The organism is Chryseobacterium sp. (assembly GCF_022869225.1).
In the GTDB taxonomy this organism is placed as follows: Bacteria; Bacteroidota; Bacteroidia; order Flavobacteriales; family Weeksellaceae; genus Chryseobacterium.
Genome location: NZ_JALIHL010000001.1, coordinates 173,015 through 229,508, shown reverse-complemented (window position 1 = coordinate 229,508; position 56,494 = coordinate 173,015). Strand labels below are relative to the sequence as shown.

Here is a 56,494-nt window from a genome sequence, read left to right as displayed (position 1 = left end):
TTTTAAAGATTATAAGAATCTGGAGAAAGTGACAGATCTTGGAGTTAGAAAAATTTTAAAAGATCGTCTTGACAGGTTCAAAGGAAATGCAAAGGAAGCATTTTCGAATTTGGATAAGGATCCAATCTGGCTAAATGAGGAAAAAGGAATTTCTATAAAAACAGTAACAATTACAGGAGTGAGTAATGCCGAATCTCTGCACTTTAAAAAAGATCATCTAGGCAAGGAAATTCTGGATGAAAAAGAAAAGAAGATTCCTGTTGATTTTGTGAGCACCGGAAACAATCATCATCTGGCAATTTATCTGGATAAAAATGGGAATCTGGATGACAAAATGATTACATTTTATGAAGCTGTTGTAAGAGTAAATCAAGGCTTACCTGTAGTGGATAAAAATTATAATTTGGAACATGGATATCAGTTTTTAATGACTCTGAAGCAGAATGAAATGTTTGTTTTTCCGGATGAAAGTTTTAATCCTAATGAAATTGATTTATTAGATGAAAAGAATTTAGAGGAGATTTCACGTCATTTATTCAGAGTTCAGAAGATTTCTAAAGTGGGATATGGAAATTCTTTTGTCAGGGATTTTGTGTTCAGGCATCATTTGGAAACTACAGTAGAAGAACGGAAAGAACTTCGAAATACAACTTATATACAACTAAAAAGCCTTGAAGGATTAAGGAATATTGTAAAAGTAAGATTGAATCATTTAGGAAAAATTGTTCAGATTGGTGAATATTAACTTGCTGCTATGATCACCCGTTCTATTTACATTGGTAACCCTGCTTATCTTAAGCTTAAAGATGAGCAGATGAAAATTCTTTGTCCTGAAACGAAAGCAGAGAAAGGAAGTGTTCCTGTCGAAGATCTGGGATTGCTCATGCTGGATCATTTTCAGATTACGATTTCTCATCAGCTGATCCAGAAAATGATGGGCAACAATGTAGTAGTGATCAGCTGCGATGCACAACATTTACCCCACGGAATGATGCTTCCGATTTATGGTCATACAGAACATTCTGACCGTGTAAAGGATCAGCTGGAGGCAAGTGAGCCTTTAAAAAAGCAGCTTTGGAAGCAGACGGTGGAATGCAAAATTGAGAATCAGAAAAATCTGCTCATGCGTTTGGGAAACTATTTTGAACCTATGCTGGAGTATAAGAGCAATGTAAAAAGTGGTGATATTACCAACATGGAAGGTATTGCAGCCCAGCATTACTGGAAATATTTAATCAGTCTTGATTTTCTAAGAGAAAGGTTCGGAGATGCTCCCAATCAGTTTTTTAACTTTGGATATTCGGTTCTAAGAAGTATTGTCGCAAGATCCATTGTGGAAACAGGTTTACTTCCTGTACTGGGAATTTTTCATAAAAATAAATATAATCCCTACTGTCTGGCGGATGACCTGATGGAGCCTTACCGTCCATTCATCGACATGCTGGTAATGGACTGGCTGAAGAGAAATCCACAGACAGACGAATTGACAAAAGAATATAAAGCTCATATTTTGCAGATTGCAACGAAAGATGTGAGGATAGATGATAAAAGAAGGCCTTTGTTGGTCGCAGTAAAAACAACTGCAACTTCGCTATATAAATGCTATACAGGAGAAAAACGACTGATATCCTATCCTGAACTGATATGAATTCCGAAAGGTTTAACGCTTACAGAATTATGTGGGTCTTAGTATTATACGATCTTCCGACAGAAACAAAAGCAAACATGAGGGATGCCAGTCGTTTCCGCAAAGGTTTGATTGATGATGGTTTTACGCTGTTTCAATTTTCAATGTATGTCCGCCACTGTCCAAGCCGCGAAAATGCAGAGGTACATATCAAACGGGTTAAATGTATGCTGCCAAAAGCAGGAAAGGTAGCTATTATGTGCATTACGGATAAGCAGTTTGGAGATATTGAAATATTCTTTGCCAGAAATAAAGAAGAACCGCCACCTACATTCCAACAACTCGAATTATTCTAATTTTTGAATCCTGATACAATAACAAATCCACTGAATTTCAGTGGATTAAATTTTGAGGCTGTGATTAATCACTAAGATAGTAAATTTTGAAAGCATTTCACAACAAGCATTTATCACAAAGTGACGGGAGTAATGGCTGTGATTAATCACTAAGATAGTAAATTTTGAAAGCATTTCACAACTCTGCTCTTCTTTAAGTCAACAAGTAGTAAATTTTGAAAGCATTTCACAACTCAGCTGTGATTAATCACTAAGATAGTAAATTTTGAAAGCATTTCACAACATTTGCCCACTATCAGTACTTGATCGCTGTGATTAATCACTAAGATAGTAAATTTTGAAAGCATTTCACAACGCTTCATGGTTAATTTCTCTATCATGTCAGCTGTGATTAATCACTAAGATAGTAAATTTTGAAAGCATTTCACAACCAGACAATGATAACCAGTAATTTTTGCTGCTGTGATTAATCACTAAGATAGTAAATTTTGAAAGCATTTCACAACTAAGCACCTGTTCATAGGCAAACGCTAAAGGGTCGCTGTGATTAATCACTAAGATAGTAAATTTTGAAAGCATTTCACAACTTATAAAAGCGCAATCAATTCTTTAATTTGCGCTGTGATTAATCACTAAGATAGTAAATTTTGAAAGCATTTCACAACTTAGAATCTAATCGGCGCATATATCTAAAGGAGCTGTGATTAATCACTAAGATAGTAAATTTTGAAAGCATTTCACAACCACAGTAATTGTATGTGGAAGTTGAGCTGTGATTAATCACTAAGATAGTAAATTTTGAAAGCATTTCACAACTGAAACCACAAGATTATCACAAAAGTGGATAGCTGTGATTAATCACTAAGATAGTAAATTTTGAAAGCATTTCACAACATGACAGGAAAAGATGGTAAAATTATCAACCGCTGTGATTAATCACTAAGATAGTAAATTTTGAAAGCATTTCACAACCCACATAATAAAATCAAAGTAATTGATTTAGCTGTGATTAATCACTAAGATAGTAAATTTTGAAAGCATTTCACAACATTGCTATTGCCAACGATACAACGCCTAAGCTGTGATTAATCACTAAGATAGTAAATTTTGAAAGCATTTCACAACACGATACCGTGCAGCGAATGCAGAAAGGTGGCTGTGATTAATCACTAAGATAGTAAATTTTGAAAGCATTTCACAACCTCTCTTGTGTTCATCGAAGTTGATTAACAGCTGTGATTAATCACTAAGATAGTAAATTTTGAAAGCATTTCACAACTCATGTGGATGTGTAGATTCATGTAGTTGCGCTGTGATTAATCACTAAGATAGTAAATTTTGAAAGCATTTCACAACTTCCCACTAATACTGATTATCGTTACTTTTGCTGTGATTAATCACTAAGATAGTAAATTTTGAAAGCATTTCACAACACACTTATAATGATATTTTCTTTCAAAAGCTGTGATTAATCACTAAGATAGTAAATTTTGAAAGCATTTCACAACAAGCATTTGCTGATTTGGGAACCTTGTTTGGCTGTGATTAATCACTAAGATAGTAAATTTTGAAAGCATTTCACAACATCTTTCCATTCATCCAACTTAGTGTAATAGCTGTGATTAATCACTAAGATAGTAAATTTTGAAAGCATTTCACAACTTAGCAGGAGAATCTTCGAAAAGGCTTGAAATGCTGTGATTAATCACTAAGATAGTAAATTTTGAAAGCATTTCACAACTTAGCAGGAGAATCTGAAAAGGCTTGAAATGCTGTGATTAATCACTAAGATAGTAAATTTTGAAAGCATTTCACAACCAGCCATCATACCTTGCCATTGCTGTTTGAGCTGTGATTAATCACTAAGATAGTAAATTTTGAAAGCATTTCACAACTTGTAGCTTCCTGTTGTTCCAACCTTGCTTGCTGTGATTAATCACTAAGATAGTAAATTTTGAAAGCATTTCACAACTACGTCATCAACTTTGATGATCCCCGAAGAGCTGTGATTAATCACTAAGATAGTAAATTTTGAAAGCATTTCACAACAAGATTCTGGAATGGAATTAAGATAGGAGGGCTGTGATTAATCACTAAGATAGTAAATTTTGAAAGCATTTCACAACATTTAATTGTTTGAAATAAAAAACCGGGCGGGGCTGTGATTAATCACTAAGATAGTAAATTTTGAAAGCATTTCACAACTTATACCGTTAAATATCCGTCTGCTAACTCTGCTGTGATTAATCACTAAGATAGTAAATTTTGAAAGCATTCACAACAATAGTTTAAGCACCGTTGAAAAGCGTTTGAATAAAATAAAAGAATTTTATAAAGCTAAAACACTATTTCATTTGGCATTTATTCTATGTAATAATAAAGTTTTAGTAAATACCAATTCCCGTAAGTGTGATTAAAAATTAATTTATATAATTGTAAATAGATTGCAATCACAATTATATTATTAATTTAAAAATTAAACATTTATGAAAAAACTAATTTTATTAGCAGCTTTTGGAGTTGCTGGCCTTGTAAGCGCGAAATCCGCAGATTTTAAAATTTCCTCAATTAAAACTGAGAAGACAGAAATCAAGAAAGCTTTTGATCTTTGTGGCGTGAATGTTACATTTTATGACAGTGAAGGAAATGTAACTGGTTCTCAATGGTACGTTACCGACGCTCCTACGCTTTCATCTTGTCAGGCTTTTCAGGCTATGGTAAAGTGGAATCTTGTAAAAGCTGGATTTAGCCTTTCAACAAACTAAATTTATATGACTTTTAAAAAAAATTATTTTACGATATTTTTTGTAATGTTTTTTTTGCATGGACTTGCGCAGCAGGTCCATGTAAAATATTATCATGTAAGGTCTCCTATTGCGACCTTATATGAAGACCTATACATAAAAGATAATGATGTCATATCAATTCAGGATTCAATAGTTAACTTCAATAGCAATGGTACTATGTCTGCGGTAAAGCCAAATGGGAAGTCATTAAGTAAGAATTATTTTATTTCAAAGCTTCAAGACAATGGAGAATCAAAAGATTTTTTCTTTACTGGCCTTGACAGAGACACAAAATACTTTATCCACGATAATGTAGCTAAGCCGGTTTGGAAAATTGACGAGACGAAAACAAAAAAAATTCTCGGATATAACTGTATTAAGGCAACTGCAAACTTTAGAGGCTCAGAGGTCACGGCCTATTTTACAAAAGAATTACCTTATTCCGCCGGACCTTTTAAATTTTATGGACTCCCTGGTTTAATCTTAGATATCAGAGAAGAAAATAAAAATTTTAATATCTGGAAAGCTGATAAAGTGGAATTAAGTGTTGATCCAAATATTAATTTTACTCCAAAACTAAGCAGCTATCCAAAAATAACAATGAAAGAGTTTATTGAGTTGAAAGACGGAACTCAGAAAAATGAAATGAATGATTTGCTAAATAGAATGCCAGCCGGCACAAAAGTTCAAAATGATTCTAAAGGCAGGGCAGGCCTCGAAAAGAAATTTGAATTTGAGCAAATGTATGCTCATTAAAAAAGCACCTTTTTAAGTATTAGTTTAATATTATCTCTTTTAAATCTTTGTTTTTTCTATTTCTTCTACCTGTTGTATATATACCAGTGGTTTCATCTTTTGTGTGATTTGCCATCCTTTGTGCAGGTGATTCTACCTCTTTAAGTTTATTATCACTCATTTCATCAAGAATATCAAGGAATAAATGTTTGTGAGTATAGAAATCAGCTGTTACCTTCAAAATATTTCCGTCAGAATCTTTTATTTCTTCAGAATCCTTTACGTGCCTTTTCCAATGTCTTGATATTTGTTTTGGACTGATTGGTTTTTCTCCCGGAACCAAACCTTCAGAAAATAAGAAGTCTTCATCATCTTGACATTCAGATAATATTTCACGCCAAAATTGAATTGCAGCTCTAAGAATTATTTTTTTTTCCCATGTATACTGTTTGCCTTTTTAATCAATACCTGATACTCTTGATTTGGTAAATCAACATGCTTTTTTTGAACTTTCATCAGCTCCGTTGACCTTCCTGCAGCATAAAAGAAAATTTCTCCATACCGGTAAAATGAATAATGTTTGTCCTGAAGGTATTTATGGACAATCAACATGTCTTCTTTAGTTAATACTTCACGGATTTTTATTTCTTCTACTCTCTTTGAAACATCATTCACAGGATTTTCTTTTCCTGTATATCCCTACTGCTTTAATTCTTTAAACAATGATTGTAAATGACTTCTTGAATGATTGTATACACTATCAGTAAGATTTAAATGATCAAGCATGGTTTTTATATGCCATGTTTCGACCTCTCCAATTAATAATCTCATAAATCCCATTTCAGCCTTGGATTTATCAATGTCATTAATTAGTCTTAAAACGTCCTTCTTGTAACCATGTGACCATTTAGGTTTAAGATTCTTGTGAGCTCTTTTTAGAGCATCAATAAATGGTAAATAAGGGTGTAGTTTATTGACCTTCTCGGTCATATAGTCCTCATCAATTGGATTATAATTTTTAATATCCAACATCTCCTCCATAATCTCTTTTTGCAATGCAGCAAGTTGCTTTAATTCCTGGAGGTTATCACTTGAAAATTGTTTCCGGAACTGGAATCCATCAGGATATTTTTCTAAATACCTAGGATCATAGAAACGACAAGAAACTCTCCATGATTTTGGAAAGTTACTTCTACTTGTAAATGATTTGTAATTTTTCGGAGATACAAATACACTTGTACGTGGCTGTGATTAATCACTAAGATAGTAAATTTTGAAAGCATTTCACAACTGGTGCGAAATTGCCCTGCCGGATCATCCTGCTGTGATTAATCACTAAGATAGTAGATTTGAAATCACAAAGATAATAAATTTAAAAGACTATATAATATAAGTCCTCTGCCTTTAAAGGCAGAGGACTTCATGCTTTTGTAAAAAGAATTAAGGAGAAATTATTGAAGTGCTTGCGGTCATTATTCCCTGTTTTTACGAGTATCCAGCCGGAGTATTGGGTTTGGGTTTTATTTTCATAGCCGTTAAATCCGGGACCGGCATCTAGTGCTATTGCCTCTATGCAGATGATTTATCAGCCGATACCGTTGATTTTTAGGAGGGATCGTGACTCTTATATTAAAAAAAAATCATTTCTTGATGTATGTTAAGGAGATAGAAATAAAGTTTTTCTATTTTTGGGGTCTTAAATACAAATTTTTTAAACAGGTTAATATGAAAAAAATTAGCGTAATTGCATTAGTAGGAGTAGGATTGCTGGCAGCATCATGTAATAATAAAGAAAAATCAAGTACGGGAGTGGCTACTGAACAGGCCGTCGCAGAAAGCAAAGGAGAGGTGTTGGCCGTGGACGCCGCCACTTCTGTGGTAAACTGGAAAGCTACCCACAAAGGAGGTATGGCACCTCGTTGGGGAACACTGAGTGTAAAATCAGGAGATATAAGTGTTGACGGAGGTCAGGTTTCTGCAGGAAACTTTGTGATCGATATGAATTCTATCAAAGTGGATCCGGCTTCAGTAACTGAGAAGGATAAAAAACCGGCAGATCTGGAAGCTCACCTGAAAAATCCTGATTTCTTTGATACGGCGAAAAATCCTACTTCAGATTTCAAGATTACAAGTGTTACAGATTTGAAAGAAGCACCGAAAGATGCAGTTGCCGGAGCTAATAAAACAGTAAGTGGAAACCTTACATTATCAGGAAAAACAATGAATGTTACTTTCCCTGCAAAAGTAGAGGTAGCGGATAATTCAGCTTCTATTCAGGCTAAGTTTACCGTAAACAGAGCTGATTGGGGAATCAAATTCGGTACTTCAGAAGCAGATCCTGCGGAATGGATGATCAGCAAAGACATCGAAATTGCCATTGATGTAAAAGCTAAAAAATAATCTCCGGATATAAAATGAATAAGAGCTGCCTTAGATAAGGCAGCTTTTTTTGTGGTACTTCTTTAACTTTTTTTAGTAATTGATAACCCGGGAACGGCATTATTTTTTCTCTTTAAGTATAATAACACTTAAATTATAAAATCATGTCAAAAAAAATTGCAATTCTGGCAACAAACGGCTTTGAGGAAAGCGAACTTCAATCTCCAAAAGAATATTTAGAACAGCAGGGATGGACAGCTCATATTGTAAGTCCAAAGCCTGGAACGATCAAGGCCTGGGCAGAGAAAGACTGGGGTAAAGACTATCAGGTTGACAAGACACTGGACGAAGCACAGGCTTCCGAATATGATGCTTTAGTTTTGCCCGGAGGAGTCATCAATCCTGATCAGCTAAGAACAGATGATAAAGCTTTAGCATTTGTTCAGGACTTTTTTCAACAGCGCAAGCCCGTTGCCGCCATCTGTCATGGACCGCAGATTTTAATCAATGCTGAAGTGGTAAAAGGAAAAAATATGACCTCAGTGAATTCAATCAGTAAAGATCTGAAAAATGCAGGTGCTTATTGGGAAGATCGTGAAGTAGTGGTAGATCATGGGCTGGTAACAAGCAGAACTCCAAAAGACTTACCCGCTTTTAATGCGAAAATGGTAGAAGAGATCAGAGAAGGAAAACAATAAGATTAATCCGTAAATGATACATAAAAAAGTTGACTGTAAGTAATTATAGTCAACTTTTTTTAATAGGTCAGGCAAACCCTTTATTTTTTAATGAATTTTAAATGAATGCGGCTGTCTTTTCCAAGGATGGATAAAATATAATTCCCTGGGGTAAGCTGGGCAATAGGGATCATATTATTTCTGATCTTTCCTGAACTGATCATTTGCCCTGCTTCATTGGTGATAATGAAATCAGTATTGTCCGACACATTGCTGATAGAAAGAATATCGGTGGCCGGGATCGGGAATATCTGAAGCTTAGGCTTTTCCGTTTCTTTGGTGGATAATTGGCTGTCCAGTTTGAAAGCAATGGATTGGGTGTGGTTGAATTTTCCAATCCAATGATAAATAATAACGGAATCATCCGCAGATTTCAAAGTGATTTTTCCCTCGCCAAATCCACAGCATATTCCATTGCCGGCCTTATCATTAATTGTAAAAATATAGCATTCATCAGGATTTAGATTCCAGATTTCCGTAATGAGTCCCATGGAATTATTGCTATAAGGACCTCCGGAATATAATACAGTTCCGGTGCTGTTGGTCAGCTGCCAGTCCGTTTCAAACGGATACATATCCAATTGAAGCTGCAGCTTTACCGATGAAAATCCATAGCTCTGTACATTAACCGGAGGAATATAACGGCCTATGGCAGTATTGTTGGAAGATCTTTGATCCGTAACGTTATTGACCTCTGTAATATAGGCGAATACATTACCAGCAGCGGCTCCTGCAGGGACAGGAACACTGAAGGTGTCGGATTGCCCGGGAAGTACAGAACCCGTCCAGTGGTAGGTTTGTGTACTGCCTCCGGAAACGGTATAGCTGATGTCGGCAGAGGTAAGGTTGGCAGTCCCCCGGTTGTACAATGAGAATTCAAGATAATAAGGAGTGCAGGACTGGGCAGTATTGGTATTGCAGCTTCTTTCGATTTTAAGCTCAGCATCATTGGCAAACAATGGAATAGCTTGATCCGCCACAGATGATTTTAACCCCGCTCTTCTGGGGGAGTTGTTGAGAACAACGGCCATTCGGGCAATCTGATCCTGTGTGAAAATATTTTTGCAGGCATCACTCGTGTAATCCATATAGTTTTCAAACATTTCATCTGATGATCCGCAGCTGTTAGGTTTAGGATGGGTGGGACAGCCATAGTTGGACATATAATGTACCGGAGTATCATCACAAAAATCTGTACTGCAGAAATTATCACCCCAGATATGCCTTAATCCTAAAAAGTGGCCTACTTCATGAGTGGCGGTCCTTCCTCTTACGTCATTATTTTTCAGGTGAAAGGTTCCGTCGTCATAATCAGCACTGCCGAATAACGTATAGTCTACGGTAATGCCGTCAGTGACAGCTTCTCCTACATATGAGGGAATTCCGGGAATATCTGAGGTCGACGGGAATTGGGCAAAAGCTCCGATCCCGGCAGTGTCAAAAATCCATACGTTCATATATTTTTCCGGATTCCATACGGTTTCTGGTTTTACCCTGGTGGGAACTTCACCAAAATCATAATCACAATACTTAACACGGTCAATTCCGTTCGTTGGATTCCCTTTGGGATCTACTTTTGCCAGGGCGAACTGAATAAGTGCGTCACCGCCTACACTGCTTGTATTCCATCCCGGGGTGCCGGACATCCTTCTGAAATCCTGATTGAGTACGGTGATTTGTGATAAAATCTGATTGTCTGAAATGTTGGGACCGGTTCCGATAGGCTGTCCGCTGTGAAGAACATGTACTACAACCGGAATCGTGATGATGCCGTTGTTGTATGATTTTTGCTGCCGTCCTTCTTTAAGTTTTACAGCCATCCATTTTTCAAAGTCTTCAACGGAGGCTCTCTCGGGATAGGTCCTTTTTAAATAATCTTCATATTCAGAAGATGCACAGATAATATCTTTTCCGTACCTGGGAATATCCTGCTCCGGATAATTTTTTCCAAACAGGTTTATGTGCCTTCTCTGAGCAGCAAGAGATTGGAATGAGCTCAAGGCAACAAAAGAAGAGATCAATGATAAGTAAAGTTTATTCATGGTTGATTATCGAGATTTCTGGTTATTGGTTAGTTTATTTTTTTTATTGATTTGTTGTATTTTATTTATTTCATTAATTATAATTGATTTTATTGTTCTTATTTGTCGTTATTTTTTTGTTAAATTTAAAAAATATTTGACAATTTCAAAATAAAACAAGGGCTAACCAATAACTATCCCCAAAATTGATTTTTATTTTGTTATAAGCATAGTAGAACGGCACAGCTTTGAACGTAAGGCAGCTCTCTTTTCCAGGGATGAAAACCGTTGGCAGGTCATTAAAAAAATTAATACATTTGCCCCCGATGATTTACGTACTGTCGGTAACCAACCTGTTGAGCTTTATTATTTTTGGAATTGATAAAAAACTTGCGGTTCAGCATAAAAGAAGAATATCTGAAAATACTCTTTTAGGACTCTCTCTTGTTGGCGGAATACTGGGAGCTGCTGCGGGAATGATCGTATTTAATCATAAAGTCTCTAAAAAATCATTCCTGGTCAAGTTTATCCTGGTGGTTTTAATTGATCTTGTAGTACTTTATCGGTTGATAAGACATTGATATAAAGATACGGTGGCTATAAAAAAAACAGCCGTAAAGGCTCCGCATATTGAGGAGGATCTAGATTATATTTACTTTTCCCAGGCATAAAGAATCATTCAGGTTTTGCTCATAAACCGTTCCCACATTATCATTCGTAATAAAATTGCCCATAATATTGGGATGAATTTCAGACAGGCATTTATTGTAAGAGATTGTCGTTTTTAATCCGGATGCTGCTTGTATGTCATATACTTTAAAACCCTTGACGGAATTTCCCCTTAGATCATCATAAAGTGAACCTTTTCCGGCAATATTGATTCCTATAGAGATATGATCCGTTTCAGGATGATCATACATGACTATATCATTATCAAGAATTTTATTTCCACGGGTAAATTTTGAACCCTGAACATGATTGGTTAAACAGATTCCATATCCGGGTTGCCGGAGGGCGATATAATTGCTGTTAATATTCCAGTTGTTGCAATCTTCAGCAATACCAATTCCAACATGTCTGCAAAAATCGATCATACTGTTCAAAATGCTGACCCGGGATGTATTTTCAGCATAAATTCCTTCGTAAACATTGCAGATGAAAGTGTCAATAATTCTCCATCCTTCTTTGGATGCCGTTCCTTCAAACCAGATTCCTCTGCTGCCGGGAATGTCATAATCAGGGGTAATAGCAATAGAGGTGTTATTGGAAATCTCATTATTGACAGACTGTCCTCTGACAAGGATTCCTACCTTGCAGTTCTCTGTTTTTACGGTTTGAATTTGTGAGGACCATAGATAATTGACATCTAATGCAGTCTGATATCCCCTGATCGTAAGATCTCTTAAGATGATATCATAAGCGTGACTTGCCGGTGAACCATTCACTTTGACTCCTGTATGGCCGTTAGGAGACATAGTGTACCAGATGATATTGTAAATTCCAAAACCTTCCAGCACGGCTCCTGAGGTGTTGATCATAATGCCGTCATTATTATTGGTTATCAGAAAAGGAGGGAAGCTGACGCTGCTTTTTGTGGCGGAACCTTTTATTTTGATCGCTTTATTGATCTGTAACGGCTGATGGAGCATATATCTTTTGTTGTCCAAATGCAAAACCTGCCCTGTTTCCATTTCATCAATAAGCTGCTGAATCGCATGGGAATCATCAGTATTGCCGTCACCATAAACTTCTGCAATTTTTATAGAGATCTCATGGGATACGATTCTTTTATAATACACTATTGACTCATCGCTGTTGACTTTGGTACGGTAAAGATAGCGGCCGTTGGCGGGAACCGGCAGATGGTGTTTTTTGAAATTGACAAGCTCTCCGCTATATTGATCGATCAATGTTACAATTTCTTTGTCTAAAGTAGGGTCCTGAGAATCAATGAATTCATTAATGGTCAGTAAGCTCAAATTGTTTATCATTTTTTGGTTTTTAAAAATTAATAAGTAATGAAATGTATTCCTGCCGGACGGTAGGGAAACAAAGATAAAACAGGAGGACGCCAGAACGTGTCGCAACATATTTTTTTCACCTATTCCAAAGTGGAATTATCTAAAATTCTCATTATGAAATTGTTAAATATTGCATAAACTTTTTAATTAATTCATTAAAAATCACTATTTTTGCACCCGTAAAAATCTTATATGCAAAACATTAGAAATATTGCGATTATCGCACACGTTGACCACGGAAAAACAACTTTGGTTGACAAGATCATTCACGCTACCAACATTTTCAGAGAAAATCAGGAGAGTGGAGAGTTAATTATGGATAACAACGATCTTGAAAGAGAAAGAGGGATCACCATCTTATCCAAGAATATTTCTGTTACTTATAAAGACACTAAAATTAACGTAATTGATACACCAGGTCACGCCGATTTTGGTGGAGAAGTAGAAAGAGTTCTTAAAATGGCAGATGGGGTTATCTTGTTGGTAGATGCTTTTGAAGGACCAATGCCGCAGACAAGATTTGTACTACAGAAAGCTTTGGAACTAGGACTTAGACCATTAGTGGTTATTAATAAAGTAGACAAACCAAACTGCCGTCCGGATGAAGTTCATGATCAGGTATTCGATTTGTTCTTCAACCTTGAGGCTACAGAAGAGCAGTTGGATTTCCCTACATTCTACGGATCTTCAAAACAAGGTTGGTTCAATACTTCATTAGAGCAGACTGAAGATATCTTACCATTATTGGATGGTATCTTACAATACGTTCCTGCTCCGAAAGTAACAGAAGGAAACCTTCAGATGCAGATTACTTCTCTTGATTATTCTTCATTCTTAGGAAGAATTGCCATCGGAAAAGTAACAAGAGGGGAGATTAAAGAATCTCAATGGATCGGTCTTGCCCAGGCAGACGGTAAAATTGTAAAAGGAAAAGTAAAAGAACTTTACGTTTTTGAAGGATTAGGAAAGAAAAAAGTAACTGAAGTACAGGCAGGGGATATCTGTGCTGTGGTAGGTTTCGATGCTTTCCAGATCGGCGATTCTTTCGTAGATCTTGAAAATCCTGAACCATTGGAAAGAACTGCTATTGATGAACCTACATTGAACATGACCTTCTCTATCAACAATTCACCTTTCTTCGGTAAAGATGGTAAGTATGTTACTTCCAATCACCTGAAAGAGAGACTGACAAAAGAATTGGAGAAGAACTTGGCATTAAGAGTTCAGCAGACTGATGATGCCAACACATTCCTGGTTTTCGGTAGAGGTATTCTTCACTTATCTGTTTTGATTGAAACCATGAGAAGAGAAGGATATGAAATGACGATCGGACAGCCACAGGTTATCTTAAGAGAAATCGATGGTGAAAAATGTGAGCCTTATGAATCTTTGGTTGTTGACGTTCCGGAAGAATTTGCTTCAAGAGTTATCGATTTGGCAACTCAGAGAAAAGGAGACCTTCACATTATGGAAACTAAAGGTGAAATGCAGCATATGGAATTCGAGATTCCTTCAAGAGGGTTGATCGGACTTCGTTCTCAAATGTTAACGGCAACTGCTGGTGAAGCTATTATGGCACACCGTTTCACAGAATACAAACCTTTCAAAGGGGCGATTCCTGGAAGAAATAACGGGGTATTGATCAGTAAAACGCAAGGTCCGGCTACAGAATATTCTATTGCTAAATTACAGGACAGAGGTAAGTTCTTTGTTGATCCGGGTGAAGAAATCTATGCTGGAATGATCATTGGTGAACAAAACAAACCGGGAGATCTTGTGGTAAACATCGTAGAAGCAAAACAGCTGAACAATATGAGAGCTTCAGGAAAAGATAAAGATACCGGCGTTGCTCCGAAAATCTTATTCTCACTTGAAGAATGTATGGAATATATCCAGCATGATGAATGTATCGAGGTAACTCCGAACTTTATCAGAATGAGAAAGAAACTTCTTTCTGAAGAAGAAAGAAAAAGAGTGGAAAGATCGGCGAAAGCTTAATCAAATTCTTATCTATAAAATCAAAGCCTCGATTTTCGAGGCTTTTTTTCTATAACTCAATGCTAAAATGTTTATTTTGGCATAATAATCTCTAAGAAATAAAAATAATTTAAAATAGTTTTGCAGACTATGAGAATGAATCAATTAAAACTTATTGCTTTATTGGGAATTTTTGCATCTTACAGTACTTCGTGTTCCGTTCAGAGCAATACCACAAAAGCTCCTCCCGCTAAAAATGCCCCAAAACCTAACCATACTCCCTCCCAACCAAAAGCTCCCGTAGCGGTAACCCAACCGTCAGCAACAACTCCGGCAGAAGAAACTTTCAGAACCAATCTTCCTGAGATTCAAAGAGAATTCCGTGGTGCCTGGATTGCCAGTGTTGCCAATATCAACTGGCCATCAAAAAATAACCTTACGGTAGAACAGCAGAAGGCAGAAGCCATCAGCATGCTGGATATGCTGAAAAATAACAATTTTAACGCTGCCATTTTTCAGATCAGGCCTTCGGCAGATGCTTTGTATACCAGCAATATTGAACCGTGGTCTTATTTTTTGACCGGAGAAACCGGAGCTGCTCCTTATCCCAATTATGATCCGCTTCAGTTTTGGATAGAAGAAGCTCACAAAAGAGGACTGGAACTTCATGTATGGCTAAACCCTTACCGTGCCCATCATACCAATGGAGGTTCAGTGAACAGCCTGTCAATGGCCAATAAACTTTCCGATATTGTCGTAAGATTAAAGAACGGAATGTACTGGTTTGATCCGGCCAACCCGAAAACACAGGGCCATGTTTCCAATGTGGTAAAGGATATTGTGAAAAGATATGATATTGATGCCGTTCACTTTGATGATTATTTCTATCCGTATGCCACTTACAATAAAGGAGCAGACTTCCCGGACAATGCCACATGGAATGCCTACGTAAGCAGTGGCGGAACCCTGTCCAGGGCAGATTGGAGAAGAGATAACGTTAATAAATTTGTAGAACGTATCTATAAAGAAATTCATGCCGAAAAGCCTTATGTCAGATTCGGGATCAGCCCGTTTGGAATTTGGAAACCGGGATATCCGGCAGGAATTGTAGGCTCTTCACAATATGACGAGCTGTATGCAGATGCCAGGTTATGGCTAAATAAAGGCTGGGTAGATTATTTCTCTCCACAGTTATACTGGCCGATTGATTCAAAAGGACAGAGCTTTGAAGCCCTGTTAAGCTGGTGGCAGTCTGAAAATACCATGAACCGTCATTTGTGGCCGGGTTTAAACACGGTTGAGATCAGAGTGTCCGACCGACCGGCGGAAATTAAAAATCAGATTGAAATTTCAAGGAATATCCTCAAAAAAGATGCCGGGGAAATCCACTGGAGCATCGCCGGCCTTACAAAAAACCCAAACATGCTTCCCGTCCTGAAAAACGGACCTTACAGTGAAAAAGCACTTATTCCGAAAACCCCGTGGATCAAGGCGGTCCCTTTGCAGACTCCCACCTTATTTATTACGGATAATGGAAGCTTTGCACAGACAAGCTGGAGTACAAAAAATATAGCAGATGTTTTTCAATGGGTACTTTTCACACAGTATAACGGAGTCTGGGAAACTGAAATTTTAACGTTGGACCAGCTTTCAAAAGATATCCCTAAGTTCAAAGACGGCAAAAAATTAAATGCCATAGCAATCAAAGCAATTGACAGATTAGGAAACGAAAGCGATTATATCGCCAAGAAGATTAGATAATTTGAGCGGAAAGGCAAAAAAGAGAAATTGCGAAACAGGTAATACGTTTTCTTTTAATGTTATTCACAGCGCAACGAAGGAATTTCAATAATGTTTTCTACATTGTTACATAATCAACCAGTTCTGAACAGAGCTGGTTTTTCTTATTCAGAGTGCCGGGAAGGAATCCCGGCAATGCTTCATGCTTTTACGTATATTGATTTTATTTTAGAATAACTATAAATTATTATTTTAAAATTCTGTAAAACAGTGTATTGTAATTGTCGTATAGCGTGTTCTGCTCAACATAAAAACCGTCTCGGAATCATTTTTGCATTATGGGTGCTATAATCACCAAAATATAACATTATGAATACTAACAGACTTTCCGCAACCGTGGAAAAAGCACTTAGTGACCAGATGAACAAAGAAATTCATGCATCACACGTTTTTTTATCGTATGGAATTTGGGCCGATGACAAAGGCTATCAGGGAATTGCCAATTTTCTTTACCGTCATGCCCAGGAAGAAAGGAACCATTCGATTAAATTCATGGAATATATTTTAAACAGAGGCGGGAAACCAAAAGTTGATGCAATTCCGGCCCCTCCGGCAGATCCGGAATCACTGACTGCCTGTTTTGATGGGGTGTTTAAACATGAGGTGGAGAATACCACAGCCATTTACAAAATTGTAGATCTGTCCATGGCTGAAAAAGATTGGGCCACCTGGAACTTTATGCAGTGGTTTGTACAGGAACAGATCGAAGAAGAAACATTAGCCCAAAACTTAATTGACAAATTAAAAATTGCCGGTGGAGACAGAGCCACTGATGAATCTTTATTTACTTTAGATAAAACCTTACAGGAAGCTCCGAACGACGTGCCATTGGCACAGAATGCTACCGGGGATAATCCCTAGTGCCTGACGGGTAAAGCTAAACCGTTTAAAAATCTGCCGGAATTCCGGCAGATTTTTTTATTATGAAACTCGCATTAAAATTACTATCTTTGCACGCTGAAAGTTCAAGGTTCAATCAGTAAGGGAACGGTATAAAAACTGTAAACCTTAGACATTGAACTTTAAACCCTAAACCTTAAACTTTGAATTTTACAATATGAAATGTGGAATCGTAGGCCTGCCGAATGTAGGTAAATCAACTCTTTTTAACTGTCTGAGCAATGCAAAAGCTCAATCAGCAAACTATCCTTTCTGTACCATTGAACCGAACCTTGGAACGGTTTCTGTACCGGATCAGAGATTGTTTGAACTGGAGAAAATCGTAAAACCTGAAAGAGTTTTACCGGCTGTAGTTGAAATCGTTGATATTGCAGGTCTTGTGAAAGGAGCCAGCAAAGGAGAAGGATTGGGAAACCAGTTCTTAGCCAATATCCGTGAGTGTGAGGCGATCATCCACGTTTTAAGATGTTTTGATAACGGAAATATCGTTCACGTTGAAGGTTCTGTAGATCCGTTAAGAGATAAAGAAATTATCGATATTGAATTACAGCTGAAAGACCTTGAAACAGTAGGGAAAGCAGTTGAGAAAGCTAAAAAATTCATCAAGTCCGGAAAGAAAGAAGATATCCTGACGTATGAAACCCTTCAAAACCTGCAGAAGTTCCTGGAAGATGGGAAAAATGCTAGAGAATTTGCCACTGATGACTTTACGAAATCTATTATCGGAGATGTTCAGCTGCTGACAAACAAACCGGTGCTTTACGTTTGTAATGTAGATGAAAATTCTATCAAAAACGGAAACGACTGGATTAGTAAAATTGAAGAAATGGCTAAAACTGAAGGCGCTGAAGTGGTTGTTTTAGCGGCTCAGATTGAAGCAGACATCAATGAGCTGGAGACTTTTGAAGAAAGAGAGATCTTCCTTGAAGAGCTGGGCCTTAAGGAGCCGGGCGTAAACCGTCTGATCAGAAAAGCTTACGACCTGTTAAAACTTCAGACTTATTTCACTGCAGGAGTAAAAGAAGTAAGAGCATGGACAATCGGACAGGGATGGACTGCTCCTCAGGCTGCCGGAGTAATCCATACAGATTTTGAGAAAGGATTCATCCGTGCAGAAGTTATCAAATATAATGATTATATCAGCTTCGGTTCAGAAGTAAAAGTAAAAGAAGCCGGAAAACTTTCTGTAGAAGGTAAAGAATATGTAGTTCAGGATGGAGACATCATGCACTTCAGATTCAACGTATAAGAAAATATTAAAGTTAGTTATAAATAAAAAACGCTTCCATGAATTTGGGAGCGTTTTTTGCATGGGGCTGCCAAACGTTAATCATGAAAATTTTATATTTTGCAGTGGTTCCTTTATTTATTTCGTGTTCCAAAACGATAGAAGACCGATGCTTCATGACCCTTAAGGATAAAATATCGGAAACCTATGAAGGGCAAAAGCCTTATACCGTTCAACAGATTCTTAACGAAAAACCCGGATATCTTGAAATGACAGCCCTTACAAAATATAGAGCTTTCAAGGAAGATAGTGCTGAATCTCATTACAACAATATGAGCTCTGAAGAATCGGAAAAGAAATGGAAGGCAAAGATGGATATCACTATGATACACAATAAAAAGCGCTCCTCAATGAGGAGCGCTTTTTGCATATAATACCTTATTCAAGTTCTATTGGCCCGGGCTGGCACTGTAGTTCTGCACAGGCGAAAGAAATTTTTTTGCATTCTAATGTGGGAAGCCAGCACATCTCTTTTCCGCCGGTAATGACTTTTAACTCTTTTTTGTTTAATTTTTTTCCGTTGTTTAGATTTTGATTTTTCATTGTTTTGATTTTTAGTGAGTTAGTTAAAACGAATGTAGTAAAAATAAATGAGTGTATATCACTTTTTATGGAAAAATTTAAATTGAAACCATGTTTTTACAAGGCAGAAATTGTTGTATGGCTTGCGCTGAAGGACAAAAATAAAGTTCCACAATATTTCTGGGTTGGTTAACGATGTTCTGTGGAAACAAAGATAAACTGCAAAAAATTCCTGTTGTATGGTCCGTCATTACGGATTTCCATAAGGGAATATCCTTATTACAAAATACTTTTGTACTGCATTACAATAAAAAATAAATACCATGAAAAAAATGATGTCCCTGATAGGAACGGCAATGACAGCGCTTATGTTTAGCCAAATCACGCTTGAAAAAAATTTCAGTTCGGAAAACTTGCAGGTTTATACCAATGCCGGCGAAACATTTTATTATTCAACCGGGTCTAATATCAGCCAGGTGAAAATGTACAGAGCAGATTATGTATTGTACAAACAATTTACACCATCGGTACCAAGCGGATATAGTGTGTTTATAGACCAGTATAATAATAATTTTGTCCTTTCCAAGAACGTTTTTAATACCGATAATAAACTGGAAGTGATGATCACATTTGAAAAGTATAACAACGTAACGTATGAACGCGAATATATCATACGGATTTATAATGAAGACGGGAATGTTCTGCATGAATTTGGTCCCAATTATAAGTTTAGTGATGAATATGACATCAATGTTTATCATGACAACACAACCCATACCAACAAATTAAGGTTATTCAATCAGGATACCCATTCAACTGAAATTTATAAATTGCCTACCACTTCACTTTCAACAAAAGAAATTCTGTCTAAAACTAAACTTTCAGCATTTCCGGTACCTGCAAATAAGACTTTAACTATTATAAATCCTGGAAATGGCTTTAATAAAGTTGATGTGTATGATATGGCCGGAAAAATGATAGTAAGCAGGTCTTTCAGTGCTGTGGATGATCAAATTTCTATTGATGTTCAAAACTTACCGAAAGGAACTTACTTTTATACAATAGGTAACCTGAGTTCTAAATTTATTAAAGATTGATATTTTAAAAAAATGAGATGTTTTTATCTCTGTCAGACTTCGTATCTTTGAATGGTACAAATTATCTGCTATGGAAAAGATTGCTCATACTTCACTTGAAGATTTTTATAGGGAGATGGCTGCCAAGCTTGGAAAAGAGCTGGAAAGTATTTTCCCGAAAGGACTTCATAAAGATATCGGGCATTTTAATGTTTTTGATATAGCCCAGACCCTGGAAAGAGCAAAAACTACCTCAGAAATGCCTTATAACAGAAGAAAATATTATAAGATCAGCTTCATCAGAGGTAAAAACAGAGCCGAATATGCAGATAAGGTTGTTTCCATACAGCAGAATGCTTTACTGTTTGCAACCCCCAAGGTCCCTTACCATTGGATTCCGGAATCTCCTGACCAGTCAGGAAGTTTCTGTGTCTTCACGGAAGACTTTTTTATGAAAGATAAATCTTATAACAGCCTTGAAGACCTGCCTATTTTTCAGCCGGGCGGAGTTCCCATATTTGAAATTGATGATGAACTGGCCGGTGAGATTGAAGTACTTTTTAAGAAAATAAAAAAAGAAATCGGCTCAGATTATCTCTTTAAATATGACCTGATTCGAAATTACGTCCAGGAGCTTGTTCACTATGGGCAGAAGCTGCAGCCGGCAACTAAGATTTCAACCTCGAATGATGCTTCTATACGGGTAGTTTCTTTATTTATAGAATTATTGGAGAGACAGTTTCCGATAGAATCTTCAGAACAAAGACTGAAGCTGAAAACGGCGAAGGATTATGCGGACAGACTGGCTGTTCATGTTAATTATCTGAATAAAAAACTCAAAGAAAGCACGGGAAAAACAACCACAGAGTTTATTGCTGACCGTATTATCCAGGAAGCTAAAATCCTTTTAAAACAAACCAAATGGAATGTCTCTGAAATTTCTTATGCTTTGGGCTTTGAGGAAATCGCTCATTTTTCAAACTTTTTTAAAAGGAAAACAACCTTTGCACCACTCGAATTCCGTTCATGATTTGAATTTTACAAATTTCAGATTGATTCTAGCAAGGATCTCATTCTGAAAATAGCTCAACTTTGCAGCATCAAAATAATCAAAATAAAATGGACACAAAAACAAATATTGCATTGGTCACCGGAGGAAACCGGGGATTGGGAAAAAATTCAGCGCTTAAAATTGCTCAAAAAGGCTTAGATGTGATCATCACGTACAGAAGTAATAAAGAGGAAGCTGAAGCGGTAGTGAGTGAAATCAAAGCGATGGGCAGAAATGCGGCTGCCTTTCAGCTGGATACAAAAGACCGTAAAAGTTTTGACGGATTCGTGAAAGAAGTTACCGGCCATATACAGCAAAATACCGGAAGCCCAAATATTGATTATCTTGTCAATAATGCGGGGACAGCTTTATATTCACCGATTACAGAAGTTACGGAAGATCAGATGGATGATATTGTTGATATTCATTTCAAGGGGGTGTTTTTCTTAACACAGAAACTCCTGCCGTTTATCAATGATGGGGGTGGAATTATCAATATTTCTTCGGGACTCGCAAGGTTTGCTACCCCCGGATCATCTGTGTATGGCTCAATAAAAGCCGGGGTGGAAATGCTTACCAGGTATATGGCTAAAGAGCTGGGAGCAAGAAAAATCAAAGCTAATGTTGTTGCTCCGGGAGCTATTGACACCGATTTTGGCGGCGGAAGAGTGAGAGATAATAAAGAAATCAATGCTACAGTAGCCGGTGCCACTGCGTTGGGAAGAGTAGGTCTTCCTGATGACATCGGTGGAGTAGTGGCTTTCCTGTGTACTGAAGAGGCAGGATGGATCACCGGACAAAGGATTGAGGTTTCCGGAGGAATGTTTTTATAAGATTTGAGACGATAAACAGGACTGACAAAATAAAGCTTAGACAACTTCTTTAGTACAAAAATAGAAGAACCAACGTGATATCGTTGGTTCTTTGCTGTATTGTTATAAAACACCGGGCTCAATAATTTCAATAGGATCAACCGGGATAGGAAGCTGACATTCCGGTTCTGCACAGCCCGGGCCGATATATTTACAATGTCCGGGAGAGGTTGTACACCTTACATTACCAAGGCCTCCGGTGATGAATGTTAGCTCATTCTTAGTCAGTTTTTTTCCTTTTTCTAAATTTTGTTTTTTCATAGTTTTCGTTTAACGTATTGGTTATTACGAATATATAAAAATATGAATAATAAATCACTTATTTAGGAAAAAATGATCAGCTATCCCGGGAAGACCTGCAGCCTGACATTTTGCGGCCAACAATTTTTTGGAATAGAAAATTAAAGTTTTGAAAGGTTTTCAATGGCCTTTTCCAATGTTTCCTGCTTTTTAGCAAAACAAAGCCTGATCACATTTTCGTTCAATTTATTTTTATAAAATGAAGAGAAAGGAACACTGGCTACTTTATGATTAATGGTAAGTTCGGTAGCAAAATCAAAATCATTTTTATCTGAAATCTTATTGTATTTCACAGCCTGAAAATAGGTTCCTTCACAATCCAAGAGCTCAAAAGAAGTCCCGGAAAGGCCTTTTCTCAAAAAATCTCTTTTTTCCTGGAAAAACTGACTGAGATAGGTGTAGTGCTCATCATTTTTCATGTACTCAGCCAGAGCCAGCTGAATAGGAGTGTTTACGCAGAAAACATTGAACTGGTGAACCTTTCTGAACTCATCTGTCAGGTTTTTCGGGGCCGCGCAATACCCCACTTTCCAGCCTGTGACATGGAAGAGCTTGCCGAAAGAAGCTACCAGAAGGCTTCTTTCTTTCAGCTCAGGATATTTGCAGATGCTTAAGTGCTGTTTTCCGTCAAAAACAATATTTTCATACACTTCATCACTTAAAATAAGAATGGATGTGCCTTTTACAATCTGGATCAGCTCCCGGATATCATGCTCTTTCAGGATCTTCCCTGAAGGGTTGTTCGGGTTGTTGAGAATAATCATTTTGGTTTTATCGCTGACCAAATTTTTTACGGCATTCCAATCAATTTCATAGTCGGGAGACTTCATTTCGAAACGTCTGACAATGCCACCGAAGAGTTCTACAGTAGGTTCATAACAATCATAAGCGGGTTCGAAAATAATGACTTCATCTTCTTTTTTAACAAATGCCGCGATGGCCGTGAAAATAGCCTGAGTTCCTCCTGCAGTCACAGTTATTTCTGAATCAGGATGATAGGCAGACTGATGGCTGTTTTCAATTTTACGGGCAATCTCCTCCTTCAGACCCATCATTCCTCCCAATGGGGCATATTGATTAAAACCTTTCTTAATAAAATGATCTGCATGGTTCAAAAGCTCCATATCAGGCATGAAGTCAGGAAACCCCTGTGACAGGTTGATAGCCTCGTTTTCATTGGCCAGCTGGGTCATTTGGCTGAAAATAGTAGTTCCCACATTGGAAAGCTTTGATAAAGGAAGTTGTATCATAAATAACAAAGATTTTATGGATACCGAATTTAATGAAATATTTAAGACGATCTACCAATGACAAATAAAAATTCACAGGAAAAAATTAAATAAACATTTGTTTAAAAAAACTTTTAATTGTTTTGAAAGTTGCCTACATTTGTTACATTAATACCTATGAATATGAAAGTTAAAAAAATTGAGTTTCCTGAAAAATCTGTTTTATCCAGGGAAAAAAACGGTTTTGATTATGCAGACAGTTTTGCAGGAATACTACCTGGAAACGGACAGAAAACAGAGATTGCTGATATTGGAAAAGCTTTCTTTACAAGCGGGCCTCAATGGGGAAAGAAAATGTTTGCATTCAGAAATAAAGTAGTGGGTTTACTGGGTTTAAAAACGGGAGCTGAAACCTGCCGCACCCAAAATGCAGAAGAGTTTACATGTGAAGTGGGAGAGCGTGTCGGTCTTTTTAAGGTATTTGATAAAACTGAAAACGAAATTATCCTTGGGGAGGATGACAAGCATTTGGATTTCCGGATCTCCCTCTTATTTGATAAAAATGCAGGCACTGAAAACTCACTGACGATTTCAACGACGGTGAAATTTCATAACTGGCTCGGAATTTTATATTTCTTACCTGTCCGTCCTTTTCATCAGCTGATTGTTCCCGCGATGCTTAAGAATATCATTGGGCAGTTGGAAAAAAGGAATGCGGCTGTTTAAATACCACATTTTAGCAGGGCATACACCGCCTTTTCCTTTAAAGGCTGATGCTTCGTATGACAATTTATTTTAAAGTTTTCAGGGAAAAGCTGTATTGGTTGAATACTAAGCTTTTATAAAGATTATCAAAAAAGTCAGGTAACGATTTGGTAACGGTGCTTATTGCTTTGTTTTTCAACGTGTTTCCGTTAGCTCATAGCAAATGTACAAAATTTATTTTTTTCAAATCCTTACAAATATTTTTAATACCTGACTATTACTTTAGATGCAACAGGGTAAAAAATAGGGCTTAATAAAAGCCCTATCTAAGTTGGGTAAATAGGGCAAACCTTATCTTGCTCTTCCCTTTTTGTTTGTTTTTGATACCTCTATAAATCCTTGTCCATATATTCTTCCAAAGAAGATTTCAGTTGGTCTAAAAATGCGGTTCGGGAACCAGCACGATATTTCATTCGATGAAAAGAATTATGCAGATCTCCTAAAGTAATCTGAAACAGTTTTTCTAAGACAAAACTGATTTTTCGTATTCCTATTTTACCGTAGGAAACAGAACCATTCGCATACAGCGCATAAATCAATTCTATCAGGGCATTTTTGGTATCCGTCCAAAGAATACCATCAGATGTAATATCCCTTGCAGAAAGAGAGCTTGCTATTTCATCATCGTTGATTTTTTGGAGTATGTAGGTATAGAGTAATTCATTGGCTATTATACGAGCCACTTTGTTGTCATAATAGGTTGAAAACAGCGGGCAATTTCAAAGACGAAACTATTCAGACCATCATGAAGATTGATGTTGCCTAGTCTAAAATAGGTTTCATCACGATCGGTTCTTCCTGAACGATAATATCTGTAAAAATCTGAATTGTAGATATGTTCCCTGTATTCCTGTTTCAGCTCCTGTAATTGCTCTGAAAAATAACTGGCATACATTTTCCCTCCGTCAATAGGACAAGCTGTCTGCATACGAAATATCTTATTGTGGTATATGAGCTTTGAGAGGATATACGGTCTAATGTTACGAAAGAAATTGATTTCTTCCCAATGGTTTTTAAAACCTTGTTTTGTAACATCCTCCCTTATCGACCCCAAATATTCTTGCAGGTATATGGTCATTTGATACGCTTCATCAATGATATTAAGAGCAGACAGCGAAATTGCGTTTTCTTTTTGCTGTATCTCCGGGGTAATATGATTTAATGAAAACGTCATTTCCGTTAGTTTGTTTATTGTACTTCTTTTCTAATATAAATCTTCCCTATTGCAGAAATACCAAAACTGTTATTTCAACCTCCTACAATTTCAAATAAATCCGCTTCTGTTTTTCTGACTTTTTTCCTATATTGTGCTATATCATCTTTCGACCTGTACCCAACGGCTACCATTACAACTGCATTCAGGTTTTTACTATTTAAGTGAAAAAAACGGTTTATATCTTCTGTAGTAAAACCCTCCATTGGACAGGTGTCTATCTGTTGTTCTGCACAAGCCATTATTAGGTTTGAAACTGCCAAATAAGGTTGCCGTTCGAGCCAAGCGGTTTGCTCCATAGCTGTTTTTTCCGAAACTTTACCTTTGATAAAAGCACCGTAGCCTTCAAGTGTCACGTATTCAAGTCCTTGTTCCGTAGTTACAAGTTTAATATAATCGTCCACATCATTATCGTTATAGTTTTTGTAACTGCAAAAAATAAACAGGTGTGAACAGTCTGCAATTTGGCTTTGTTGCCAACAAAGAGGTTGTAACTGTTTCTTTATTTCGGGGTCTGATACTATCAATACTTTGTACAATTGCAAGCCATAGGATGATACAGACAGGCGTACAGCTTCTTTCAGACAGGAAAGTTGTTTGTCGCTGATTTTTTTATCTGCATCAAATTTTTTGGTTGCATACCTCCATTTTAAATTATTTAATATCTGCATAACTATATGTTTTTTAAAAGTTTCATTATATCCTATCCCTTTACCGTATATTTCAAGCTGATAAACATTCCTGTGAATATGGAGACCGCACCGATAATCTGATATGTTTGCAATATATCGTCCATTACCAGCACTCCTGCCAAAATGCCGAAAAACGGACTTATGTTGTTGAAAATTGAGGTTTGTGCGGCAGATAAATTCTTAATGCCTATCGAAGTAAACAAAGATGTACCAAGCGTAGATAAGATACCCAAATACAGGACTGCCAAAATGTAACCGTAATTTTCCAATCGGTGTAAATCGGGTAATGTCTGAAAATTGATAAGCTCCCACCCAAAATACACCACTACTGACGATAATACGGCAAATAAAATAAGGTAATAGGTAATACTGATAGGCGATATTTTGGCTACGCTCTTTTTCAGGAATACATAATAAAATACCATTGAGAGCAAGGAACAAAATATCAGCAGATAACCTGTTGCACTTTCTGAAAATCCGCTGAACGAATGAAAAGAAATATAAGCCATTCCACCAAACGAAAGCAAAATCCCGAATTTCTGCAATCCTGTTGTTCTTTCTTTCAGCACTATTGCCGAAGTGATTGTAGTGAAGATAGGAATAAGCGAATAAATGATAGAAGCCTCTGAAGATGTGATGTGTTTTATGCCGAAATTCTGAAACAGAAAGTTTCCTTTAAAAGTAAAATAACAAGTACAGCAATCACAAGCCTGTCAATCAGTACCGTAAAAGGCGAAGCGTATTTTAGTCCTGTTTTCAGCACTACATACGAAAACCCGATGATGATTGCACTTGTAAGCAACGATGCTACGGCTGTTATTTTTGTTTGTTCTGTTTTCATTCAATTGGTTTAAGATTGACCATATGTCTAGTTTGGTTATGAAAAAAATAAGTCCGTCAAATTTTCCTACTACTTAGGTTAAAGTTTTTTAATGTATGTTCTTTTAAAACCTACTGTTCCTAATGCCACCAAGGTTAGTGCTATCAATACAATAACAATATAATTTACTCCCCAATATTCTAATAACAAACCACCTAAAAGACCTCCTCCTGCCACAGCAAGATTAAATATTGTAACGAATATTGATTGGGCTATATCTACATTTTCTTGGGCAACATCAGCCAAATCTTTTTGCAATAATATCGGAGCCCCACCAAAAGAATAGCCCCACATTGCTATACCCATTAAAATAACGATAGAATTGGAATTTCCGAACCAAAGTAAAACTCCTGCAAACACGAATAGACCTAAATTGATAATAACTAATTTTTGTAAATGCTTGTCTATCCATAATCCTGTCAACCAAATTCCGAGTATGGAAAATACACCGAACAAAAGCAATATCCAATCAATTTGGTTTACCAAATCCTTTGCAGTTAGATATGGAGCAATATAAGTGTACAATAAATTGTGGGCTAAAATCCAAAATAATGTTATGAATAATATCTTTTGAATTTTCTTGTTTGAAAAAACGGCATTAAATGGTGTACTTTCTGTTTTTTGTTCTACCGAAAAGTCGGGAACTAAGAAAATAATCCAAAACAATACGATTAAGGACAGTATTGCAATGATTAAGAAAATAGTTGCCCAACCAATCGCGCCACCTAACCAAGTGGCTAATGGCACACCCAAAGACAAAGCAATTGGCTGACCTACTCCAACAATAGCTAAGGCTTTTCCTGCTAATTTCGGACTAACCATTCGTATAGTGTAGCCTGTTAGCAATCCCCAGATTATACCTGCACTTACTCCTGCCATAAAACGGACAGCCAATAAAAGGTAATACGACTGCAAGAAAAAAGTGGTCAAATTGAAAACGAAAAAACCTGCGACTGCCACTAAAAGCAACGGTTTTCTATTCCAGTTCCTCGTCCAACTGATTACGGGAATGGCTGACAATACCGACCCCAATGCATATAAAGTAATGAACTGACCAGCATAAGCTTCCGAAACCCCAATACCACTGCTTATTTGAGGAAGCAACCCTGCTGGCAATGTTTCGGTTATTATAGCAATAAAACCAGAGACGGTAAGTGCTAAAAGAGAAATTATGGGTAATTTTTCGTGATGCTTCATTTTACTTCTTTTACAATTTGTGACAGGTCTATCTTAACCCGTCCGTCAAGGCATACTAAAATGAAAGAGAGAAAACACATTGTCAGCGAATTATAAAAGTGATAATACTCCTGATGTGCCATATGCGTTGTAAACGCTCCAATGGCAAAGGGAAATAAAAGCAAAATGCCCAATGTTCGGAGTTGCGATTTGTATAACCCTGCAATAACAAGCAGCACACCTATGATTTCAGCTATGCCAATAGCTATCGTCCAAGTTTTGTCAAAACCCAGCGATTGCATACTTTGCATCATTCCTGAATGTTGTATGATTTTTTTTATTGCTGATGGCGCAATGATATATAAATACCCTATATAGCATAGCCAGTACGCAATCGTCCTAAAAGAAATGTTCATTATTGTATCTTATTTATATGATTAATAATCTATGCTTCTTGCAATGTTTTCGGTCAAAGCAATACAGTTTTGAAATTCTGCAATCTTTGCTTTCATTGTGTCAATTGTTCCTGCTGTTAATGGCAGACGAAAAGTGGGAACATCGTTGTTTACGGCTTCAATAATAACCTGTGCCACTTTAATTGGGTTGCCCGATTGTTTACCGTTAAGTTTTTTTGTATTGGTTCTGATGTCATCCAATTTTTCGGCATAGGGAGACAAATTGTTTTTAGCATATCTAATAGACGCTCCAAAGAAATCTGTTCTTAAAGCCCCGAGTTCTGCCAACATTACTTTAATACCGAAAGGTTCGACCTCCTGCTTCAACGCTTCGCTCATTCCCTCTAATGCAAATTTGCTCGAAGCATAGATACCATTTCCAATTCCTGCCATAATCCCTGTACGGGAAGATATTTGGACAATCGTCCCGTGACCGTTATCCCTCATATATGGAAGTACCGCTTGGCAAAGTTTCCACACTGCGATAAAATTTACATTGAACTGATTGATAATTTCTTCCTTATCAAATTCCTCAATCATTCCGAAAGCACCAAAACCTGCATTATTCACCAACACATCAATTCGTCCGTGTTCCTTGACAATTGAGGTTATAAGCGTTGGAATTTGTTCTGTTTCAGCTAAATCAATGATGAGTGCCTTTGCATCTATGCTGTTTTCAAAGGCTACTTTGTCTTTCTCATTTCGTACAGTTCCGATAACTATATCGCCTGTACAAGCGACCTGCTTCGCAATTTCTCTACCCAAACCCTTTGACACGCCTGTAATAAGCCATACCTTTTGTTTCATGTTATTCCATTTTTTATTTTACGTTAGGACAAAAGTATTTTATACCTTTGCACTAAACAAGTACCTACAAAATTGTATGTACATATGATGTGATTATGCGAAAGAAAAACTCAACCAACTTTCTGAATGAAATAGACTTGGTAGAAAACTGTGGTATGTTCTATACCTTATCTATTATCGGTGGCAGATGGAAAGTCGGTATTTTAGCCTCGTTACTGGATCATGAAACATTGCGGTATTCAGAAATAAAAGGAAAACTCAAAAACATTACGGAGAGAATGTTGATTAAGCAACTCAAAGAACTTCAAGAAGACGGTCTTATTATCCGAACGGATTATCGGGAAATTCCCCCAAGAGTTGAATACAGTATTAGCGAAAAAGGGAAAAGTCTTGAAAGCGTATTGGTAACGTTAAGACATTGGGGGAAAAAGTACAGAAACGGATAGCTTATCCATCTTTGAATTCTTTCACAAACGTCTCCTTTTCTTCTTTTTCTTCATTCGGTTGGCAAACTGTTCTTCTTCATAATCCACGCCCAGTGCATCGGGTAACAGGCTGAACAATCCTAAATCAGTATTTTGAGAATGTTCCTGCGAAATAAACTCAAAAAGGTCTTTTGTCGGTTGGTGGTCTATTACGTTCATAGTGGAAACAGGGCTGTCCTGTATCTTCAATTCGGGTTTATTTCCGTTGTTCCACCAATCCTCAAACACATTTGCTGACAGGCTTCTATCTAAAGCCGAACCGTTCCAAACGCTACGGCTTTCGTGGTCGATGAACGTGATGCCGTAAATCCGTCCGCTGTCGTTCCTGCGGACAACGGTATTGATGCCCTGCTCGGTCAGTTGCTTTCTAAAATCCGTTTCATTGCTTGTCGTGTGCATAGCCAATTCAATGATATTCTTTAATACAGACCTTGTAGGGTTAACTTTCATTTTTTCTTTGGACTGTTCAAAGTGTTTTTGCAGTTGTGCCACGCCTGCATCTTTGCCGAAAAGCGATGCTTTGAAAGGGTTGCTTACTTTATTTCCGTTTTCATCCAATGCTACATATACCAAACCATTTACGGTCTGTCCGTTCCGCTCGCCTTTGACTTCTTCTGCTGTAATGTTGAACAGCGACAATAAAGCATTGTAGCTTCCCATAGTCGAAAAGCTGTAATACTTCGGCAGATGCCGTACTACCGAAGCAATTTGGCTCTTTATATCTCCATTTTTATGATGTACAGGCTTAAAAATCTTATCGGTTTGTTTCTGTTCCTGTTCGGTTGCTTTGTTCAGGTTATATTTCGTTTCCAAGACCCGACAGATTGCCATTGAGCGTGGATGGTCGTAATCATCGGGGATTTTCTTTCCGTTAATACAAGTCGAAACGATATGAATGTGCGTTCTATCAATATCCGTATGTTTGAAAACGATATAAGGCTGATTACCGTAGCCCATACGTTCCATATAAACGTGAGCCATTTCAGTAAACTGCTCATCGCTGACCTTATCCGCAGGATCTGGGTTCAGCGATATATGCCCAACCGTCTTTTCCGTTTTAATATTTGCAGACAGATACGGTTCAAAGCATTGATTAAAATAAGCTACAGAATACCTGCCGTCTAATGTATAGGGTATCTTGTTCAGCAACAAAACTGTTCCATTCTCGTTGTCCACTTTCTGCTGATTGTACAAAATCGCTCCGTATATATTGCTTCCCTTTCCGATTTTTGCAATCATAACTTCACTCTTTATTTAGATATTTCTTTTCAAATTCTGCGGTTAGGTTAACAACTTTTAGCAATAGTTCTTTCATTTCTAATGTCTGTTTTTCCAATTTGTAGAGGTATGCAGATGCTTTTTTATCCGAAAAATTAGCGTTTAACAGCTTTACCTGGGCTTCTCGGCTCTTTCCTAAAACCCTGCCGTACTTCAAATTCCAATTTGTTGCGGAAATATCCAACTTGGTACTGAATGCAGACTGCTTGCCGTTTACGGTAATCCTGCACATAACCGTAACCTTTCCGTTCTTTTTTGGGGCATTATTTTTAAAGTAGAACAATACCTTAAACGTTGATTTTTTTGTCGTTTCCATACTCACAATTCTTAATGATAAAATTAAACCTATGTGAGCTACGGAACAATATGAAAAACTATGCAGAAAGCTGAAATACAGTATTTTAAATATGTTTTTTCTGTTTTCAAAAGTAACGTTTTAGTAACCTTACTTTTGCCAAACCTCGCTTTTTACTGCTTTTTACCTCATTACCAAAAAATCATAAAACGGCTGTAAAGCCTTTATTTACAACCGTTTTACCTGTTATTAATCTTTGATGTATATTTACTGAAAATTTATTTTAAAATTTAAATACTTGTGATGACTATCATCCGATTTGCATAACACGGATGCAGAATACGGTTTGGCTGGAGGATAAAAGTTGGGAAAAAATGACTTCCGAAATTCGGATAATTTTGTACAATTTCGTACTTTTGTATGTTTGCTGAAATCATATATGTCACAAGAAATACATCCAACCTACTCCGAAGATAATATCAGAACCCTCGATTGGCAGGAACATATCCGTCTGCGCCCCGGCATGTACATCGGGAAGCTGGGAGATGGCTCTTCTGCTGATGACGGGATTTATATTCTGCTTAAAGAAATCCTGGACAACTCCATTGATGAGTTCCGGATGAAATCTGGTAAAAGAATTGAAATAAAGCTGGACGACGGCAAAGTTACCGTCCGTGACTTTGGCCGTGGAATTCCTTTGGGAAAGGTCGTAGATGCCGTTTCCAAAATGAATACCGGAGGTAAATACGACAGTAAGGCGTTCAAAAAATCAGTAGGACTGAACGGGGTGGGTACCAAGGCCGTCAATGCCCTTTCAGACTATTTCAGGGTACGTTCTTTCCGGGATGGTAAAATGAAAATGGCCGAGTTTTCCCGCGGGATCATTAAAGAAAACTTTGATGAAAAGGATACTTCTGACAGAAATGGTACGGAAATTTCCTTCATCCCCGATGGAGAGATATTCCTGCATTTTAAATACAGAAAAGAGTATATCGAAAGAATGCTCCGTAACTATGCCTACCTGAATCCCGGACTAAAAATTCTTTTCAACGGGGAAACTTATTTTTCCGAAAACGGACTGAAAGATCTTTTGGAAGAAGAGCTGGAAAGCGATATCCTATATCCGATCGTTCATTTGAAAGATAATGATATTGAAGTAGCCATTACCCATTCGGATAAATCCCAGACGGAAACTTATTTTTCGTTTGTCAACGGACAGAATACGACACAGGGAGGAACCCATCTTAATGCTTTCCGGGAAGCCTACGTGAAAACGATCCGGGAGTTTTTCAATAAAAATTTTGATGCTTCTGATATCAGGAAGTCTATTATTGCTGCGATCTCCATCAATGTAGAAGAACCGGTTTTCGAATCTCAGACCAAAACAAAACTGGGATCTAACGATATGGGCCCGAACGGCCCTACGGTACGAACCTTTATTATTGATTTCCTGAAAAGCAAACTGGATAATTTCCTGCATAAAAATCCTGAAATAGCGGAAGCCATCCAAAGAAAAATATTGGTTTCTGAAAGAGAACGGAAAGAGCTTTCCGGAATTCAGAAACTGGCAAGGGAAAGAGCTAAAAAAGTTTCTCTTCACAATAAAAAACTTCGGGACTGCCGGCAGCATTATAACGATCAGAAAGCGGAAAGAAAAGGGGATACCCAGATTTTCATTACCGAGGGAGACTCTGCATCAGGATCCATCACCAAATCAAGGGATGTAGAAACCCAGGCTGTATTTTCACTGAAAGGGAAACCTTTGAACTGCTACGGACTGACCAAAAAAGTGGTCTATGAAAATGAAGAATTTAACTTGCTGCAAGCTGCTTTAAATATTGAAGAAAGTCTTGAGGATCTAAGGTACAACCAGGTCATTATTGCAACCGATGCCGATGTCGACGGGATGCACATCCGTTTACTGATGATCACATTTTTTCTGCAGTTTTTCCCTGACCTGATCAAAAACAACCACCTTTATATTCTTCAGACCCCATTATTCAGGGTAAGAAATAAAAAGGAAACAAGATACTGCTATTCTGAGGCAGAAAGAATAAAAGCCCTGAATGAACTTGGAAAAAATCCTGAAATAACCCGATTTAAAGGACTGGGAGAGATCTCTCCGGATGAATTTAAACATTTTATTGGAAAAGATATTCGTTTGGAGCCTGTAGTGGTAGGAAAAGATCAGACCATAGACCAGCTTTTAGAGTTTTATATGGGAAAAAATACACCGGACAGGCAAACCTTTATTCTTGAAAATCTGGTGGTGGAAGACGATACTGATATTGATAAAAAAGAAGCTTTGGATGAAATAAACAGCTGATAAACTGAAGATAAACTTGACAATCAAATGAGACTAAGTAACCGTAACAAAACATCAGTATATAACTTTATCAATACATCGCTGCTGATGATGACCTCGTTGGGAACCGTTGGATTTTTAGCAAATAAGTACAGATTTAATACGTTGGGAAGTGAAAGCTATTTGCTCATTGTTGTTCCTGTTTTGATGTTGGTAGCCTTTCATCTCAATGGAAGACAGATTTTTGAGTATGACAGTGACGGAGAAGCGCTGAATTTTAAGAACAGGAATATCATTCCTTTTTTAAATAAGCCTCTTTATGATGAATTTCCAAAGTATAAGCTGGTAAAATATGACATAGTCACTATATTCTTTATCAAAAGACTATATATTACCGTTTCAAGTAAGAACAGTGGTTCTACCGTACTGAAGTACCAGATCTCTTATTTGACCAGAAAAGAAGTAAATGATTTAAAACTCTCTCTGAATAAAGTAGTAAAAGCTAATAAAGAGAAAAAAGATTAAAAAAATAGATGACAGAAGAATATTCGCATGAGGGCGAAAGCTTAAAGAAAGTTTCAGGTCTTTATAAAGACTGGTTTCTGGATTATGCTTCCTATGTAATTCTGGATAGAGCTATCCCTTCGGTGTATGACGGGCTGAAACCTGTTCAGCGAAGAATCATGCACTCTATGAGGGAGCTGGAAGATGGCCGGTACAATAAAGTGGCTAATATCGTAGGAAATACGATGAAATACCACCCGCACGGAGATGCTTCCATTACAGATGCTATGGTACAGATCGGGCAGAAAGAATTACTGATAGATACCCAGGGAAACTGGGGAAATATCTATACAGGGGATTCTGCTGCTGCTGCAAGGTATATTGAAGCCAGATTAACGCCTTTCGCCCTCGAAGTGGTTTTCAACCCCAAAACAACTGAGTGGACCAAATCCTACGACGGTAGAAATAATGAACCCATTGATCTTCCGGTAAAATTCCCGTTGCTTTTAGCCCAGGGAGTGGAAGGAATTGGGGTAGGACTTTCTACAAAAATACTTCCTCACAACTTTAATGAACTGATCAACGCTTCTGTAGCCTATCTGAAAGGAAAGAAATTCGAACTGTTCCCGGACTTTTTAACTGCCGGTTACCTGGATGTTTCAGAATATAATGACGGCCACAGAGGTGGGAAAGTAAGAGCAAGAGCCAAAATTACACAGACTGATAAGCATTTGCTGGTCATTTCTGAGCTTCCTTATTCCAAGACCACCAGTGATCTTATCGATTCTATCCTCAAAGCCAATGAGAAAGGGAAGATCAAAATCAAAAAGATTGAAGATAATACCTCCGATAAGGTTGAAATTCTGATCCACATTCATCATGATGTGTCTCCGGATAAAACCATTGATGCCCTGTACGCATTTACGGACTGCCAGGTGACGATTTCACCCAATGCCTGTGTGATTGTGGGAGACAAGCCAATGTTCATGAATGTTTCCGAGATTCTCAGAATGAATACGGATCATACTGTTTCCTTATTGAAAAAAGAACTTGAGATTGAACTTCACGAGCTTCAGGAAAGCTGGCATTTCTCTTCACTGGAAAGAATTTTTATCGAAAACAGGATTTATCATGACATCGAAGAAGTAAAAACCTGGGAAGAGGTATTGAAAACCATTGCCAAAGGATTAAAACCTCATACCGGACATCTCCTGAGAGCCGTGACAGAGGAAGATATTTTAAAATTAACCGAGATCAGAATCAAGAGAATTTCAAGATTCGATTTAGATAAATTTAAAGAAAATATAGCCGCTCTTGAAGGTAAAATAGAACAGGTAAAATACAATCTGGCGAATCTGGTAGCCTATGCTATTGACTATTATTTAAATATCCAGAAAAAATACGGGAAAGACAAGCAGAGAAAAACAGAGCTTAGAATCTTTGATACGATTGATGCTACAAAAGTAGCGGTTGCCAATGAAAAATTCTATGCCAATTTTGAAGAAGGATTCATAGGAACCTCTCTGAAAAAAGATCAGTATATGTTCGACTGTTCGGATATTGATGATATCATTACTTTCAGAAAAGACGGAAGTATGAAAGTGGTAAAGGTGGAAGCAAAAACGTTTATCGGAAAAGATCTTCTCTACGTTGCTGTCTGGAAGAAAAATGATAAAAGAACGGTCTATAATATGATCTACCGTGAAGGGAGAGAAGGACCTTATTATATGAAACGTTTCTCTGTAACCGGAGTAACCCGAAATACCGATTATCCATTGGCTTCAGATAAAAAAGGATCAGAAATGCTTTATTTTTCTGCAAATCCTAATGGAGAAGCAGAAACGGTAACGGTACTTTTAAAACCGAATCCAAGAATCAGAAAGAATAAAATGGATATCAATTTTTCTGAGCTGGCGATCAAAGGACGTGATTCCAAGGGAAATCTGGTAACCAAATATGCCGTGAAAAAGGTAGATATGAAGGAAGAAGGAGTTTCTACCCTGGCGCCGAGAAAGATTTGGTTTGATGATACGGTAAGAAGACTGAATGCCGATGTAAGAGGAACCTTATTAGGAAGCTTTAAAGGTGATGATAAAATTCTGACCATTAATACCAATGGCGAAGTAAAGCTTGTTTCTTTTGATCTGGGAAACCGTTTCGATGACGAGTACCTGGTGCTTGAAAAATGGAGACCTGAGCAACCCATCACCTGCATCTATTATGATGGAGAAAAAGATATCTACTTTATCAAGAGATTCCTGCTGGAAAACACAACCAATGTGCAGACCTTCATGCCGTCTGAGCATCCGAAGTCATTCATTGAAAATGTGATTGTGGCGAATGATGCCACGGCAGAGATTATTTTTGCCAAAGATAAAGGAAAAGAACGTGAGCCTGAAACGGTCAATATCGATGAATTTATAACGGTAAAAGGAATAAAGGCAATAGGAAACCAGTTTACGAAATTTAAAGTAAAAACCATCAATATTACCATTCCGGAACCTGTGGAAGAAGAACCCGAAACCTACGAAGAACCCGAGCAAACAGCAGATTTGGATGATGACGGAGGAATTATTGGTGATCTGTTCCAGAGTGATGGACCTGAAAATTAAAAAATATGAATATTTTAATAGCATTTATTGTCATCACAGCCATTATTAGCTTCATCGCTTTTAATAATCCTGCGATTACTGAGAAATATAAATTCAGTGTGGGGGCAATCCTCCACAGAAAAGAATACATCCGCCTTCTTTCATCGGGATTTTTACATGCCGATATCATGCACCTGGTGTTTAATATGCTGACCTTATATTTCTTTGGTCCTATTGTAATGCAGGGGTTTGGAAGCATAGGATTTATTATTGTATATCTGGGATCCATTCTGCTGGGAAACTTCCTTTCTCTTTATATTTACCAAAAGCAGCCTTGGTATTCTGCGGTAGGAGCAAGTGGAGGAGTTTCAGGAATTCTTTTTGCTTCTATAGCATTGATCCCTGATATCGGAATCTATATTTTCTTCATTCCAATTGCAGTTCCCGGATATATTTTTGGGTTATTGTACTTTGGATACTCCGTATATATGATGCTGAATCCGAGACCTCATGACAATATCGGGCATGCTGCTCATTTAGGAGGTGCATTTCTGGGATTAGTATACGCTGTTGTGAATGCTCCCGACAGAGCAATTCATAATGGGCTTTATATAGGGATTATGTCGTTACCTTTAGTTTATTTAGCCTATGAGATTTTTATAAGGAAACGAATAGGATAAAAGATTATTTTTACTTAAAATATCAAAACCAATGAACACATCAGAATTAAACAGTTTCATCGTGATACTTATCTATGGTTCATTGGTTTTGCTTTCTCTGCTAAAGCTGGCCAATCCTTTGAAAGTAAACAGGAAAGCCAATTTCTGGTTCGGGATCTTTTTATTCCTGTGGTCTACTTTCTGGATGGATGAGGTGCTGCTCCTGGTGACAGGTTCCACTGTAGAATTTCATTCCCTGCTTGTAGTCCGGTTTGTACAGTTTCTGACCCCGATTGTATTTTATTTCAGTGTATTATTCTATACCAATCCTTCCTTTGTATTTAAAGGCACGGATCTTAAATTTCTGCTGCTTCCTGTAGCTTTTCTCCTCTGTCTGTTGTGTGCGGAGCTGGGCTATTCCAATCCGTTTGAATATCTGAGTGTAATCCTGATCCTGGTCCAGGCCCTGTTTTATACGGGACTTTCCTATATTATCATCAGAAGACACCAAAAGAAAATCCAGCAGTTCTCTTCCAATACCGAAGGGATTAATCTGAATTGGCTGGAGTACATTATCGTGGTACTTTTCATCGTCAATATAATTTATGTGATCTATAACCTGTTTTATGATCCGACATCATTAAATTTCTTCATCAATGCAGTTTTTTTGCTGGTTATTTATTGGGTAGCTTATTATTCGCTGAAGCAGAAAGAAATCTATCCTCTCGAAGAAAAACAGCGCCGGGAACTGATCTCTATTGATGAAGAGACGGAGAAAGAAGAGGTGAAGAAAAAGCTGATCTCCGATGAAGAATTAATAAAGATAAAAGCACAGCTTGAAAGTATTATGGCCACCCGGCGCCCGTATCTGGACAGTGAACTGAACCTTATCAAACTGGCGGAAATGCTGTCCGTTTCCACACATTACATGTCTTATGTGATCAATACAGGCTTTGGAAAGAATTTTTTCCAGTATGTGAACGGATACCGGGTTGAATATGCCAAAACACTTCTCAAAAATACAGAGTCTAAATTTTCCATCCTAGGAATAGCCTATGAATCAGGATTCAATTCCAAGACATCTTTTAATACTACCTTTAAAAAAATGACCGGACAGACTCCTTCTGAGTTTAAAAATGAAGTTCAGGTTTATAAATCTTAACTTTAGAGTATTTTTAAATCGCTGTATTTTAAAATGTTATGTTTTTTATTGCTCATTTGCAGGAAATGGTTCACTAAGATAATCCGGAACATCAGAACTGAAGGAACAGGATAGATTTGTACCATAAAATTTGTTTATGGATACCAAAGAATCATATGCGGTAGTCACGGGAGCCAGCCAGGGGCTGGGAAAGGCATTTGCTGTAAACCTGGCTAAGAAAAACATTAATGTAATCCTGGTAAGTCTTCCCGGTCAGGATCTGAAACAGCTGGCTGAAGAGCTTGCAGAGAATTACCACGTGAAAACGCATTATTATGAAGTTGATCTTTCAATACATGATAATGTCATGAGGCTTACAGAATGGCTTAATCAGTCTTTTAAAATTCATATTCTGATCAACAATGCCGGCCTTGGAGGAACCAAAAAATTTACAGAAGCTACTTCGGATTACATCAATACGATTTTACAGGTCAATGTAACGGCTACGTCACTCATCACGCATCAGCTTCTTCCTAATCTTTTAAGACAGCCCAAAGCATATATTTTAAATGTTTCAAGTATGGCCGCTTTTTCTCCGGTAGGTTTTAAAACGGTGTATCCTGCTTCCAAAACCTTCATCCATTCATTTTCAAGAGGATTGTATGAAGAACTGAAAGATACCAATGTTTTTGTCAGTGTGGTGAATCCCGGAGCCATGAAAACCAATAAGGATGTCTGCAGAAGAATCGAGAAACAAGGTTTTCTGGGAAAACTGACCCTTTTAAATCCAGATAAGGTAGCATCGTACTGTATTCATCAGTTATTTAAAAAAGATTCCGTAATTATGGTCAACCCAATCAGCTGGCTGATCATGAAAATTTTACCGGTATGGATAAAACTTCCGCTGATGACCCAGGCTATAAAAAAAGAAATAGAAGCATGAAAAAAGTTTTTGTAACCGGAGCTTCCGGGCTTTTGGGAACCAATGTTATTATTAAATTATTAAAAGATGGTTATTCTGTTATTGCTTTGGTGCGCAAGAAAAGCAGTTATTTGGGTGAAGAAAGCGAAAATCTGAAACTGGTTGAAGGAGATTTGTCAGCCGATATTTCCTCATTTTTAAAAGGGGTGGATTGCTTTATTCATATGGCTGCAGAAACGAGGCAAAATCTGTTTCGGTATGAGGCCTATAAAAAAGTAAATTATGATATGACCGTGAATCTTTTTACCCATGCTCAAATCTGTGGGGCAGGAAAATTCCTGTTCATAAGCACTGCCAATACATTAGGCTACGGAAGCAGAGAACAGCCGGGAGATGAAATGATCCCTCAAAAATATCCTTTTACAAAATCTTGGTATGCGCAAAGTAAACTGGAGGCAGAAAATTATCTTTTACAGAATAATCGGAATATTGAGGTGGTCATCCTGAATCCTGCCTTTATGATTGGCGCTTATGATAATAAACCAAGCTCAGGGAGACTTATTTTCTGGGCCTGGAAAAAGAAACTGATCTTCTATCCCAAGGGAGGGAAAAACTTTGTCCATGTTGAAGATGTGTCTCATGGGGTAGTGCAGGCTATTGAAAAAGGAAAAAATGGTGAGAAATATATACTGGCCCATGAGAATCTGAGTTATAAGGATTTTTTCATCAAAATAAACCGGATTACTGATCAGAGCCCACTTATGATCCCGGTTCCGGATGTTATTTTAAACTTTTTGGGAGCAACGGGTGATATCCTGAGAAAACTGAAGATAAAAACAAGCCTTAGCACTTCCAATATGAAAGCTCTTCAGGTACATAACTACTACAGCAATCAAAAATCAGTAGAAAAACTCGGAGTTCAATACCAGTCGGCAGATAAAGCCATTGAAGATGCAGTCAGGTATTTTAAAAAAGCAAAAATCAGCGGGAGCATTAAAATTAATGTAAAGCAAATCTTTGCTGCTTGAATATCTTAAAAACAATCTCTATTTGGAAAAGTTTTCCAAAGCAGCCTCCAGCATCTCAACAAAATTGATATGCTTCGTTGTATTGCTTTCAAAGATGAAATCTTTCATGCTTTTACTTTTATATTTGCTGAAATCTCCTACAATTGCCAGCCCGATGCGGTAGTTTGAGAATTTTTGCAGTATTTCGCCTGCTATTTTTGTTTTCAGATCGAAAAAACCGGGAGTTATATTTTTCTCATAAAGAATTACCTTGTCAAATCCCTGATAATAAATATCTCCCAGAATATCCAGCCCATCCTGAACAGACTGAATGATCATATCATCGGAAATGACTTCCGCAATTTTGATATTGTTGATGTGGTGCGATTTGATTAACATAATAGTATTGAATCGTTTTTATATCTTAAAAAGTTATCTCACGGGGAAATGCGCAGGACACCCCCCATACGGCCTTATGATCCTTTATCATCAAAACAAAACTGTTGAATTATCCTTTATAGTGGTAAGCATTGACAGTATCCGGAAGATTTTTCTACAGAACATCAGCTGCCCAGCCAGTGAAATACCGATTAAAATGTGCATTAAATGGAGATTTTCATGGATTAATGATATGGAAATAAATATACTTATTTTCTTCCATAGATAAACCTTTCATTCTCAGATAAATCCTTCAGCAATTGAGCATCACAGAAATCAGAATATAGCGCTAACGTTTCAGGACCTAATTTCTGATTGATTTCCAAAAATAAAAGTCCGTTATCTTTCAGATGCACCTTACAGTCTTCTGCAATCTTTCTGTAAAAGACCAGGGCATCGGAAGTGGGGGAGAAAAGGGCCATTTTAGGTTCAAATTCTTTTACAGAATCCGCAATGTCAATTTCTTCATCAATGCCTATATAAGGAGGATTTGAAATAATGATATCGTAAGTTTCAGCCGGTTCAAACTGAAGATAGTCAGCATGAATGAAATGAACTTCCAGATGGTGGTAAGCAGCATTTCGTCGGGCTGTTTCCAAAGCTTTTTCAGAAAAATCTACAGATGAAACTTCAGCTTTCGGAAAGTGCTTTTTCAGTACCAGTGGGATTACACCGCTTCCCGTTCCGATATCCAGAATCTTTAACCCCTCAATATTAACCGCCAAACTTTGAATTTCCCGGATGGCTATTTCCAGTAACTCTTCAGTTTCAGGACGCGGGATCAGAACATGTTCATCCACCAGGAATCTCATTCCGTAAAATTCAGTTTCTCCCAGGATCTGCTGATAAGGCCTGCCTGTCTTCAATTCCGAAATAAAACCGTAAAGTTGTTGTTCGTCATCTGTTAAAAGCTCCTGCTCGGAAAACCTTCTTTGCTGAAAACGGTCAAAGCCTGCTATTTTCTGTATCAGCAGCGAAGATAAGAAAACACTTTCCGACTCAGTATAAAGGTCAGAAAGTGCTGTTTTGAAATGTTTTTTGAATGCTGAGATTGTCATCTATCTTGTAAAAACCAGTTTTGTATCTGTCGATTTATCCTCATCAATCCTGTAACCTTCATAGTTGAAGGCTTTTACATCGTCCAGTGTTTTAGCATTGGTCTCGGCACAGAATCGTACAACAAGTCCTCTGGCATGTTTAGTATAAACTACAATTGTTTTTAATTTTCCGTCTTTTAATTCGTAAAAATCGAAATCAACCATCTGGTGATTTAATTTTTTTCTGTCGATTACTTTTCCGTATTCATTGCTGGCAAGGTGAAGCAGGATTTCTCCCTTTTTCATCTCAGAATTCAGCTGTTCCGTAATCTTCTCCCTCCAGAATTCATAGAGATTTTTATATTGATCGAATTTAAAAGGGCGCCCCATTTCCAGCCTGTAAAGCATTACTTTATCAGAAGGTTTCAAAAGGCCGTACAGCCCGGAAAGCATTCTGTGGTTTTTCTGAAGATAATCTACAGCTGCTTTATCCAGCGTTTTAGCATCCAATCCCCTGTACACTTCTCCGGTAAAGGCGAATAGGGCGGGAGCAGACTCTTTGGCAGTGGGTTTTGATTTCCAGTTTTGGTTTCTTTCCCAGTTTTCATCAGCCAGTTTAGGCGATATCTCCATCAGTTCGGAGAGGTATTTGGGAGACTTTTCTTTTAAGTAAGTTTGTATAAATGCTGCATCTTCAATGAATTTTGGGGTAGTGGATTTCAACAGTTCTGTTGAGTTTTCTACGTTCATTAATTTGGCAGGTGATGTTACAATTTTCATAATGTTAAAATGCAGATAAATGTTTGATATCTAAAAAATTCATGATCATCAGAGACACAAAGTCAATCATAAAATGACAGATGATTATAATTTTAATATTTGAATATAGTCGATAAAACATAGCAAAAACGACTCCAATAAAGAAAGGTACAACGACCTGACCTATTGTTCCGTAAGGGCTGTGCAGGATCCCGAACAGAATGGCCGAGACGAGTATCCCCAAAAGAGGACTGTTATAGATATTCTCTATTCTGGGCTGTATATAACCCCGCATCAGAAATTCTTCCACAGCACCGGCCGTAAAGCATGTAAAAATAATTAAAAAATAGTTATTTTTAAAAACTGAAGTGAGCTGAAGCAGTTTACCACTCGTTTTTTCCTGGATCAAAAGCTGGATCAGTGCATTCAGAAATGCCCCGCCGACCGCACAAATCAGATACAGGCAGATGACGGCCTTTACATAGAAGCTCAAAGAATACTTTCTCTCTTCTTTCAGTAAAAAAGGATTTTTTTCAATAAAGAAGCTGTACAGAAATACGGTGAGTAAAACAAACCATATGGCAAGTCTGCTGAAGAAAAAACTGCTTGATGTAATACCTTGTATTCCTTTAATCCTGTTGATTACAGGGAAAATATAAAGCATAACCGCTGCCAAAAGCACAAAAGTGAGTACAATTCCTATAGAATACTTCCCATTAACCCCCATAATTCTCATCCGTCCTTGGAACACTTTGAACTAAACAATCCCTTTTCCCTGGCGGATAATTTCCGGTTCTCCTGAAGTAAGATCTACAATGGTGGAGGCTACATTATCCCCGTATCCTGAATCAATTACAATATCGACAAGATGGTCATATTTTTCAGCAATCAGCTCGGGATCTGTGGAATATTCAATGATCTCATCATCATCTTTAATGGAAGTTGATGCGATAGGGTGTCCCAATTTTTCTACAATAAGCTGGGGAATCGGGTGGTCCGGAACGCGGATACCAATTGTTTTATGGCCTTTATAGGCTAAAGGCAAGCTTTTATTAGCTTCAAGGATAAAGGTAAAAGGCCCCGGAAGATGGCTTTTCAGAAATCTGAATACTGAAGTTTCAATAGGTCTTGTAAAGTCGGAAAGGTGACTGAGATCATTACAGATAATGGAGAATTTGGCCTTTTCCAGCTTTAATTTTTTCAATTGAGCCAGCTTTTCCATGGCTTTTATATCAAAAATATTGCAGCCTAGTGCATAAACGGTATCTGAAGGATAGATGATCAGCCCACCATTATTGAGTGTTTTAATAACCTCATTAACAAGATTTTCCTGAGGGTTATCCGGGTAAATTTTTAATATCTTTGCCATAAAACAAAGATACAAATAATAAAATAGTTTTTATAAAAGTCCTTTATTTAAAAGAAAAATTAGGATTTTTAAAAAAAAGTCGTACATTTGCAATCCAATATCGCGGGATGGAGCAGTAGGTAGCTCGTCGGGCTCATAACCCGAAGGTCATCGGTTCGAGTCCGGTTCCCGCTACTAAGCAAGTGCTTTCGGTAGGCACTCTAAAAATACACCGCGGGATGGAGCAGTAGGTAGCTCGTCGGGCTCATAACCCGAAGGTCATCGGTTCGAGTCCGGTTCCCGCTACTAAGCAAGTGCTTTCGGTAAGCACTCTAAAGATACACCGCGGGATGGAGCAGTAGGTAGCTCGTCGGGCTCATAACCCGAAGGTCATCGGTTCGAGTCCGGTTCCCGCTACTAAGCAAGTGCTTTCGGTAAGCACTCTAAAGATACACCGCGGGATGGAGCAGTAGGTAGCTCGTCGGGCTCATAACCCGAAGGTCATCGGTTCGAGTCCGGTTCCCGCTACTAAGCAAGTGCTTTCGGTAGGCACTCTAAAAATACACCGCGGGATGGAGCAGTAGGTAGCTCGTCGGGCTCATAACCCGAAGGTCATCGGTTCGAGTCCGGTTCCCGCTACTAAACGAGAGAAGCAATACAATATTGCTTCTCTTTTTTATGTTGAAAAAAATCGGTCCTGGCTGATCTATCCAGTATCATGATCTGTTCCGGCATTTTTTCTGCTATTGATTACTGAAATTGTAACCTCTCTTTTGATTCATGATAATTTTGATAAAACCCTGGTAATCATAATGCTAACTTAAAAAGATAGTGTTATTGGTTTCCTAATCTCAGGTTGCTGTAACCGTTTTAACAGCAAAGATCTGTCTGATCATTTCATCCTTATTTTTGCACAAAAATGCTGTGCGGAATAAGAATGTCATCTCCTTCTCGCCCGTATTTAGGTACAATAAATCCTTTAGGCTCATATCGGTTTGTCCCGGAATTGTAATACCAGTTTGCGCAGCCGCTTATCTGCAGCTTAATGTGATAGACGTGATCATATGCCTGTTCCTGAAAATCACCAAAATCGGGAAGGGACTCATGGAGGTCATCCAACTCCCGGCAATACGCATCATGTAATCTCATTGCTTCTGTACAGGCTTCCTGATAGGATAGTTTATACTGATGGCTTAGAATGAAGATGATATTCAGGCTTTCGCTTTCTATTTCAAGTTCTTTTTTTAAAGAAGCAAAATCATTCTGGATGACAATAACCAAGGAAAGCAGTTCTCTACAGCGCTGTACAACAGAATGATTGTATATATGAACGGGCAGTGCAAAATTTGTGGCAGGATCTATAAGGTCGCCATACGGCCACATGCCGATTGAATATTTTCGGAAACTAAGATAATGCGCGAGTAAAGGATAGGTTCTTTTTTCAGCTTGTTTAAAAGGGATTTCCTCCGCCATACCGTACATGATAAATTCATAAAAATTGATGGAAACTCGATCTATCCAGAATTGAGGCATCCCATTCGCAATCCATTCTTTTCTTGCCTGTGCCATTTGTCTCAGAATACCGATTTCATCTTCATGCGGATCATCACCCATCATGACCTCGTATACCCGGTCTGCCATCGTTTTGAGTTCTTTAGCTGGCGTTAGTCCAAAAAAATCATCAAAAAGAGTGATGTAGATCATCAGCCTGGCACATGGACGCATGCGCTCTATGCTGTCGCAGGTTGGATTCATATAGGTGGCTACGCGCGATAGAAACTGGGGTTTGCATCTTTTTATTCCTTCTTCGGAAATAAAAGTATAATCATCATCGTACCAGCTTTTTTCTTCCTCATCAAAGGCATTGGCAATAGGGCTGTTGACTGTTGGCCATGGATAATGGCATTGAGGGACTATTAATTCTTCTCTCATGGATTTGTTTTTATTAAAATTAATGGATGTTATTATAGCTGATTGAGCTTTTCTTTCAGTTCTTTTGCTCCCGGAAACTCCATAGCATTGTAACGGTCCAGTTTTGTAGATATGTTCTTCCATCCGCTAAGCACCATGCTCATATAATGTACCCAGTTGACTACCGCATCCTGCCATATTCCAAAATCGGGAAGGGAAGCCTGTAATGCTATGAATTCTTTCAGGTCCTCATTGTGAAGGCGTAAATCTTCAAGACAGGCTTCTTTCAGGGACATTTGATGTTCATGCTGAATAACCTTTACGATATTGTAATAAATACTGTCGGTTGCCTCGTCTTTGAGGACAGACTGTACCTCATTGAAAAAGGTGACCAGGTGGCATGCCAGTGTTTGCAAACGGCAGATTACCGGATGATCATGGATTTCCTGCGGCAGGATGATTCCTGTTTCCACTTCTGTAAGCTGCAGGAAAGGGTAGAGACAGATAGAATTTTCGCGTAAAGCTATACATTCGGTTACACTGGGATAAGCTTTGTTTTTCTTGTATTTCAGTTCGGTTTCCAATCCTGTAAAATATCTGCTGATCATTTGTGTAAATCTTGACATTGATTCCTGTGGAATAAACTGTAACAGTTCCTGTCTCAGCGATGCCAGCATAGAGCCTAAGGGTATTCCTGAATCTTCAGCACTTATTTCGCCGTTCAGTATTGCAATAGATTGAGCATGTACATACGTGATATCTTTAGATTCGCTTTCTTCATACAGATCATCATTGTAAAGCGTCCATAGCATTAGTCTGCAAATAGGTTTGAACCGCTCAGGGGACGCTGTTGGGAACCATTGGGCTGCAATATGTGCCGTCTTGGTTTTTTTGTACTTTTTGCGAAGGTCGGGATTCTGCTCATAAAGCCACAGATATTCTCCGTCGATCCATTGATTCTCGGTGATCTCCTGCAATTGTTCGGCATTGGGGTTTTTTAATGTTGGGAAAGGATACCTGAATTGTTTGTGGAGGAGTTCAAGTGTACTAAAATTTTCATGGTTCATATTGTGTAAGTTTTTGGTTTTTACACTAATATAGAGTTTTATTTAAAAACAATGTTAATTTATTTCACAATATGTTGATTTTTAATGTATAATATTTTAATATGATCGTATTAATGGGAAATTAATAGCGAGAAAATAATTATTTGTATTATAAAATTCAGAATATCTCAACTTATTTTGAACAAATTTTCCATTTTTTTTCTCCATTTTTTAATCGCGGGAAACCTTTTAGAGTAAAAAATGAAATTACAGATGAGGCAAAACGGGAGAAGTATGTGGTTTATATGGAAGTAATTCATTCATAAAATGTTATGAATGTCATTAGTTTAAATAATAATACAATATATATAACTTTAAATATTTGGGTAGGCATCAGTACTAAACAAGAGGCTGCCTCAAAAGTCAGAAAGTTAGACCTTTGTTATTTTGATCTTGTAAAAATATCCGGAGATCAAATGCTTAAGATTCTTTGCTGCATTCCATTTCGCTCAGAATGACACTTGAGACAGCCTCCTGATTCAAAAAGAATTTATTTTCCATTTTTTATATTTTTCTTTCATGCATAACCCACATGGGCGGTAATTGTTTAGGACTGCCTCTTGTTCGGAGATAAAGAAAATCCTGTTTTCTCTTTTCATTCTTTTGCCTGCATTGCAGCCGAGCAATCCATAGATCTTCAGTTTTTTATTTCCGCCAAAATGAATTTCTTGACTGTGGATCTTGCTCCGCAGCTCAGCATCTGATAGTTGAGAATGATGGATCATACTGATTCTAATAGGTAGCATCATGAAAAATAATTCCTAAAGCGTAACGGTTTCCGGTTTTTACTTCACTTACACCATGTTTCATATTAACCCTGTAATATCCTTTCATTCCTTTTTCAGGTTTAAAGTGGGTAGTGAAAATAAGCACATCGCCTTTCTTTGGCTTTAAAACAATAGCCTTTGACTGAGCTCTCGGGATCTGCTGAGTAAGAACAAATTCTCCGCCTGTAAAGTCTTTATCCGGTTCGCTGAGCAGGCATACAGCCTGAATAGGAAAATAGACATCACCATATAAATCCTGATGTAATGTATTGAAACCCCCTTCTCCATATTTCAGAATCAAAGCGGTTGCCTTTTGCTGGCCATTGGTATGGCATTGTTGTAAAAAATCCGGATGTTCCGGTGGAAAAGAAAGATCAATATGTAAAGCCTTAAACCAGGCATTGGCAATGGGTGCCAGATAAGGATACATATGGGTTCGTAAGGTCTGAATCAGCCCCGGCAATGGATAGTCATAATATTTGTATTCGCCCAGGCCAAAGCGGTGGCGGGCCATGACAACTGTTTTCCGGTACAGGCCAGAATCCTCATAACTTGATCTTAATATTTCGCATTCATGATCCGACAGCAAACTGGAAATGACAACGTATCCTTTCTGATGCATCGTTTCTGTGATATCGGGCCAGTCTGCACTTTTAATTCTCTGAATAATATCTGTCATTGATTTTTTTTATCCTGCAAAGATCTGATGTTATCTGCAGGGAGAAAATCCAAAACATGCGGTATTTTATTCGTTTGCAATTCAGATATCAATAATAGCTGGACTATCTGTATAACTTAAATCTGGAATGTATAGAGGATCCTGTTTAAGGCTACTTTTGCACTGTTAATCAAAATAAATATAACGATGAATTACACGATTAAAAAAGCAAGTCTTGAAGATCTTGATGAAACGGCAGAACTCTTCAATCTTTACCGTATTTTTTACAGACAGGAATCAGATTTGGAGAGAGGAAAAGTATTTTTAAAAGAAAGATTTTTAAACGGTGAATCAGATATATTTCTTGCTGTGGCTGATGGCAGGGCGGTAGGATTTGTGCAGCTTTATAAACTGTTTCATTATACCAAACTGCAGAAGCAATGGTTATTAAGTGATTTGTTTGTGCACCCGGATTATAGAGGAAAAGGGCTTTCTGTAGCCTTAATTGACCGAAGCAAGCAATGGTGTGAAGAGACAGGAGCCTGCGGACTGATGCTTGAAACAGAGAAGACCAACGCTATTGGAAATACGCTTTATCCCCGTTGTGGATTTGAGTATGACGGGCTGCATAACTATTATCATTGGTGGAAATAAATACTAGGCCCTATCGGAATAAGAATGTCTGAAAAAAACGATAACTGATAAACAGCTGAAATACAGATTGATCTGTATTTTCAGGCCTTCAGTTAATAATAGAGTAGAATTACTTCTACAGCTTGTGATATTTAATTCTACACTTATTCTTTTACAGAGAAGGGAGAGAATTTTATTTTTGTAAAGCTCTTAGGGATCAGAATTAGGACAGTTGATCCTGAAGAGCATACAAAAAATTATCTCCGCCTCATTTTCTACTTTTTCCCCACGGTTTTATGATTATACCACAAAACTGCTTTGGCGGGGATTTTTTTTGTTATACAATAAAAAGAGAACCACATGGTGATTCTCTTTTTATTCTTTATAGAGGTATATATTATTGAGCCAGTTGAGCGTAAGGGGCCAATTTATTATCATCGGACATTGTCTGATCTAAAAATTCTCTTTTCTGATCTGCTTTCATTCTTCGCGCTGCATCATTGGCATTGAAATACGCTTCACTTAATTTCGTAGCAATCTCCGCAGGTTTAAAATCAAATTTTGTATCTCCTTCCACCCCTAAGTATCCGTTCTTTCTTGTAAGATTAGTGATATAGTTGCTATAGTTGATAAATGTATTTCTTAAGTATTGAGTATGATACTCCATGCATTTTTTAGCTTTCTTGGAAGAATTGTTAAGGATGCAGTTCTTCATGTTATTTCTATATAAATACCACTCGGATTCCAATACTCTGTATTCTTTTCCTACGGCAATTTTCCCGTTGGCCACAATATTATGGTCACCCTCCTTAGTGGCAATGTTCTGAAGATGCTGAATAACCAATGGAACGGTAGCTTCAATTTTTGATTTTGTATCCTTTAATATGCTGAGGTCGGCAGCCGGAGAGTTTTTCTTTTGCGCTGTAGTAACGTTAAAAATAAGCAGTAATAGTACAATCAATAAATTATATCTTTTCATGAGAAATTTTTAAAGCACTAAAATAAATATAATTTCCCGGTTTAGACAAATTCATTTTAATTTTATTTAATAAAAATTAACAAGTTTTAAGAATTTACAGGTGAAATTGCTCATTTTCTATGGATTGTGTAGGGAATAAATTCACAATACTTATAATTTAATATATTTTATTTAATTTTATATATTTGATTATCAGACGATTATGTTTATTCTGGTTTTTATCACTAAAAAATTAGTTGTTTAATCCGAATTTATTTCTACATTTGTATAACTAATTTCTTAGTGATATTAGATTTTACTGATGTATGGTATATAATAAATGAACAGATATGAAAATTCAGACTTTAACCAAAGCAGAAGAACAGGTAATGCAGTACGTATGGAAAATAGGAAAAGGATTTCTGAAAGATGTTCTTGATCTTTTTCCGGAACCTAAACCGCATACCAATACTGTATCTACGATTTTAAAAGTATTAAAGGATAAAGAATTTGTAGACTATCGTGTACATGGCAGGCAGCATGAGTATTTTCCGCTGGTTTCAAAAGAGCAGTACTCCGGAAAGACGATGAAAAGCCTTGTGAAAAATTATTTTAAAGGTTCTTATAAAAGCGCCGTTTCATTTCTTGTGGAAAAAAATGAAATGACTGTGCAAGATCTGGAGATGCTATTGGACGAACTTAAAAAGAAAAACTAAGTCATTATGGAAGCCTTACTTCTATACTTTGGAAAAGTAATTTTATGCTCCGGTGTAATGTTTCTGTATTACCAGTTGTCTTTAAAAGACAAGACATTCCATCATTATAACAGATTTTACCTGTTATCTGCAATGCTGATTTCATTATTGTTGCCCCTGATCAGGATAGAGGACTTTACAATTGAAGTGAACAGTGATGTGTATATGCTTCTTGATAAGATTCAAAATTTTAATACACAAAAAAATATAGACCATGGTCACATTTATTTTAACATTATTTTTTCAGCTCTGGGATTGGTTTCTCTCTATTTTTTAGGGAAATTGCTCTATGGGATTTTTAAAATCCAGCAGCTTAAAAACCAGTTTCGGAAAGAAAGTTTTGACGGGATTAATTTTTACAGTACCGACTTGACAGAAGCTCCGTTTTCATATTTTAAGAATCTTTTCTGGAAAAATACCATTATGCTGAATTCTGAAGTAGGAAAGCAAATTCTGAAACATGAAATGGTACATATTGAGCAGAAACACTCATTTGATAAGATCTTTATTGAAGTGATCACCTCTGTTCTATGGTTCAATCCGTTCTTTCATATCATCAAAAGAGAAATTAACCTGATTCATGAATATCTGGCTGATAAAAAAGCCGTAAAACATTCGGACACCAAAGCATTTGCGCAGATGCTTTTAGCAAGCCACTTTTCCGGAACACAGTTGCCTGCCTCCAGTCCGTTTCTAAGTTCAAACCTTAAAAAAAGACTTAAGATGTTACAAAAACCTAAAACCAAATTCGGGTATGCGCGAAGAATATTTGCATTGCCGGTTTTATTTACCATAGCTTTTGCTTATATGGTAAATGCTGAAAATAAAGAGATTGAAAAGACCAATCTTACGATTGAAAAAACGGTTTCGCAAATTCAAAAAGATACCGTAAGGCCTGGAAAAACAGAACAGGAAAAAATCAATGAGCTAGTGATCATTAATGGTGATCATGAGAAAAAGTTAGCTGAAATTGAAAAAAAGCTCAAAGAAAAAGGAAAGGAACTGCATCAGCTGAAACCTGAAAGTAAGGCTTTTCACAAGAAAATTGAAGAAATAAATTCGCTGGCTGAAGAAATAGGAAGTATAGCAGCTATTAATGCTGAGAGAAAGGGTAATAGCTATTTCAAGTCTGATGAATGGAAAAACAGAGTACAGGAGCTTGAAAAGATAGGTGTTGAGATGCCTGACCTTTCCAATCTGGATGTAGACGTCGATTTCCCGGAACCTCCGGCAGCGCCGGGTGCACCAGGTACGCCGCCGGCTCCTCCTGCAGCACCAAGGAGCCCTAAAGTCATTTATTTTAAAAACAATACAGTACACTATAAGGATTTAAGCCCAAAAGAGAAAGATGAAGTACGGCAGGCTTTAAAGGATGCCAGAAAAGCGATAAAAGAGAGTGAAAAGGCCAGAAGGGAAAGTGATAAGATGAGAATAACAGCGGATAGAGCGAGATTTGAAAGTGAGAAGGTAAGGATTGATGTAGACAAAATAAGAAAGGAGGCTGAAAAAGCCGCCAGAACAGAAGCGGGAAAAATAGCTTCAGAAAGTATGAAAAACTTTAAAGAAACCAGCTTTATCACTTCGAACAGCTCACCTAAAGTAATGGTCATGCAGGCCGATTACATTAAAAGAGACGGAAAGGGAAATATTTCTCTGAACGGAATAAAAAATTATAAGATGAGCGGCTGGGACAATGCGAAATATTATATTGACGGTAGGGAAGTTTCTAAAGAAGAATTGGACGCTCTAAAGCCTGAAAATATTGCAAGCATGAATGTGATGAAGGAAAATAAAGTAAGAGGTAGCCAGGGTGAAATAAGAATTCAGACAAAGAAATAAAGTTTCATTAAGCTTTGTCAATGCTATTATTTGATTGACAAAGCTTTTCATTTACCATTTCATTATGAAAAATAAAATACTGTTCTTTATGCTGCTGGGAGTACTCACCAGTGCCCAGGTCAACCGGTTTTTTTACGAATACAAATTTATCCTGGACTCCCATAACAAGGAAGACGTGAAAAAGGAAATGATGCTTCTGGATATAGACAAAAATGGATCAAGCTATTATAGTCATGATAAGTTTGTAGCCGATTCCATCGGAAAAGCAGAGCTTGAAAAACAGCTGAAAGCAGGAGGCGGGAGTATCAGTGTCAACAGAAGGGAAAAACCGGGCCAGGTTTCCTATAAGGTAACCAAGCAGTATCCTGATTTTAAAACATATCTGTTCAGAAATATATCCATGGATAAATACAAAATCAGGGAGGATAAAAAACCGGAATGGAAAATACAGCCTGATAAGCAGAAAATTGGAGACTACAATACTCAGAAAGCGACCACAAGCTTTGGGGGAAGAGAATGGACAGCCTGGTTTGCTGCAGATATTCCTTTCCAGGATGGACCTTACAAATTTTATGGACTGCCGGGGCTGATTGTTAAGATTGAAGATGCCACAGGCTCTCACAGCATGACGCTGATCGGAAATAAAACCTTAAAGACGGCAGATTCTGAAAAAGATCCGCAGCTTCCTGACAATGTAAAACTATTAGGATTATTCGGAAAAGAAATTGAAGTGACCAAAGATCAGTTTAAAAAAGCCTGGAAAATTTATGTGAATGATCCCACAAAGAATATGAGGGAACTGATGATGAAAAATGGAGGTGATTCCAACACTAAATTCGCCTTTAAAGTGAAAACATCCGACGGCAAAGAGATTTCTGATCCTAACCAGGCATTCAGAGAAATGGAAAAAAGAACGAAAGAATCCTTACAGAAAGATAATAATCCGATCGAACCGGATCTGGTGAACTAAAATTATATCATTTATTATCGAAACAGGATGTCATTTGGCATTCTGTTTTTGTTTTTTAGGCAGCAGCCAGCAGCAGGAAATATCTTGAAAACTGGGGTTGTTAATGGAAATATTCTTAAATTTCAAGTAAGATTAAATTATCAACTTTCAAATTAAATTATGACAGAAAAGGAAAAATGTGCCGCCGGACTTTTATACAATGCCAATTTTGACCAGGAATTGATCCGTGAACGGATCGCCTGCAAAGATTTATGTACGGAATACAATGGACTGAAGAATTCTGATACGGAAAAGAGAGAAGAATTAATCAAAAGAATTCTGGGCAAAACAAAGAAAAATATATGTATAGAGCCTTCTTTCTGGTGTGATTACGGGTATAATATTGACGTGGGTGAACACTTTTATGCCAATCATAACCTTGTGATCTTAGATTGTGCCCGGGTTACATTTGGAGATCATGTTTTTATCGGCCCCAACTGCAGTTTCTATACAGCAGGGCATCCGCTGGATGTAAAACAGAGAAATGAAGGACTGGAATATGCCCACCCGATTACGGTAGGAAATAATGTCTGGTTAGGCGGTAATGTGGTTGTTTTGCCAGGAGTGAATATTGGAAATAATGCGGTGATAGGAGCGGGAAGCGTGGTTACCAAAGATATTCCGGAGAATACAGTAGCAGTAGGGAATCCCTGTAAAGTGGTTAAAAATATTGAACAGCAGTAGTTCATATCAGTAAACAGAAAATCCCGGGCTTTGGTCCGGGATTTATATTTTAAACGAATGTTGATTCTTACGCTAATTTCTGGGAATCTGCAATAAACTGAGCCAGTCCACTGTCTGTTAAAGGGTGTTTTAATAAGCTCAAGATCGGAGGAAGAGGAGAGGTAATAACATCGGCTCCGATTTTAGCACAGTCAATGATATGCATTGAGTGACGGATAGATGCTGCTAAGATTTCTGTTTCAAACATATAGTTGTCAAAAATCAATCTGATCTCCTGAATAAGATTTAAGCCGTCTGTAGAAATATCATCCAGTCTTCCCAAGAATGGAGAAACATAGGTAGCCCCTGCTTTTGCTGCCAAAAGAGCCTGTCCAGCTGAAAAGATCAAGGTACAGTTGGTTTTGATCCCCTTATCGGAAAAATACTTTAATGCTTTGATACCATCTTTGATCATCGGGATCTTTACCACGATATTCGGGTGGATGGCAGCCAATTCGTCTCCTTCCTTGATCATTTCTTCATAAGTGGTAGAAAGTACTTCAGCAGAAATATCTCCATCTACAAGTTCGCAGATCGTTTTGTAATGGTTTTTGATTGCTTCAGCTCCCTGGATTCCTTCTTTAGCCATTAATGAAGGATTAGTGGTTACCCCATCTAAAATACCAAGGTCTTTAGCTTCTTTGATTTGCTCTAAATTAGCTGTGTCAATAAAAAATTTCATTTCTTTAAATTAAATAGATTTATTTCTGCAAAGATAACGAATTAATTGAGTTATGAGACATGATTTTTAGAAGCGCATGTTTGGCTTCAAGACTGGAGGAAAGTTTGAAGGGGCAGGCTGAAAGAGCTCAGGATAAAAGATATGGCCTGCTTTCATCCAACATCTGCCGTCTGATATCTGACATCTGCTATCACGAATATTTTGTCCATTCACAAAATCAGATTAAATTTGTTATTGCATGAAAGACAACCATTTTGAAGCTCCATTGGAAATCATCGGAATCAACCCATTTGTTTTTGTTCCGGAAGAAATTCTGGATCATATTTTTGAAGCTGCAGGGAAGAATAAAAGCCCGGTTCCGGTGAGAGGAACTGTGAACGGCAAGGAATTTCAACAGAACCTGATGAAGTATTTAGGAGAATGGAGACTGTATGTCAATGTACTGATGCTGAAAAATTCTCCCAAAAGAATAGGAGAAGTCATCGAGGTTGTATTAGAGTATGACGGTTCTGACAGACGTATTTCCATCCATCCCCAATTGGAAAAGGCGATCAGAGAAAGTGATCTGGCTACAGCCAATTTTGAAAAACTGATTCCTTCAAGACGATATGAGCTGATCCGCTACATCCATAATTTGAAAACCGAAGCCGCTATCCATCGGAATATTGAAAAAATCATCCGGCATCTGCACGGTGAAACAGATTTTTTTGGTAAAAGGATTGATTAAGGTAAGAGCTGAGAATCAAGAATCAGAGATAAGACTTCAGATTTCAGACACCAGATTTCAGATGATGGATTGAGAATTTTGGGTGAGGATATCTGAGGGCAAAAAATAAAAAAACCGGAAATCTTTCCGGTTTTTTTATTATGAGTTTAAAGTTTTGCTCAATTTTATAGCATCTTGATTGGTAGGGTCATATTGTATAGATTTAGCAATATGCTCTTTTGCTTTATTGCGGTCAGTTTGCTGTTCTGTAAAGGCAAGATAGAAATAGGCATAAGCCAGATTTTTCTTATTT

58 protein-coding genes, 5 tRNA genes, 2 pseudogenes and 1 CRISPR repeat array (2 of these 66 cut by a window edge) are annotated in these 56,494 nt (G+C 37.5%); of the genes and pseudogenes, 36 read left to right on the top strand and 29 right to left on the bottom strand.

Annotation, left to right across the window (positions count from 1 at the left end; all coding sequences use genetic code 11):
• The 5 genes and pseudogenes from cas9 to MUW56_RS01130 all read left to right on the top strand — a co-directional run.
• Positions 1–745, top strand: a pseudogene (cas9, locus tag MUW56_RS01150) (type II CRISPR RNA-guided endonuclease Cas9) (it extends 3,463 nt beyond the left edge of the window).
• Positions 746–754: 9 nt separating this feature from the next.
• The gene (gene cas1, locus MUW56_RS01145; protein ID WP_292011452.1) at positions 755–1,648 is read left to right on the top strand and encodes a type II CRISPR-associated endonuclease Cas1; all 894 of its coding nucleotides are present in this window, start codon (positions 755–757) and stop codon (positions 1,646–1,648) included.
• Positions 1,645–1,983: a CRISPR-associated endonuclease Cas2 gene (cas2, locus tag MUW56_RS01140; RefSeq protein WP_292011451.1), complete on the top strand. Its 339-nt coding sequence runs from the start codon at positions 1,645–1,647 to the stop codon at positions 1,981–1,983. Before cas1 ends, cas2 begins: the two co-directional genes overlap by 4 nt.
• 57 nt (positions 1,984–2,040) lie before the next feature.
• A CRISPR array of direct repeats spans positions 2,041–4,188; the repeat unit is 47 nt; unit sequence GCTGTGATTAATCACTAAGATAGTAAATTTTGAAAGCATTTCACAAC.
• Between the two features lie 281 nt (positions 4,189–4,469).
• Positions 4,470–4,748 (top strand): hypothetical protein, encoded by a 279-nt coding sequence (locus MUW56_RS01135; protein WP_292011450.1) that lies wholly within the window; start codon positions 4,470–4,472, stop codon positions 4,746–4,748.
• Between the two features lie 6 nt (positions 4,749–4,754).
• Positions 4,755–5,525 carry a GLPGLI family protein gene (locus MUW56_RS01130; RefSeq protein ID WP_292011449.1) on the top strand — a complete coding sequence of 257 codons (771 nt, stop codon included), beginning with the start codon at positions 4,755–4,757 and terminating at the stop codon, positions 5,523–5,525.
• A gap of 19 nt (positions 5,526–5,544) precedes the next feature.
• On the opposite strand, the gene MUW56_RS01125 is transcribed toward MUW56_RS01130, so the two are convergent.
• The 3 genes from MUW56_RS01125 to MUW56_RS01115 form a co-directional block, all read right to left on the bottom strand.
• Positions 5,545–5,847: a hypothetical protein gene (locus tag MUW56_RS01125; protein ID WP_292011448.1), complete on the bottom strand. Its 303-nt coding sequence runs from the start codon at positions 5,845–5,847 to the stop codon at positions 5,545–5,547.
• An 80-nt stretch (positions 5,848–5,927) separates the two neighbouring features.
• Positions 5,928–6,179 (bottom strand): hypothetical protein, encoded by a 252-nt coding sequence (locus MUW56_RS01120; protein ID WP_292011447.1) that lies wholly within the window; start codon positions 6,177–6,179, stop codon positions 5,928–5,930.
• Positions 6,180–6,203: 24 nt separating this feature from the next.
• Positions 6,204–6,545: a hypothetical protein gene (locus tag MUW56_RS01115; protein ID WP_292011446.1), complete on the bottom strand. Its 342-nt coding sequence runs from the start codon at positions 6,543–6,545 to the stop codon at positions 6,204–6,206.
• 684 nt (positions 6,546–7,229) lie between these two features.
• Between MUW56_RS01115 and MUW56_RS01110 the strand changes: the two genes are divergently transcribed.
• Both MUW56_RS01110 and MUW56_RS01105 read left to right on the top strand, forming a co-directional pair.
• Positions 7,230–7,904 carry a YceI family protein gene (locus MUW56_RS01110; RefSeq protein WP_292011445.1) on the top strand — a complete coding sequence of 225 codons (675 nt, stop codon included), beginning with the start codon at positions 7,230–7,232 and terminating at the stop codon, positions 7,902–7,904.
• 143 nt (positions 7,905–8,047) lie between these two features.
• The gene (locus MUW56_RS01105) at positions 8,048–8,581 is read left to right on the top strand and encodes a type 1 glutamine amidotransferase domain-containing protein (RefSeq protein WP_292011444.1); all 534 of its coding nucleotides are present in this window, start codon (positions 8,048–8,050) and stop codon (positions 8,579–8,581) included.
• 80 nt (positions 8,582–8,661) lie between these two features.
• Here the strand turns inward: MUW56_RS01105 and MUW56_RS01100 are convergent, their stop codons facing one another.
• The gene (locus tag MUW56_RS01100; protein ID WP_292011443.1) at positions 8,662–10,662 is read right to left on the bottom strand and encodes a M43 family zinc metalloprotease; all 2,001 of its coding nucleotides are present in this window, start codon (positions 10,660–10,662) and stop codon (positions 8,662–8,664) included.
• 305 nt (positions 10,663–10,967) lie between these two features.
• Here MUW56_RS01100 and MUW56_RS01095 point away from each other — a divergent pair, with 305 nt between their 5' ends.
• Complete coding sequence (locus MUW56_RS01095) at positions 10,968–11,222, top strand: DUF1294 domain-containing protein (protein WP_292015359.1); 255 nt, start codon at positions 10,968–10,970, stop codon at positions 11,220–11,222.
• 60 nt (positions 11,223–11,282) lie between these two features.
• On the opposite strand, the gene MUW56_RS01090 is transcribed toward MUW56_RS01095, so the two are convergent.
• Positions 11,283–12,632: a right-handed parallel beta-helix repeat-containing protein gene (locus MUW56_RS01090; protein WP_292011442.1), complete on the bottom strand. Its 1,350-nt coding sequence runs from the start codon at positions 12,630–12,632 to the stop codon at positions 11,283–11,285.
• A gap of 222 nt (positions 12,633–12,854) precedes the next feature.
• On the opposite strand from MUW56_RS01090, the gene typA reads away from it, so the two are divergent.
• From typA to MUW56_RS01065, 5 genes are all read left to right on the top strand, one after another.
• Positions 12,855–14,660 carry a translational GTPase TypA gene (typA, locus tag MUW56_RS01085; RefSeq protein ID WP_292011441.1) on the top strand — a complete coding sequence of 602 codons (1,806 nt, stop codon included), beginning with the start codon at positions 12,855–12,857 and terminating at the stop codon, positions 14,658–14,660.
• A gap of 129 nt (positions 14,661–14,789) precedes the next feature.
• Positions 14,790–16,400, top strand: a complete 1,611-nt coding sequence (locus MUW56_RS01080; protein WP_292011440.1) for a family 10 glycosylhydrolase — start codon at positions 14,790–14,792, stop codon at positions 16,398–16,400.
• A gap of 348 nt (positions 16,401–16,748) precedes the next feature.
• Positions 16,749–17,300 (top strand): ferritin, encoded by a 552-nt coding sequence (locus MUW56_RS01075; RefSeq protein WP_292011439.1) that lies wholly within the window; start codon positions 16,749–16,751, stop codon positions 17,298–17,300.
• A gap of 196 nt (positions 17,301–17,496) precedes the next feature.
• On the top strand, positions 17,497–18,588 hold the full coding sequence (gene ychF, locus MUW56_RS01070) for a redox-regulated ATPase YchF (protein WP_292011438.1): 1,092 nt from the start codon (positions 17,497–17,499) through the stop codon (positions 18,586–18,588).
• 83 nt (positions 18,589–18,671) lie between these two features.
• The gene (locus tag MUW56_RS01065; RefSeq protein WP_292011437.1) at positions 18,672–19,001 is read left to right on the top strand and encodes a hypothetical protein; all 330 of its coding nucleotides are present in this window, start codon (positions 18,672–18,674) and stop codon (positions 18,999–19,001) included.
• Positions 19,002–19,005: 4 nt separating this feature from the next.
• On the opposite strand, the gene MUW56_RS01060 is transcribed toward MUW56_RS01065, so the two are convergent.
• A complete protein-coding gene (locus tag MUW56_RS01060; RefSeq protein ID WP_292011436.1) occupies positions 19,006–19,170 on the bottom strand; it encodes a ComC/BlpC family leader-containing pheromone/bacteriocin in 165 nt (54 codons plus the stop codon).
• Between the two features lie 302 nt (positions 19,171–19,472).
• Between MUW56_RS01060 and MUW56_RS01055 the strand changes: the two genes are divergently transcribed.
• The 3 genes from MUW56_RS01055 (at position 19,473) to MUW56_RS01045 (ending at position 22,109) form a co-directional block, all read left to right on the top strand.
• The gene (locus MUW56_RS01055) at positions 19,473–20,246 is read left to right on the top strand and encodes a T9SS type A sorting domain-containing protein (protein ID WP_292011435.1); all 774 of its coding nucleotides are present in this window, start codon (positions 19,473–19,475) and stop codon (positions 20,244–20,246) included.
• A gap of 70 nt (positions 20,247–20,316) precedes the next feature.
• Positions 20,317–21,255 (top strand): AraC family transcriptional regulator, encoded by a 939-nt coding sequence (locus MUW56_RS01050; protein ID WP_292011434.1) that lies wholly within the window; start codon positions 20,317–20,319, stop codon positions 21,253–21,255.
• A gap of 89 nt (positions 21,256–21,344) precedes the next feature.
• Positions 21,345–22,109: an SDR family oxidoreductase gene (locus MUW56_RS01045; RefSeq protein ID WP_292011433.1), complete on the top strand. Its 765-nt coding sequence runs from the start codon at positions 21,345–21,347 to the stop codon at positions 22,107–22,109.
• 102 nt (positions 22,110–22,211) lie between these two features.
• On the opposite strand, the gene MUW56_RS01040 is transcribed toward MUW56_RS01045, so the two are convergent.
• Positions 22,212–22,409 carry a hypothetical protein gene (locus MUW56_RS01040; protein ID WP_292011432.1) on the bottom strand — a complete coding sequence of 66 codons (198 nt, stop codon included), beginning with the start codon at positions 22,407–22,409 and terminating at the stop codon, positions 22,212–22,214.
• A 140-nt stretch (positions 22,410–22,549) separates the two neighbouring features.
• Complete coding sequence (locus tag MUW56_RS01035) at positions 22,550–23,698, bottom strand: methionine aminotransferase (RefSeq protein ID WP_292011431.1); 1,149 nt, start codon at positions 23,696–23,698, stop codon at positions 22,550–22,552.
• A 162-nt stretch (positions 23,699–23,860) separates the two neighbouring features.
• Between MUW56_RS01035 and MUW56_RS01030 the strand changes: the two genes are divergently transcribed.
• Positions 23,861–24,403, top strand: a complete 543-nt coding sequence (locus MUW56_RS01030; protein ID WP_292011430.1) for a DUF2867 domain-containing protein — start codon at positions 23,861–23,863, stop codon at positions 24,401–24,403.
• 368 nt (positions 24,404–24,771) lie between these two features.
• Here the strand turns inward: MUW56_RS01030 and MUW56_RS01025 are convergent.
• The 7 genes and pseudogenes from MUW56_RS01025 to MUW56_RS00995 form a co-directional block, all read right to left on the bottom strand.
• A pseudogene (locus tag MUW56_RS01025) lies at positions 24,772–25,616 on the bottom strand (RteC domain-containing protein).
• 74 nt (positions 25,617–25,690) lie between these two features.
• Entirely contained in the window at positions 25,691–26,326 is a 636-nt protein-coding gene (locus MUW56_RS01020) for an NAD(P)H-dependent oxidoreductase (RefSeq protein ID WP_292011429.1), read from the bottom strand.
• Positions 26,327–26,358: 32 nt separating this feature from the next.
• Positions 26,359–26,985 carry a DMT family transporter gene (locus MUW56_RS01015; protein ID WP_292015358.1) on the bottom strand — a complete coding sequence of 209 codons (627 nt, stop codon included), beginning with the start codon at positions 26,983–26,985 and terminating at the stop codon, positions 26,359–26,361.
• A gap of 5 nt (positions 26,986–26,990) precedes the next feature.
• Positions 26,991–27,188, bottom strand: coding sequence for a hypothetical protein (locus MUW56_RS01010; protein WP_292011428.1), 198 nt, complete (start codon positions 27,186–27,188; stop codon positions 26,991–26,993).
• Between the two features lie 78 nt (positions 27,189–27,266).
• Positions 27,267–28,424, bottom strand: coding sequence for an MFS transporter (locus tag MUW56_RS01005; RefSeq protein ID WP_292011427.1), 1,158 nt, complete (start codon positions 28,422–28,424; stop codon positions 27,267–27,269).
• On the bottom strand, positions 28,421–28,819 hold the full coding sequence (locus MUW56_RS01000; protein ID WP_292011426.1) for a DoxX family protein: 399 nt from the start codon (positions 28,817–28,819) through the stop codon (positions 28,421–28,423). The genes MUW56_RS01005 and MUW56_RS01000 overlap by 4 nt, the downstream gene beginning before the upstream one ends.
• A gap of 21 nt (positions 28,820–28,840) precedes the next feature.
• Positions 28,841–29,665, bottom strand: a complete 825-nt coding sequence (locus tag MUW56_RS00995; RefSeq protein WP_292011425.1) for an SDR family NAD(P)-dependent oxidoreductase — start codon at positions 29,663–29,665, stop codon at positions 28,841–28,843.
• 95 nt (positions 29,666–29,760) lie between these two features.
• Here MUW56_RS00995 and MUW56_RS00990 point away from each other — a divergent pair, with 95 nt between their 5' ends.
• Positions 29,761–30,111 (top strand): helix-turn-helix domain-containing protein, encoded by a 351-nt coding sequence (locus tag MUW56_RS00990; RefSeq protein WP_292011424.1) that lies wholly within the window; start codon positions 29,761–29,763, stop codon positions 30,109–30,111.
• A 21-nt stretch (positions 30,112–30,132) separates the two neighbouring features.
• Here MUW56_RS00990 and mobB read toward each other — a convergent pair whose 3' ends face one another.
• Positions 30,133–31,389: a conjugal transfer protein MobB gene (gene mobB, locus MUW56_RS00985; RefSeq protein WP_292011423.1), complete on the bottom strand. Its 1,257-nt coding sequence runs from the start codon at positions 31,387–31,389 to the stop codon at positions 30,133–30,135.
• 4 nt (positions 31,390–31,393) lie between these two features.
• The gene (locus MUW56_RS00980) at positions 31,394–31,744 is read right to left on the bottom strand and encodes a hypothetical protein (RefSeq protein ID WP_292011422.1); all 351 of its coding nucleotides are present in this window, start codon (positions 31,742–31,744) and stop codon (positions 31,394–31,396) included.
• A 418-nt stretch (positions 31,745–32,162) separates the two neighbouring features.
• On the opposite strand from MUW56_RS00980, the gene MUW56_RS00975 reads away from it, so the two are divergent.
• The 7 genes from MUW56_RS00975 (at position 32,163) to MUW56_RS00945 (ending at position 40,873) form a co-directional block, all read left to right on the top strand.
• Positions 32,163–34,049 (top strand): DNA topoisomerase IV subunit B, encoded by a 1,887-nt coding sequence (locus tag MUW56_RS00975; protein ID WP_292011421.1) that lies wholly within the window; start codon positions 32,163–32,165, stop codon positions 34,047–34,049.
• A 27-nt stretch (positions 34,050–34,076) separates the two neighbouring features.
• A complete protein-coding gene (locus MUW56_RS00970) occupies positions 34,077–34,553 on the top strand; it encodes a hypothetical protein (RefSeq protein WP_292011420.1) in 477 nt (158 codons plus the stop codon).
• Between the two features lie 8 nt (positions 34,554–34,561).
• On the top strand, positions 34,562–37,144 hold the full coding sequence (locus tag MUW56_RS00965; RefSeq protein ID WP_292011419.1) for a DNA gyrase/topoisomerase IV subunit A: 2,583 nt from the start codon (positions 34,562–34,564) through the stop codon (positions 37,142–37,144).
• A gap of 5 nt (positions 37,145–37,149) precedes the next feature.
• Complete coding sequence (locus tag MUW56_RS00960; protein ID WP_292011418.1) at positions 37,150–37,803, top strand: rhomboid family intramembrane serine protease; 654 nt, start codon at positions 37,150–37,152, stop codon at positions 37,801–37,803.
• Positions 37,804–37,834: 31 nt separating this feature from the next.
• Positions 37,835–38,944, top strand: coding sequence for an AraC family transcriptional regulator (locus MUW56_RS00955; protein ID WP_292011417.1), 1,110 nt, complete (start codon positions 37,835–37,837; stop codon positions 38,942–38,944).
• A gap of 136 nt (positions 38,945–39,080) precedes the next feature.
• Positions 39,081–39,866 (top strand): SDR family oxidoreductase, encoded by a 786-nt coding sequence (locus tag MUW56_RS00950; RefSeq protein WP_292011416.1) that lies wholly within the window; start codon positions 39,081–39,083, stop codon positions 39,864–39,866.
• Positions 39,863–40,873, top strand: a complete 1,011-nt coding sequence (locus tag MUW56_RS00945; protein ID WP_292011415.1) for an NAD-dependent epimerase/dehydratase family protein — start codon at positions 39,863–39,865, stop codon at positions 40,871–40,873. The genes MUW56_RS00950 and MUW56_RS00945 overlap by 4 nt, the downstream gene beginning before the upstream one ends.
• An 18-nt stretch (positions 40,874–40,891) precedes the next feature.
• Here MUW56_RS00945 and MUW56_RS00940 read toward each other — a convergent pair whose 3' ends face one another.
• The 5 genes from MUW56_RS00940 to MUW56_RS00920 all read right to left on the bottom strand — a co-directional run bounded on the left by MUW56_RS00940 (position 40,892) and on the right by MUW56_RS00920 (position 44,455).
• Positions 40,892–41,251, bottom strand: a complete 360-nt coding sequence (locus tag MUW56_RS00940) for a DUF4180 domain-containing protein (protein WP_292011414.1) — start codon at positions 41,249–41,251, stop codon at positions 40,892–40,894.
• Between the two features lie 248 nt (positions 41,252–41,499).
• Positions 41,500–42,348, bottom strand: coding sequence for a peptide chain release factor N(5)-glutamine methyltransferase (gene prmC, locus MUW56_RS00935; RefSeq protein WP_292011413.1), 849 nt, complete (start codon positions 42,346–42,348; stop codon positions 41,500–41,502).
• Positions 42,349–43,107: a peroxide stress protein YaaA gene (yaaA, locus tag MUW56_RS00930; RefSeq protein WP_292011412.1), complete on the bottom strand. Its 759-nt coding sequence runs from the start codon at positions 43,105–43,107 to the stop codon at positions 42,349–42,351.
• A gap of 4 nt (positions 43,108–43,111) precedes the next feature.
• A complete protein-coding gene (locus MUW56_RS00925; RefSeq protein ID WP_292011411.1) occupies positions 43,112–43,822 on the bottom strand; it encodes a type II CAAX endopeptidase family protein in 711 nt (236 codons plus the stop codon).
• A gap of 21 nt (positions 43,823–43,843) precedes the next feature.
• Positions 43,844–44,455: an L-threonylcarbamoyladenylate synthase gene (locus MUW56_RS00920; protein WP_292011410.1), complete on the bottom strand. Its 612-nt coding sequence runs from the start codon at positions 44,453–44,455 to the stop codon at positions 43,844–43,846.
• 101 nt (positions 44,456–44,556) lie between these two features.
• Between MUW56_RS00920 and MUW56_RS00915 the strand changes: the two genes are divergently transcribed.
• From MUW56_RS00915 to MUW56_RS00895, 5 genes are all read left to right on the top strand, one after another.
• A tRNA-Met gene (locus tag MUW56_RS00915) sits at positions 44,557–44,629 on the top strand.
• A 38-nt stretch (positions 44,630–44,667) separates the two neighbouring features.
• Positions 44,668–44,740 (top strand) — tRNA-Met (locus MUW56_RS00910).
• Between the two features lie 38 nt (positions 44,741–44,778).
• Positions 44,779–44,851 (top strand) — tRNA-Met (locus MUW56_RS00905).
• A gap of 38 nt (positions 44,852–44,889) precedes the next feature.
• Positions 44,890–44,962, top strand: a tRNA-Met gene (locus MUW56_RS00900).
• Positions 44,963–45,000: 38 nt separating this feature from the next.
• Positions 45,001–45,073, top strand: a tRNA-Met gene (locus MUW56_RS00895).
• 264 nt (positions 45,074–45,337) lie between these two features.
• On the opposite strand, the gene MUW56_RS00890 is transcribed toward MUW56_RS00895, so the two are convergent.
• The 4 genes from MUW56_RS00890 to MUW56_RS00875 all read right to left on the bottom strand — a co-directional run bounded on the left by MUW56_RS00890 (position 45,338) and on the right by MUW56_RS00875 (position 48,897).
• Positions 45,338–46,366, bottom strand: coding sequence for a hypothetical protein (locus tag MUW56_RS00890; RefSeq protein WP_292011409.1), 1,029 nt, complete (start codon positions 46,364–46,366; stop codon positions 45,338–45,340).
• A 32-nt stretch (positions 46,367–46,398) separates the two neighbouring features.
• Entirely contained in the window at positions 46,399–47,412 is a 1,014-nt protein-coding gene (locus MUW56_RS00885) for a hypothetical protein (RefSeq protein WP_292011408.1), read from the bottom strand.
• 518 nt (positions 47,413–47,930) lie between these two features.
• Positions 47,931–48,176, bottom strand: a complete 246-nt coding sequence (locus tag MUW56_RS00880; protein ID WP_292015357.1) for an Ada metal-binding domain-containing protein — start codon at positions 48,174–48,176, stop codon at positions 47,931–47,933.
• A 7-nt stretch (positions 48,177–48,183) separates the two neighbouring features.
• Positions 48,184–48,897 (bottom strand): 2OG-Fe(II) oxygenase, encoded by a 714-nt coding sequence (locus tag MUW56_RS00875; RefSeq protein ID WP_292011407.1) that lies wholly within the window; start codon positions 48,895–48,897, stop codon positions 48,184–48,186.
• Positions 48,898–49,083: 186 nt separating this feature from the next.
• On the opposite strand from MUW56_RS00875, the gene MUW56_RS00870 reads away from it, so the two are divergent.
• A complete protein-coding gene (locus MUW56_RS00870; protein ID WP_292011406.1) occupies positions 49,084–49,530 on the top strand; it encodes a GNAT family N-acetyltransferase in 447 nt (148 codons plus the stop codon).
• 376 nt (positions 49,531–49,906) lie between these two features.
• Here the strand turns inward: MUW56_RS00870 and MUW56_RS00865 are convergent, their stop codons facing one another.
• Positions 49,907–50,488, bottom strand: a complete 582-nt coding sequence (locus MUW56_RS00865; protein WP_292011405.1) for a hypothetical protein — start codon at positions 50,486–50,488, stop codon at positions 49,907–49,909.
• 329 nt (positions 50,489–50,817) lie between these two features.
• Here MUW56_RS00865 and MUW56_RS00860 point away from each other — a divergent pair, with 329 nt between their 5' ends.
• From MUW56_RS00860 to MUW56_RS00845, 4 genes are all read left to right on the top strand, one after another.
• Positions 50,818–51,183, top strand: a complete 366-nt coding sequence (locus MUW56_RS00860; RefSeq protein WP_292011404.1) for a BlaI/MecI/CopY family transcriptional regulator — start codon at positions 50,818–50,820, stop codon at positions 51,181–51,183.
• A 6-nt stretch (positions 51,184–51,189) separates the two neighbouring features.
• Positions 51,190–53,061 carry a M56 family metallopeptidase gene (locus MUW56_RS00855; RefSeq protein WP_292011403.1) on the top strand — a complete coding sequence of 624 codons (1,872 nt, stop codon included), beginning with the start codon at positions 51,190–51,192 and terminating at the stop codon, positions 53,059–53,061.
• Between the two features lie 64 nt (positions 53,062–53,125).
• Positions 53,126–54,031 carry a GLPGLI family protein gene (locus MUW56_RS00850; protein ID WP_292011402.1) on the top strand — a complete coding sequence of 302 codons (906 nt, stop codon included), beginning with the start codon at positions 53,126–53,128 and terminating at the stop codon, positions 54,029–54,031.
• Positions 54,032–54,190: 159 nt separating this feature from the next.
• Positions 54,191–54,754: a sugar O-acetyltransferase gene (locus MUW56_RS00845; protein WP_292011401.1), complete on the top strand. Its 564-nt coding sequence runs from the start codon at positions 54,191–54,193 to the stop codon at positions 54,752–54,754.
• 67 nt (positions 54,755–54,821) lie between these two features.
• Here MUW56_RS00845 and fsa read toward each other — a convergent pair whose 3' ends face one another.
• Positions 54,822–55,475, bottom strand: coding sequence for a fructose-6-phosphate aldolase (fsa, locus tag MUW56_RS00840; protein ID WP_167025367.1), 654 nt, complete (start codon positions 55,473–55,475; stop codon positions 54,822–54,824).
• A 238-nt stretch (positions 55,476–55,713) separates the two neighbouring features.
• Here fsa and MUW56_RS00835 point away from each other — a divergent pair, with 238 nt between their 5' ends.
• Positions 55,714–56,202, top strand: coding sequence for a YdeI/OmpD-associated family protein (locus MUW56_RS00835; protein WP_292011400.1), 489 nt, complete (start codon positions 55,714–55,716; stop codon positions 56,200–56,202).
• A gap of 138 nt (positions 56,203–56,340) precedes the next feature.
• Here MUW56_RS00835 and MUW56_RS00830 read toward each other — a convergent pair whose 3' ends face one another.
• On the bottom strand, positions 56,341–56,494 hold the final stretch of the coding sequence (locus MUW56_RS00830) for a hypothetical protein (protein ID WP_292011399.1). 407 nt of this gene lie beyond the right edge of the window; only the last 154 of its 561 coding nucleotides appear in the window; the start codon falls outside the window, past its right edge — the gene reads right to left on this strand; the stop codon is at positions 56,341–56,343.

Bases quoted from the DNA above. Each gene is read 5' to 3' on its own strand.
- cas1 (WP_292011452.1), top strand. From the start codon at position 755: ATGATCACCCGTTCTATTTACATTGGTAACCCTGCTTATCTTAAGCTT.
- cas2 (WP_292011451.1), top strand. From the start codon at position 1,645: ATGAATTCCGAAAGGTTTAACGCTTACAGAATTATGTGGGTCTTAGTA.
- MUW56_RS01135 (WP_292011450.1), top strand. From the start codon at position 4,470: ATGAAAAAACTAATTTTATTAGCAGCTTTTGGAGTTGCTGGCCTTGTA.
- MUW56_RS01130 (WP_292011449.1), top strand. From the start codon at position 4,755: ATGACTTTTAAAAAAAATTATTTTACGATATTTTTTGTAATGTTTTTT.
- MUW56_RS01115 (WP_292011446.1), bottom strand. From the start codon at position 6,545: ATGGAGGAGATGTTGGATATTAAAAATTATAATCCAATTGATGAGGAC.
- MUW56_RS01110 (WP_292011445.1), top strand. From the start codon at position 7,230: ATGAAAAAAATTAGCGTAATTGCATTAGTAGGAGTAGGATTGCTGGCA.
- MUW56_RS01105 (WP_292011444.1), top strand. From the start codon at position 8,048: ATGTCAAAAAAAATTGCAATTCTGGCAACAAACGGCTTTGAGGAAAGC.
- MUW56_RS01100 (WP_292011443.1), bottom strand. From the start codon at position 10,662: ATGAATAAACTTTACTTATCATTGATCTCTTCTTTTGTTGCCTTGAGC.
- MUW56_RS01095 (WP_292015359.1), top strand. From the start codon at position 10,968: ATGATTTACGTACTGTCGGTAACCAACCTGTTGAGCTTTATTATTTTT.
- MUW56_RS01090 (WP_292011442.1), bottom strand. From the start codon at position 12,632: ATGATAAACAATTTGAGCTTACTGACCATTAATGAATTCATTGATTCT.
- typA (WP_292011441.1), top strand. From the start codon at position 12,855: ATGCAAAACATTAGAAATATTGCGATTATCGCACACGTTGACCACGGA.
- MUW56_RS01080 (WP_292011440.1), top strand. From the start codon at position 14,790: ATGAGAATGAATCAATTAAAACTTATTGCTTTATTGGGAATTTTTGCA.
- MUW56_RS01075 (WP_292011439.1), top strand. From the start codon at position 16,749: ATGAATACTAACAGACTTTCCGCAACCGTGGAAAAAGCACTTAGTGAC.
- ychF (WP_292011438.1), top strand. From the start codon at position 17,497: ATGAAATGTGGAATCGTAGGCCTGCCGAATGTAGGTAAATCAACTCTT.
- MUW56_RS01065 (WP_292011437.1), top strand. From the start codon at position 18,672: ATGAAAATTTTATATTTTGCAGTGGTTCCTTTATTTATTTCGTGTTCC.
- MUW56_RS01060 (WP_292011436.1), bottom strand. From the start codon at position 19,170: ATGAAAAATCAAAATCTAAACAACGGAAAAAAATTAAACAAAAAAGAG.
- MUW56_RS01055 (WP_292011435.1), top strand. From the start codon at position 19,473: ATGAAAAAAATGATGTCCCTGATAGGAACGGCAATGACAGCGCTTATG.
- MUW56_RS01050 (WP_292011434.1), top strand. From the start codon at position 20,317: ATGGAAAAGATTGCTCATACTTCACTTGAAGATTTTTATAGGGAGATG.
- MUW56_RS01045 (WP_292011433.1), top strand. From the start codon at position 21,345: ATGGACACAAAAACAAATATTGCATTGGTCACCGGAGGAAACCGGGGA.
- MUW56_RS01040 (WP_292011432.1), bottom strand. From the start codon at position 22,409: ATGAAAAAACAAAATTTAGAAAAAGGAAAAAAACTGACTAAGAATGAG.
- MUW56_RS01035 (WP_292011431.1), bottom strand. From the start codon at position 23,698: ATGATACAACTTCCTTTATCAAAGCTTTCCAATGTGGGAACTACTATT.
- MUW56_RS01030 (WP_292011430.1), top strand. From the start codon at position 23,861: ATGAAAGTTAAAAAAATTGAGTTTCCTGAAAAATCTGTTTTATCCAGG.
- MUW56_RS01020 (WP_292011429.1), bottom strand. From the start codon at position 26,326: ATGCAGATATTAAATAATTTAAAATGGAGGTATGCAACCAAAAAATTT.
- MUW56_RS01010 (WP_292011428.1), bottom strand. From the start codon at position 27,188: ATGAAAACAGAACAAACAAAAATAACAGCCGTAGCATCGTTGCTTACA.
- MUW56_RS01005 (WP_292011427.1), bottom strand. From the start codon at position 28,424: ATGAAGCATCACGAAAAATTACCCATAATTTCTCTTTTAGCACTTACC.
- MUW56_RS01000 (WP_292011426.1), bottom strand. From the start codon at position 28,819: ATGAACATTTCTTTTAGGACGATTGCGTACTGGCTATGCTATATAGGG.
- MUW56_RS00995 (WP_292011425.1), bottom strand. From the start codon at position 29,665: ATGAAACAAAAGGTATGGCTTATTACAGGCGTGTCAAAGGGTTTGGGT.
- MUW56_RS00990 (WP_292011424.1), top strand. From the start codon at position 29,761: ATGCGAAAGAAAAACTCAACCAACTTTCTGAATGAAATAGACTTGGTA.
- mobB (WP_292011423.1), bottom strand. From the start codon at position 31,389: ATGATTGCAAAAATCGGAAAGGGAAGCAATATATACGGAGCGATTTTG.
- MUW56_RS00980 (WP_292011422.1), bottom strand. From the start codon at position 31,744: ATGGAAACGACAAAAAAATCAACGTTTAAGGTATTGTTCTACTTTAAA.
- MUW56_RS00975 (WP_292011421.1), top strand. From the start codon at position 32,163: ATGTCACAAGAAATACATCCAACCTACTCCGAAGATAATATCAGAACC.
- MUW56_RS00970 (WP_292011420.1), top strand. From the start codon at position 34,077: ATGAGACTAAGTAACCGTAACAAAACATCAGTATATAACTTTATCAAT.
- MUW56_RS00965 (WP_292011419.1), top strand. From the start codon at position 34,562: ATGACAGAAGAATATTCGCATGAGGGCGAAAGCTTAAAGAAAGTTTCA.
- MUW56_RS00960 (WP_292011418.1), top strand. From the start codon at position 37,150: ATGAATATTTTAATAGCATTTATTGTCATCACAGCCATTATTAGCTTC.
- MUW56_RS00955 (WP_292011417.1), top strand. From the start codon at position 37,835: ATGAACACATCAGAATTAAACAGTTTCATCGTGATACTTATCTATGGT.
- MUW56_RS00950 (WP_292011416.1), top strand. From the start codon at position 39,081: ATGGATACCAAAGAATCATATGCGGTAGTCACGGGAGCCAGCCAGGGG.
- MUW56_RS00945 (WP_292011415.1), top strand. From the start codon at position 39,863: ATGAAAAAAGTTTTTGTAACCGGAGCTTCCGGGCTTTTGGGAACCAAT.
- MUW56_RS00940 (WP_292011414.1), bottom strand. From the start codon at position 41,251: ATGTTAATCAAATCGCACCACATCAACAATATCAAAATTGCGGAAGTC.
- prmC (WP_292011413.1), bottom strand. From the start codon at position 42,348: ATGACAATCTCAGCATTCAAAAAACATTTCAAAACAGCACTTTCTGAC.
- yaaA (WP_292011412.1), bottom strand. From the start codon at position 43,107: ATGAAAATTGTAACATCACCTGCCAAATTAATGAACGTAGAAAACTCA.
- MUW56_RS00925 (WP_292011411.1), bottom strand. From the start codon at position 43,822: ATGAGAATTATGGGGGTTAATGGGAAGTATTCTATAGGAATTGTACTC.
- MUW56_RS00920 (WP_292011410.1), bottom strand. From the start codon at position 44,455: ATGGCAAAGATATTAAAAATTTACCCGGATAACCCTCAGGAAAATCTT.
- MUW56_RS00890 (WP_292011409.1), bottom strand. From the start codon at position 46,366: ATGAGAGAAGAATTAATAGTCCCTCAATGCCATTATCCATGGCCAACA.
- MUW56_RS00885 (WP_292011408.1), bottom strand. From the start codon at position 47,412: ATGAACCATGAAAATTTTAGTACACTTGAACTCCTCCACAAACAATTC.
- MUW56_RS00880 (WP_292015357.1), bottom strand. From the start codon at position 48,176: ATGATCCATCATTCTCAACTATCAGATGCTGAGCTGCGGAGCAAGATC.
- MUW56_RS00875 (WP_292011407.1), bottom strand. From the start codon at position 48,897: ATGACAGATATTATTCAGAGAATTAAAAGTGCAGACTGGCCCGATATC.
- MUW56_RS00870 (WP_292011406.1), top strand. From the start codon at position 49,084: ATGAATTACACGATTAAAAAAGCAAGTCTTGAAGATCTTGATGAAACG.
- MUW56_RS00865 (WP_292011405.1), bottom strand. From the start codon at position 50,488: ATGAAAAGATATAATTTATTGATTGTACTATTACTGCTTATTTTTAAC.
- MUW56_RS00860 (WP_292011404.1), top strand. From the start codon at position 50,818: ATGAAAATTCAGACTTTAACCAAAGCAGAAGAACAGGTAATGCAGTAC.
- MUW56_RS00855 (WP_292011403.1), top strand. From the start codon at position 51,190: ATGGAAGCCTTACTTCTATACTTTGGAAAAGTAATTTTATGCTCCGGT.
- MUW56_RS00850 (WP_292011402.1), top strand. From the start codon at position 53,126: ATGAAAAATAAAATACTGTTCTTTATGCTGCTGGGAGTACTCACCAGT.
- MUW56_RS00845 (WP_292011401.1), top strand. From the start codon at position 54,191: ATGACAGAAAAGGAAAAATGTGCCGCCGGACTTTTATACAATGCCAAT.
- fsa (WP_167025367.1), bottom strand. From the start codon at position 55,475: ATGAAATTTTTTATTGACACAGCTAATTTAGAGCAAATCAAAGAAGCT.
- MUW56_RS00835 (WP_292011400.1), top strand. From the start codon at position 55,714: ATGAAAGACAACCATTTTGAAGCTCCATTGGAAATCATCGGAATCAAC.